This is a genomic window from Pseudodonghicola flavimaris (assembly GCF_030164425.1).
Classification (GTDB): domain Bacteria; phylum Pseudomonadota; class Alphaproteobacteria; order Rhodobacterales; family Rhodobacteraceae; genus Pseudodonghicola; species Pseudodonghicola flavimaris.
Map to the genome: position 1 here is coordinate 56,501 of NZ_JASNJD010000014.1, position 55,840 is coordinate 112,340.

General features: G+C 63.4%; 57 protein-coding genes (2 of these 57 cut by a window edge). 34 read left to right on the forward strand and 23 right to left on the reverse strand.

Annotated features, from left to right (window positions below; all coding sequences use genetic code 11):
• On the reverse strand, positions 1–90 hold the 5' end (the start) of the coding sequence (locus QO033_RS17015; protein ID WP_284482175.1) for a ferredoxin reductase family protein. Its footprint begins 1,233 nt before the window's first position; the window shows 90 of its 1,323 coding nt (coding positions 1–90); it begins with the start codon at positions 88–90; its stop codon lies beyond the left edge, outside the window.
• A complete protein-coding gene (locus QO033_RS17020) occupies positions 83–400 on the reverse strand; it encodes a PepSY domain-containing protein (protein WP_284482176.1) in 318 nt (105 codons plus the stop codon). The genes QO033_RS17015 and QO033_RS17020 overlap by 8 nt, the downstream gene beginning before the upstream one ends.
• Before the next feature lie 145 nt (positions 401–545).
• Between QO033_RS17020 and QO033_RS17025 the strand changes: the two genes are divergently transcribed.
• The gene (locus QO033_RS17025) at positions 546–1,205 is read left to right on the forward strand and encodes a response regulator transcription factor (protein ID WP_284482177.1); all 660 of its coding nucleotides are present in this window, start codon (positions 546–548) and stop codon (positions 1,203–1,205) included.
• Positions 1,202–2,569, forward strand: coding sequence for a sensor histidine kinase (locus tag QO033_RS17030; protein ID WP_284482178.1), 1,368 nt, complete (start codon positions 1,202–1,204; stop codon positions 2,567–2,569). The genes QO033_RS17025 and QO033_RS17030 overlap by 4 nt, the downstream gene beginning before the upstream one ends.
• 180 nt (positions 2,570–2,749) lie before the next feature.
• On the opposite strand, the gene QO033_RS17035 is transcribed toward QO033_RS17030, so the two are convergent.
• From QO033_RS17035 to QO033_RS17070, 8 genes are all read right to left on the reverse strand, one after another.
• Positions 2,750–2,914: a hypothetical protein gene (locus QO033_RS17035; protein WP_176214349.1), complete on the reverse strand. Its 165-nt coding sequence runs from the start codon at positions 2,912–2,914 to the stop codon at positions 2,750–2,752.
• 387 nt (positions 2,915–3,301) lie between these two features.
• On the reverse strand, positions 3,302–3,775 hold the full coding sequence (locus tag QO033_RS17040) for a hypothetical protein (protein ID WP_080457350.1): 474 nt from the start codon (positions 3,773–3,775) through the stop codon (positions 3,302–3,304).
• A gap of 99 nt (positions 3,776–3,874) precedes the next feature.
• Complete coding sequence (locus QO033_RS17045) at positions 3,875–6,058, reverse strand: ParB/RepB/Spo0J family partition protein (protein WP_284482179.1); 2,184 nt, start codon at positions 6,056–6,058, stop codon at positions 3,875–3,877.
• A 113-nt stretch (positions 6,059–6,171) separates the two neighbouring features.
• Positions 6,172–7,377, reverse strand: coding sequence for a helix-turn-helix domain-containing protein (locus tag QO033_RS17050; RefSeq protein ID WP_284482180.1), 1,206 nt, complete (start codon positions 7,375–7,377; stop codon positions 6,172–6,174).
• Positions 7,378–7,508: 131 nt separating this feature from the next.
• The gene (locus QO033_RS17055) at positions 7,509–8,432 is read right to left on the reverse strand and encodes a ParB/RepB/Spo0J family partition protein (RefSeq protein ID WP_284482181.1); all 924 of its coding nucleotides are present in this window, start codon (positions 8,430–8,432) and stop codon (positions 7,509–7,511) included.
• Positions 8,422–9,567 carry a plasmid partitioning protein RepA gene (gene repA, locus QO033_RS17060; protein WP_176214348.1) on the reverse strand — a complete coding sequence of 382 codons (1,146 nt, stop codon included), beginning with the start codon at positions 9,565–9,567 and terminating at the stop codon, positions 8,422–8,424. The genes QO033_RS17055 and repA overlap by 11 nt, the downstream gene beginning before the upstream one ends.
• A gap of 293 nt (positions 9,568–9,860) precedes the next feature.
• Positions 9,861–10,745, reverse strand: coding sequence for a recombinase family protein (locus tag QO033_RS17065; protein WP_080457345.1), 885 nt, complete (start codon positions 10,743–10,745; stop codon positions 9,861–9,863).
• A gap of 214 nt (positions 10,746–10,959) precedes the next feature.
• Positions 10,960–12,099: a tyrosine-type recombinase/integrase gene (locus tag QO033_RS17070; RefSeq protein WP_284482182.1), complete on the reverse strand. Its 1,140-nt coding sequence runs from the start codon at positions 12,097–12,099 to the stop codon at positions 10,960–10,962.
• Between the two features lie 126 nt (positions 12,100–12,225).
• On the opposite strand from QO033_RS17070, the gene QO033_RS17075 reads away from it, so the two are divergent.
• Positions 12,226–13,110 (forward strand): DUF1403 family protein, encoded by an 885-nt coding sequence (locus tag QO033_RS17075; RefSeq protein WP_284482183.1) that lies wholly within the window; start codon positions 12,226–12,228, stop codon positions 13,108–13,110.
• Between the two features lie 3 nt (positions 13,111–13,113).
• Positions 13,114–13,713, forward strand: a complete 600-nt coding sequence (gene scpB / locus QO033_RS17080) for an SMC-Scp complex subunit ScpB (protein WP_284482184.1) — start codon at positions 13,114–13,116, stop codon at positions 13,711–13,713.
• Here the strand turns inward: scpB and QO033_RS17085 are convergent.
• The 3 genes from QO033_RS17085 to QO033_RS17095 are packed head-to-tail and all read right to left on the reverse strand — an operon-like array spanning position 13,697 to position 17,245.
• Complete coding sequence (locus QO033_RS17085) at positions 13,697–14,731, reverse strand: TniQ family protein (RefSeq protein ID WP_228866803.1); 1,035 nt, start codon at positions 14,729–14,731, stop codon at positions 13,697–13,699. The genes scpB and QO033_RS17085 overlap by 17 nt on opposite strands.
• Positions 14,728–15,609, reverse strand: coding sequence for a TniB family NTP-binding protein (locus QO033_RS17090; RefSeq protein WP_228866802.1), 882 nt, complete (start codon positions 15,607–15,609; stop codon positions 14,728–14,730). The genes QO033_RS17085 and QO033_RS17090 overlap by 4 nt, the downstream gene beginning before the upstream one ends.
• Before the next feature lies 1 nt (position 15,610).
• Positions 15,611–17,245, reverse strand: coding sequence for a Mu transposase C-terminal domain-containing protein (locus QO033_RS17095; RefSeq protein ID WP_228866801.1), 1,635 nt, complete (start codon positions 17,243–17,245; stop codon positions 15,611–15,613).
• A 161-nt stretch (positions 17,246–17,406) separates the two neighbouring features.
• On the opposite strand from QO033_RS17095, the gene QO033_RS17100 reads away from it, so the two are divergent.
• Positions 17,407–18,561 (forward strand): helix-turn-helix domain-containing protein, encoded by a 1,155-nt coding sequence (locus QO033_RS17100; protein WP_284482185.1) that lies wholly within the window; start codon positions 17,407–17,409, stop codon positions 18,559–18,561.
• An 18-nt stretch (positions 18,562–18,579) separates the two neighbouring features.
• Here QO033_RS17100 and QO033_RS17105 read toward each other — a convergent pair whose 3' ends face one another.
• The 6 genes from QO033_RS17105 to QO033_RS17130 all read right to left on the reverse strand — a co-directional run bounded on the left by QO033_RS17105 (position 18,580) and on the right by QO033_RS17130 (position 26,092).
• Complete coding sequence (locus QO033_RS17105; RefSeq protein ID WP_123644149.1) at positions 18,580–19,044, reverse strand: bifunctional (p)ppGpp synthetase/guanosine-3',5'-bis(diphosphate) 3'-pyrophosphohydrolase; 465 nt, start codon at positions 19,042–19,044, stop codon at positions 18,580–18,582.
• A 152-nt stretch (positions 19,045–19,196) separates the two neighbouring features.
• Complete coding sequence (locus tag QO033_RS17110; RefSeq protein ID WP_284482186.1) at positions 19,197–20,039, reverse strand: hypothetical protein; 843 nt, start codon at positions 20,037–20,039, stop codon at positions 19,197–19,199.
• Positions 20,040–20,277: 238 nt separating this feature from the next.
• Positions 20,278–20,934, reverse strand: a complete 657-nt coding sequence (locus QO033_RS17115) for a hypothetical protein (protein ID WP_284482187.1) — start codon at positions 20,932–20,934, stop codon at positions 20,278–20,280.
• Positions 20,935–21,184: 250 nt separating this feature from the next.
• A complete protein-coding gene (locus QO033_RS17120) occupies positions 21,185–24,286 on the reverse strand; it encodes an efflux RND transporter permease subunit (protein WP_284482188.1) in 3,102 nt (1,033 codons plus the stop codon).
• Positions 24,283–25,590 (reverse strand): efflux RND transporter periplasmic adaptor subunit, encoded by a 1,308-nt coding sequence (locus QO033_RS17125; RefSeq protein ID WP_284482189.1) that lies wholly within the window; start codon positions 25,588–25,590, stop codon positions 24,283–24,285. Before QO033_RS17125 ends, QO033_RS17120 begins: the two co-directional genes overlap by 4 nt.
• Before the next feature lie 4 nt (positions 25,591–25,594).
• Positions 25,595–26,092, reverse strand: a complete 498-nt coding sequence (locus QO033_RS17130) for a cytochrome b (RefSeq protein ID WP_284482190.1) — start codon at positions 26,090–26,092, stop codon at positions 25,595–25,597.
• Positions 26,093–26,230: 138 nt separating this feature from the next.
• Here QO033_RS17130 and QO033_RS17135 point away from each other — a divergent pair, with 138 nt between their 5' ends.
• Together QO033_RS17135 and QO033_RS17140 are read left to right on the forward strand one after the other, a co-directional pair.
• Positions 26,231–26,803 (forward strand): TetR/AcrR family transcriptional regulator, encoded by a 573-nt coding sequence (locus tag QO033_RS17135; protein ID WP_284482191.1) that lies wholly within the window; start codon positions 26,231–26,233, stop codon positions 26,801–26,803.
• 97 nt (positions 26,804–26,900) lie between these two features.
• Positions 26,901–27,173 carry a hypothetical protein gene (locus tag QO033_RS17140; RefSeq protein WP_284482192.1) on the forward strand — a complete coding sequence of 91 codons (273 nt, stop codon included), beginning with the start codon at positions 26,901–26,903 and terminating at the stop codon, positions 27,171–27,173.
• Here QO033_RS17140 and QO033_RS17145 read toward each other — a convergent pair.
• Entirely contained in the window at positions 27,152–27,565 is a 414-nt protein-coding gene (locus QO033_RS17145) for an RrF2 family transcriptional regulator (protein ID WP_284482193.1), read from the reverse strand. The two genes, QO033_RS17140 and QO033_RS17145, sit on opposite strands and share 22 nt — an antisense overlap.
• Positions 27,566–27,684: 119 nt before the next feature.
• Here QO033_RS17145 and QO033_RS17150 point away from each other — a divergent pair, with 119 nt between their 5' ends.
• From QO033_RS17150 to QO033_RS17185, 8 genes are read left to right on the forward strand one after another with little or no spacing between them, the layout of a single operon-like run.
• Entirely contained in the window at positions 27,685–28,167 is a 483-nt protein-coding gene (locus QO033_RS17150; RefSeq protein WP_284482194.1) for a hemerythrin domain-containing protein, read from the forward strand.
• A 7-nt stretch (positions 28,168–28,174) separates the two neighbouring features.
• The gene (locus tag QO033_RS17155; RefSeq protein WP_284482195.1) at positions 28,175–28,708 is read left to right on the forward strand and encodes a DUF2478 domain-containing protein; all 534 of its coding nucleotides are present in this window, start codon (positions 28,175–28,177) and stop codon (positions 28,706–28,708) included.
• Positions 28,705–29,391, forward strand: a complete 687-nt coding sequence (locus QO033_RS17160; RefSeq protein WP_284482196.1) for a 5-formyltetrahydrofolate cyclo-ligase — start codon at positions 28,705–28,707, stop codon at positions 29,389–29,391. Before QO033_RS17155 ends, QO033_RS17160 begins: the two co-directional genes overlap by 4 nt.
• Complete coding sequence (ubiT, locus tag QO033_RS17165) at positions 29,388–29,915, forward strand: ubiquinone anaerobic biosynthesis accessory factor UbiT (RefSeq protein ID WP_095590942.1); 528 nt, start codon at positions 29,388–29,390, stop codon at positions 29,913–29,915. The genes QO033_RS17160 and ubiT overlap by 4 nt, the downstream gene beginning before the upstream one ends.
• Positions 29,912–30,910 (forward strand): ubiquinone anaerobic biosynthesis protein UbiU, encoded by a 999-nt coding sequence (gene ubiU, locus QO033_RS17170; RefSeq protein ID WP_284482197.1) that lies wholly within the window; start codon positions 29,912–29,914, stop codon positions 30,908–30,910. Before ubiT ends, ubiU begins: the two co-directional genes overlap by 4 nt.
• 5 nt (positions 30,911–30,915) lie before the next feature.
• A complete protein-coding gene (ubiV, locus tag QO033_RS17175; protein WP_284482198.1) occupies positions 30,916–31,827 on the forward strand; it encodes a ubiquinone anaerobic biosynthesis protein UbiV in 912 nt (303 codons plus the stop codon).
• A 20-nt stretch (positions 31,828–31,847) separates the two neighbouring features.
• Entirely contained in the window at positions 31,848–33,053 is a 1,206-nt protein-coding gene (locus QO033_RS17180; protein WP_284482199.1) for an NnrS family protein, read from the forward strand.
• A gap of 11 nt (positions 33,054–33,064) precedes the next feature.
• Positions 33,065–33,730, forward strand: a complete 666-nt coding sequence (locus QO033_RS17185) for an NnrU family protein (RefSeq protein ID WP_284482200.1) — start codon at positions 33,065–33,067, stop codon at positions 33,728–33,730.
• A 3-nt stretch (positions 33,731–33,733) separates the two neighbouring features.
• Here the strand turns inward: QO033_RS17185 and QO033_RS17190 are convergent, their stop codons facing one another.
• Together QO033_RS17190 and QO033_RS17195 are read right to left on the reverse strand one after the other, a co-directional pair.
• Complete coding sequence (locus QO033_RS17190) at positions 33,734–34,045, reverse strand: carboxymuconolactone decarboxylase family protein (protein WP_123644112.1); 312 nt, start codon at positions 34,043–34,045, stop codon at positions 33,734–33,736.
• 11 nt (positions 34,046–34,056) lie between these two features.
• Entirely contained in the window at positions 34,057–34,755 is a 699-nt protein-coding gene (locus tag QO033_RS17195; RefSeq protein ID WP_284482201.1) for a cyclic nucleotide-binding domain-containing protein, read from the reverse strand.
• Between the two features lie 256 nt (positions 34,756–35,011).
• On the opposite strand from QO033_RS17195, the gene QO033_RS17200 reads away from it, so the two are divergent.
• The 10 genes from QO033_RS17200 to QO033_RS17245 all read left to right on the forward strand — a co-directional run bounded on the left by QO033_RS17200 (position 35,012) and on the right by QO033_RS17245 (position 48,394).
• A complete protein-coding gene (locus tag QO033_RS17200) occupies positions 35,012–37,735 on the forward strand; it encodes a nitrate/nitrite transporter (RefSeq protein WP_284482202.1) in 2,724 nt (907 codons plus the stop codon).
• A 64-nt stretch (positions 37,736–37,799) separates the two neighbouring features.
• Positions 37,800–41,558 carry a nitrate reductase subunit alpha gene (locus QO033_RS17205; protein WP_284482203.1) on the forward strand — a complete coding sequence of 1,253 codons (3,759 nt, stop codon included), beginning with the start codon at positions 37,800–37,802 and terminating at the stop codon, positions 41,556–41,558.
• Positions 41,555–43,081, forward strand: coding sequence for a nitrate reductase subunit beta (gene narH, locus QO033_RS17210; protein WP_050930785.1), 1,527 nt, complete (start codon positions 41,555–41,557; stop codon positions 43,079–43,081). Before QO033_RS17205 ends, narH begins: the two co-directional genes overlap by 4 nt.
• On the forward strand, positions 43,081–43,794 hold the full coding sequence (narJ, locus tag QO033_RS17215) for a nitrate reductase molybdenum cofactor assembly chaperone (RefSeq protein ID WP_284482204.1): 714 nt from the start codon (positions 43,081–43,083) through the stop codon (positions 43,792–43,794). The genes narH and narJ overlap by 1 nt, the downstream gene beginning before the upstream one ends.
• 11 nt (positions 43,795–43,805) lie before the next feature.
• The gene (gene narI, locus QO033_RS17220) at positions 43,806–44,573 is read left to right on the forward strand and encodes a respiratory nitrate reductase subunit gamma (RefSeq protein WP_284482205.1); all 768 of its coding nucleotides are present in this window, start codon (positions 43,806–43,808) and stop codon (positions 44,571–44,573) included.
• A 5-nt stretch (positions 44,574–44,578) separates the two neighbouring features.
• Complete coding sequence (locus QO033_RS17225; protein ID WP_284482206.1) at positions 44,579–45,373, forward strand: peptidylprolyl isomerase; 795 nt, start codon at positions 44,579–44,581, stop codon at positions 45,371–45,373.
• 20 nt (positions 45,374–45,393) lie between these two features.
• Positions 45,394–45,963, forward strand: coding sequence for a hemerythrin domain-containing protein (locus QO033_RS17230; protein WP_168624903.1), 570 nt, complete (start codon positions 45,394–45,396; stop codon positions 45,961–45,963).
• On the forward strand, positions 45,953–46,585 hold the full coding sequence (locus tag QO033_RS17235) for a carbonic anhydrase (RefSeq protein ID WP_284482207.1): 633 nt from the start codon (positions 45,953–45,955) through the stop codon (positions 46,583–46,585). Before QO033_RS17230 ends, QO033_RS17235 begins: the two co-directional genes overlap by 11 nt.
• A complete protein-coding gene (locus tag QO033_RS17240) occupies positions 46,582–47,859 on the forward strand; it encodes a molybdopterin molybdotransferase MoeA (RefSeq protein WP_284482208.1) in 1,278 nt (425 codons plus the stop codon). Before QO033_RS17235 ends, QO033_RS17240 begins: the two co-directional genes overlap by 4 nt.
• Before the next feature lie 13 nt (positions 47,860–47,872).
• The gene (locus QO033_RS17245) at positions 47,873–48,394 is read left to right on the forward strand and encodes a DUF2478 domain-containing protein (RefSeq protein ID WP_168624901.1); all 522 of its coding nucleotides are present in this window, start codon (positions 47,873–47,875) and stop codon (positions 48,392–48,394) included.
• Between the two features lie 150 nt (positions 48,395–48,544).
• On the opposite strand, the gene QO033_RS17250 is transcribed toward QO033_RS17245, so the two are convergent.
• Positions 48,545–48,820 (reverse strand): hypothetical protein, encoded by a 276-nt coding sequence (locus QO033_RS17250; protein ID WP_284482209.1) that lies wholly within the window; start codon positions 48,818–48,820, stop codon positions 48,545–48,547.
• Between the two features lie 194 nt (positions 48,821–49,014).
• Here QO033_RS17250 and QO033_RS17255 point away from each other — a divergent pair, with 194 nt between their 5' ends.
• The 9 genes in view from QO033_RS17255 to QO033_RS17295 are tightly spaced (at most 26 nt apart) and all read left to right on the forward strand, a layout consistent with a single transcriptional unit that may run on beyond the window.
• Complete coding sequence (locus tag QO033_RS17255) at positions 49,015–49,374, forward strand: hypothetical protein (RefSeq protein ID WP_210730706.1); 360 nt, start codon at positions 49,015–49,017, stop codon at positions 49,372–49,374.
• A gap of 25 nt (positions 49,375–49,399) precedes the next feature.
• A complete protein-coding gene (locus tag QO033_RS17260; protein ID WP_210730713.1) occupies positions 49,400–50,083 on the forward strand; it encodes a lytic transglycosylase domain-containing protein in 684 nt (227 codons plus the stop codon).
• Positions 50,080–50,370 carry a TrbC/VirB2 family protein gene (locus QO033_RS17265; RefSeq protein WP_028095512.1) on the forward strand — a complete coding sequence of 97 codons (291 nt, stop codon included), beginning with the start codon at positions 50,080–50,082 and terminating at the stop codon, positions 50,368–50,370. Before QO033_RS17260 ends, QO033_RS17265 begins: the two co-directional genes overlap by 4 nt.
• 9 nt (positions 50,371–50,379) lie before the next feature.
• Positions 50,380–50,658 (forward strand): type IV secretion system protein VirB3, encoded by a 279-nt coding sequence (locus QO033_RS17270; RefSeq protein ID WP_284482210.1) that lies wholly within the window; start codon positions 50,380–50,382, stop codon positions 50,656–50,658.
• On the forward strand, positions 50,648–53,032 hold the full coding sequence (locus tag QO033_RS17275; RefSeq protein WP_284482211.1) for a VirB4 family type IV secretion/conjugal transfer ATPase: 2,385 nt from the start codon (positions 50,648–50,650) through the stop codon (positions 53,030–53,032). The genes QO033_RS17270 and QO033_RS17275 overlap by 11 nt, the downstream gene beginning before the upstream one ends.
• Positions 53,029–53,244, forward strand: a complete 216-nt coding sequence (locus QO033_RS17280) for a hypothetical protein (protein ID WP_284482212.1) — start codon at positions 53,029–53,031, stop codon at positions 53,242–53,244. The genes QO033_RS17275 and QO033_RS17280 overlap by 4 nt, the downstream gene beginning before the upstream one ends.
• Before the next feature lie 4 nt (positions 53,245–53,248).
• A complete protein-coding gene (locus tag QO033_RS17285; RefSeq protein WP_284482213.1) occupies positions 53,249–54,415 on the forward strand; it encodes a lytic transglycosylase domain-containing protein in 1,167 nt (388 codons plus the stop codon).
• Complete coding sequence (locus tag QO033_RS17290) at positions 54,412–55,209, forward strand: type IV secretion system protein (RefSeq protein WP_168624973.1); 798 nt, start codon at positions 54,412–54,414, stop codon at positions 55,207–55,209. The genes QO033_RS17285 and QO033_RS17290 overlap by 4 nt, the downstream gene beginning before the upstream one ends.
• Positions 55,210–55,235: 26 nt before the next feature.
• A protein-coding gene (locus QO033_RS17295; RefSeq protein ID WP_284482219.1) for a virB8 family protein crosses the window boundary here: on the forward strand, positions 55,236–55,840 show its 5' portion. Its footprint extends 43 nt past the window's final position; only the first 605 of its 648 coding nucleotides appear in the window; its start codon is at positions 55,236–55,238; its stop codon lies off the right edge, out of view.

A 55,840-nucleotide genomic window follows, 5' to 3' on the forward strand; every position in this document is an offset into this window, starting at 1 on the left:
CGGAAGCGCCACCAGCAACGGGCCCATCATGGGCAGTGTCGGAAAGCCAGGCGCCGGGACATCACCGGCGCGATGCACTGCATCAGTCATCGTGGCCTCCCTCTCGGTCCCGGTCGCGCCGATCGCCCTCGTCGTCCTCGTATTCGATCTCGATCACCTCAAGCGTGGCCGGGTGGACTGTCACCTCGATCGCGCGCCCTGCGGCATCCCTGCCGTCGATCTCGTAGCAGCCGTCATCGATCTTGATCCGGCGGACCGTCCAACCATTTTCCTCGGCAAGACGGGCAACAGAATCGCGCGGCTGCCACTCGGCCATCGGCACGAAACAATCGTCGTCAGCCAGCACCGCGCCGGCCGGAAAGACCGCGAGAAAGCCGATAATTGTCAATGTCTTCTTCATGGGGCACACTCCTAGTGGCTCGCCTCTTGATGCCATTCATGCGCCGCGAAGCTGACGGCAGCCTGAAGGGGCTTGACCCACACGCTTCAGCTTCGTGTCAGCCAGACGGATCATGGAGGGACATCAGGAAAGGACGGGTACGACCATGCGCGTATTGCTGATCGAAGACGACACGACTCTCGGCGCTGCCGTGCGCGACCAGATCGCAGCTGATGGCCAGTCAGTAGACTGGGTCACGCGGCTCGACGCGGCGGCAGACGCGATGAGCGCAACCTCCTACGACCTGCTCCTGCTCGACCTCATGCTGCCAGACGGACGTGGTATCGGGTTCCTCAAGGGCCTCCGGACGCGTGGGGACGTGACGCCAGTGATCATCCTGACAGCGCTCGACCAGATATCAGACCGGATAGAGGGGCTGAACGCAGGCGCTGACGACTATCTTGTGAAGCCTTTCGACCTGTCGGAACTGTCGGCACGGATTGGCTCGGTCGCGCGGCGCTACAGCGGAAACCCCAACCCGATCGTGACCCACGGACCGCTCGACATCGACCTTGCCGCGCGAAGCGTCCATCGGGATGGCAGACATGTGCCGCTGACGGCGCGGGAATGGGCGCTCTTCGAGGCCTTCCTGGCGCGTCCTGGGCAGCTCCTGTCCAAGGCGCAGTTGGAGGAGAAGCTCTACGCTTTCGACGCCGAGGTCGAGAGCAACACCATCGAGGTGCACGTAAGCCGCCTGCGCAAGAAACTGGGGAGCGCCATCATTGAGACCGAGCGCGGCATGGGCTACCGACTGGGCAAGCCATGATGTGGCCATCCAGCCTTCAGGTGCGGCTCGGCTTGTCACTCGGCCTTGTGCTGACGATCCTCTGGCTCGCCGCCGCCACGGTTACCGCGGTGATCGTTCGGGGCGAGATGGACGAGGTCTTTGACAGCGCCCTGCGTGAAACCGCCGAGCGCATCCTGCCGCTGGCCGTGACCGACATCGTCGGGCGGGAAGATCAGGGTGTGACGCAGCGCCTCGCGCCGATCCGTGAGCATGACGAGTTCTTCACCTACATCGTACGCGATGCCGAGGGACGCATCCTGCTGCAATCCCATGCGGCGGACCCTGCCGTGTTCCCTCCATACGATGGGCCGGGATTTAGGCAGAACGCCACACATCGCCTCTACAGCGACGCCGCACTCCAGGGGACGATCAGCATCACCGTGGCCGAACCGTTGGCGCATCGCGCATCGGTTGCTCGGGAAATCCAGATGGGCCTCGGCCTGCCGCTGCTGGTCGTGCTGCCGTTGGCGCTCGCGTCGATTATTCTCGCTGTGCGCTTTAGCCTCGCCCCTCTCCATCGGTTCCGTACGCGGCTTGAAGCGCGCGGCGTGCGCGACCTGTCAGAAGTACCCGCGGCCGACCTGCCGACGGAAATCGGACCGCTGGCCGCAACCTTGAACAACCTTTTGGCTCGGTTGCGCGACGCGTTCGAGGCTGAGCGAAGTTTTGCAGCCAATGCAGCTCATGAACTAAGGACACCGTTGGCGGGCGCTATCGCCCAGGCGCAGCGACTGCGATCAGAGACCAAAGATCCGACCATCGAAGCGCGCGCCGCCGAGATCGAGGCGACGCTCAAGCGTCTCACTCGGCTGTCCGAGCGTCTCCTGCAGCTTGCGCGGGCGGAAGGCGGTAGACTTCGGATGGACCAGAGCGCTGATGTCAGAACCATCACTCGGGTCGTGGTGGAAGATATTGCGCGCAGCACAGAGAACGGGCGCCTTATGTTGAACTTGCCGGACACGCCTGTCTTGTCTGATATCGACCCCGACGCATTGGGAATTCTGTGCCGGAATCTGGTGGAAAACGCCCTACGCCACGGGGCGCAGAATGCCCCAGTCGCGGTTACACTCACGAGCGAGGGGCAGTTGATCGTGGCAAACGAGGGCCCCGCGGTAGCAACCGAAACACTCAAACGCCTGACAGGGCGCTTCGAGAGGGCAGATGCAAACACTGATGGTAGCGGGCTTGGCCTCGCTATCGTTGCAGCCATCGCAGAACGGATCGAAACCTCTCTCTTGCTCCAGTCACCACGTCCCGGTGAAACTTCTGGATTTCAGGCATCCGTCAGATTGCCAACAGATGCTCCTAATGCCCGTGTGAAAGATCGGGAGCATTGGCCTTGAAGTCTGACGCATCACCGGCGACGTCATAGTTTGAAGAAAATCGCAGAAACGTAGGAAAGCTTTCTGATAGGAGAGCTATTTTCTTATATTTTTTATGTACTTAGGGCTGCTCTGTAGAGCAGGCCATCTATCGGCGATAGCCGTTTTTGCGCCAAGCCCTCGGGAAGTGAGGCCGAAGCCTCACCCGAAGGGATCGTATTCCGAGACGATCACGACCTCGTCGCCGTCGATTTCATCGGCGGGGACGGCGCCGAAGGTTCCATCCCCAGCCTGGAAGACGACGATCGAGACCATGAGCGTGGTAGCGAGGGAGGCGGCGAAGGCGTGTGCATCTTTGCGGGACATCTGTTTGGCTCCTGTCTGGGAGGCGGGGGACCATCCCCCGCGCGACAGGACCTCGAAGGCCCGAATACTGGCTGACATCACCGGGTGCGTTCGCCTTGTCCGAATCCGCCCGGCGGCACGGGCTTGCCCGTAGTCCGACCCCTCGCGGGTTGATCTCGAAGACAGGATTCGGGCCAAGGAAGGGAATGGCGAGCGGGGGATGGTGCCCTGCCGACTGGAGCCGGTTATCCCGCTGATGCTTCTAACGCCGCCAGCCTCCCGGGCAGGCTCTTGGTTGAAGACGTCCTTCCTTGGGGATGGTTCCTTTGGCGCCCCGCGAACTCAAAGGACAAGGTTGTGATGGTTGAGAGGCCCGCGCTTGGACGGGCCCCTCGGTTTCAGTTGGGCTCAGGCGGCCAGGTCCGCGCCCCCTGCCCTTTCGCTATTTTCATCGCCGACGATTTCGAGCCGCGCATTGCTGTATCCTTCCTTGGCGATCCAAAGCTCTGCCGCGGTGATGGATTCCGCCAGATGCAGCAGCTCCGTGTTGCCGCCGAAGTCGAGAAGCACGCGCACTTGGCCGGGCTTCGGTTCTTCGGCCACCTCGAAGACGAGGGCGCTGTCAGCAGAATGGCTGCGCATGATGGTGACGAGGATCACCCCGTCCGAGGAGAAGTTGCCCTCATGTAGCGTGAAGGAGGCTGGTGCCGTCCAGGTCGTATAGACCCGGGGAGGCTCCTTCTTCACGAGACGGCCGACGCCGTTCGATCGCTCCCAGGCGGCAAGCTTCTTGGTGAAGCGTGCCGGTGGCTTCGGACTGCCGTCGGTGTAGCGAATGAGCGCCCCAAGGGGCGCGGTGTCGATGATGGTTGTTGCAGACATGATTCCTCATTCCGAATGCGAGTAATCGCATTCATCTTATTGATATTGTTACGTTATAGGGTGATTGGGGGCGGAATCTCCGCCCCCCGCTGGATCACGTTATTCCGCGGCCAGCATCGACGCGCCTTGAGCAGGCAGGTCATCCGTCAGGAATGCAGGAAGGTCAGCCTCACTGACGCTGTCAGCCAGTTCGGCATCGACATCCGGCCCCTGCCCTTCGGCACGGTCCTCATCGTCCAGCGCCACGAGATCGTTCCGGCGCAGGACCTCGGGCAACCAGCCGCTGCCCTTCAGCAAGCGCTCGGCTTCACTGGCCATCTCGCCTTTCTTCAGGTGATCGAGGAGCTGGGCAGTCCCCTCCCCTTTCGCTTCGCGCACGGCCTCGAGGATGCGGGCCTTGGGCACGCGGTTGAGATAGGTGTCGACCGTCGGCTCCCAGCCCGCCTCGACCATGTCGAGATCTGTGGCACGCGCCACGAAATCGGAATGCGCCATCCGCCGGGTCAGACCGCCTGCGGAGATGCCTGCCCCGTATGGGTTCACCTTCTCATGCAGCGCGTTGACGCCGAAGCTGAGGCAATGCGCCAGCAAGGCCAGCCGACTGCTTTGGTCGAGGACCGTCAGATAGGCCCAAAGTGCCGCATCATCGCCAAGCGGCAGATCGGCTTCCCATTCCGCATGACGCTCGTCGACCAGCTTCGCCACCACGCTATCCTTGAGATCGGGCGCCTGCGCCGACATGTAGACCGGACGCACGGATGCCTCGAGACAGCTGCCCGAAGCAGAGGAGGTGCGGAAGGTGTCCGTCACCAGCTTCAGAAGCAGCAGCGTCAGCGCGACATCCGGCGAGCGCCCGATCGCTTCACGTAGCGCCAGCGTCCGATGGGCCGTCAACTCCATGACCAACCGCTCGGGCAGCGGCTTCAACGCCCCGTCGTCCTCATCCTCCGGCAAGTCAGCTCCGATCGGCTGGCCACCCGACGTGATGACGGTGCCGCCATGAGCAGCACTGCCAAGGCCATCGGTGAGATCACGACCATCCCCCTGCCCCGCCGCCGCAGGATCAGTACCATCCTGGACCGCGGTCTCCTCAACGGGCTCATCCTCTGGGCGCACATAGCCGCGATAGACTGCCAGCGCGCCGTAGCGGTCGAGCGTGACGAACGACCCTGCCCGTCCGATTTCCAAGGGATCGAAGATCAATGGCCGGGTCTCGATCTTTTCCATCTCCGTTTCCAACACGCCAAGCCGCGTGTCGACCTCGTCGGGGATTTCATCCTGACCCGCGTATTCCTCTTCCAGCGCCCTATACTCGGCGAGCAGCTTGGCATGGGCCGCACCTTCGTCATCCGTCATCGGCGCCGGATCGCCAGACAAGGACCGCAGACCGTGGCTGTAGCCGTAGGGCAGGTCAAGCGCGACATCGATCCACTTCCAGCCCTCAACCGCAACCGTCTCAGCCTCGGCCTGGAGTTTTTCCGTCACCAGCCGATCGAGCAGGGCAGGGTCCTCGAGCCAGCCACCGTCATCGCCTTGGAAGAGGTCATGCAGCATCGTGCCGCCCGCCGCTTCATAGGCCTCAACACCCACAAAGGCCGCGCGTCGGTCGGACGCTCGGACCGAGGTCTCGGTCAACATGCGCCGGATCTGGAATGGCTCCTTGTTCCAGGATGAATGAATCACATCCCAAACCTGAACCTGACGCGCGTGATCGGGGTTCACGGTGAAGGCCATGAGTTGCTCCAGCGTCATGCCATCCTCGGCATAGACCTCAAGCAGGGCAGGGGCGACGGAGGCGAGTTTCAGGCGCTGCTTCACGATCTGCGGCGTTACGAAGAAGGCCGCAGCGATCTCTGCATCGCTCTGACCCTTGTCGCGCAGGGACACAAACGCGCGGAACTGGTCGAGCGGGTGCAGGGCGACGCGCTGCATGTTTTCCGCAAGGGAATCGTCCTCGGCGAGGATGTCGGACGCAGCATCGCGGACGATGCAGGGAATGGGCGTGGTCTTCGCCAAGCGTTTCTGCTTCACCAGTAAAGACAAGGCTTGGAACCGCCGTCCACCGGCCGGGATTTCGAACTTGCCGGTCTCGGTACCATCGTCAGCCACGACGGGCCGCACGCTCAGGCTTTGCAAGAGACCGCGGCGGGCGATATCTTCGGCCAGTTCCTCGACCGACACGCCAGCCTTGATGCGCCGCACGTTGGACTGGCTGAGCACCAGCTTGTCGAAAGGGATATCCCGTGAAGGGGACAGGGTGATTTTCTGGACAGCTTTGGTCATCAGATCTTCTCCACGACGGGCGTCGGAAGCCACTCTCCCGATCTCACTTCCCGTCACCCTCAAACCAACACTCCTTTCCCTCTCACGATCGTTCTTGACCGCGGTCAAGAAGTTCATGTGGGAGCAAGTTGTGTGCGTAGGATCGTTTCGAAATAGGCGTCAGGGTGTTTGATCGTGTCTGCTCTTGCTATCAGGTAGTCGAAGACGAGAAGCAGTTTTCCCGCGCCAGCTTTCTGGATGCCATACCGAAGTTCGTCTTGGCTTATTCTAAGCAATCGACCGAGGTCGTATAGAATGCGGGTAAGGGCTTCTCCTGTCCGTGGCGGTTCTGGGAAAAATCCTGCAACATGGGTGAAATCTTCCCATGCCATGCGTGCTGGGTCTCGGTTCATCGTCGGTTTGGTTTTTGTGGTTTGTTCACTGCGATTGACCGTAGAGTGAGCAATCTTTTTAATATCTTTTTTTATAGACTCTATGTGCCGGACATTTTGTCCGTTTGTGGCGGGCAGATCGTTGGATTCTGGTGCATAAGGTCGGTGTTCGATAGCTTGTAAATTATCTTCGGAACCAGCTTTTTCTGCAGCATGGTGTTCACCGTAGCTTGCGTCAGTATCGGCTCCGAGGGCTCTAAGTTCCGAGATAACGCTCAGGACTGCATCAACGGTTAATGTTGCTCGACGCAGGACATTTCTGATCATGTTGAGGGTAGAGAGCTTTGCTTCGTCGAAGCGTGTCTGTTGGAGTAGCGAAGCTCGTAGGGCCAACGCCTCAGCCTTCAGTGAGCGCAAGCGCTCGCGTTCTTCGGTGAGTTGCAAGGCTTGCGTCGCGAGCGAGCCGTACCTCTGGATCAAGGGCTTCAGGTCGATGCCAAAGGCATCTCTGATAACGCCTCCATACCGCAGCGGAAAGCGTTTGCCATTTGCTGAGTTCTTGCGTTCGATTAGTTCAGCAGCTGAGAGGCGTCCCAAGCTGCGTCGAAGTGTTCTCTCATCGAGTCCATTTGCGCGCTCTGACAGAGAAGCGTTCGACGGGAACACGACAGTGAGCGTAAGTCGCTGGCTGTCCTGAATCTCACGTTCTTTGCGGGGTAGGAAGCTAATGAGCGCGGTCAGAACGGCGAGGTCATTGGTTGTGAGACCGAGCTCCTTCCTCAGTACGCGAACTGGGCCCAGAAGCTCGTAGGGGTTAGGGCAGGGCAGAGATATCCGTTCCGCCAGGGCGGTCGTTGTTTCAGTTGCATGTCTCATGGTGTTTCGGAAGAAAAAGCTTCCCCGTTCACCGCGAGCGGTGTTGAAATCGATTCGTTTTTGGGGTATCAATCAGGTGTCGAGACTGATTGAGGCCCTTCGGAAGCATCGCTTTCGGGGGGTCTTTCTTTTTCTAGCCGGTCCTCCTTTCGTTTTCTGCTCGTTGCTTTTGATGTCTTGACCGCGGTCAAGACACGGGGTCGTCACTCTGGCTCGTCTTGACCGCGGTCAAGAAGCTCCATGACCAGCTTCCGGACTGCCTCCTCAACACGAGGGACAAGATCAGCGTCCACATCGATGGTGATGCGGTTGCCCTTTCGGCCGATCTTCACGCGCTCACTCGGATGTGTCCTCTGCGTCGATGGTTTGGTGGCTGTCAGCAAGGCAACCGCCGCTTCGAGACGGTCGGGGCCCGGGATGTTGCGAGGGATTTCGCCGGCAACTTCTCGGGCTCTCGCGACGTCTTTCTCGCACAGCCTGAAAAGCTTTTCCCAAACCCGTCGGCCAACGCCGTGTGCAGGTCCGATAGCCTGGATCAGTTCCATCGGGATGCCCGTAGCGATACGGTTCATCCGCGAGACGAGCGATTCATCGATCTGAAGTGCCCGATACGCGATCGTTTGAGCGTTCTTGCGCGTTTCGTCGGTTTTCCCAAGTTCTCGAATGATCCCGGCGACAAACAGAGCCCTTTCGATGAACGATGGGTCTTGGCGCGCATTATTCTCTACGCCTTGGGCAATGAGAGCTTCCTCGTCGGTCATCTCCATGACCGTGGCGCGCACTTTCTGACCAAGTTGGCGACAAGCTAAAAGCCGACGGCGTCCGTAGACGATCTCAAGCGCACCGTCCTGGGTTCGGCGAACCAGCACTGGAACCTTTTGACCGTGCTCGCGGATCGACGAGACAAGCTCATCCAGACCATCGCTTGGATCGATGCGGTCCATGACCGCGGACATCCGTATGGCGGTCGGGTCGATCAGCCGCGTGGCGTGTTTATCCTCTTCGAGCACGGATGCTTGTGCGCGAGCTACAGTCGGGCTCGTTCGCTTCACATCCAGATTCTCGTCCGAAGGCGGCGTTTTGCCCATCGCGTTCTTGAGTGAGTCCCCGAAGACCTTACGCGCCATGGCTACGCCCCCATGCTTTCAGGATTTCGCGTTCGACTTCGTCGGTCACGCGCGAGACGGACTCGATCGCGCGCTCGTAAGTTCTGCGATTCACGTCGCGAGGTTCGACCTCGAAGATGCTCTGCTGGGTGTTCGCAGCATCACCTACGGCTGTTGATTTCAGAAACTCGGCAGACAGCACGGCATCCCCGAGGACTGTCCGAAGCAGAGATGAAATCTGCACCTGCGGACCATCCGTATTTTCGTAGCGGGTGATCAGAACTCGCACGAAGTTCAGTCCATGTTCCGGGGCGTGTGCCTCGACGACGCCCATCAGGTTGCTCGCCATGCCCAGAAAGCTCGCCAGCGACATGACATCGAGCATCGACGCGTTGAGCGGGATCAGGACCCCGGTCGATGCAAAGAGGGCAGAGATCACCGAGAAGTTCAGCTGCGGTGGGGTGTCAAATATCACCACATCATATCGGTTGAGGACGGGCTCAAGCGCTTCCCGGATGCGGCTATGGAACGTGGTGGCGCCGTGTCTGAAGCTCAGGGCGACCTCGAACTCGTACTCCATGATGTCCATGGATGCCGGGATCAGATCCACAGTCGGGAAGTTCGTTTTGCGAATGATATCTGCTGCGGGCAATGGATCGTCGGATCGGATAAGATCGTATGAAGTCGGCATCTCCGGATCGAGCTCGGGAGTAACCCCGAACAGGTTTGTCAGACTTGCCTGGCTGTCGAGGTCGATCAGCAAGACCCGGTAGCCGCGCAGACCCAGTAGTTGTCCTACATGGGCAACAGATGACGTCTTTGCCGAACCACCCTTCAGGTTGAAGATCGTCAAGACCTGACAAGCCTCTCCCGGTCTTCTGTGCGGGTGTTCTTCTGGCTTGATCCTTCCAGTCTCGAGAAGTACGCGTTGTGCCTCGACCATCTCCTCTGCAGAGAAGCTACGGCGGTTGCCGCCCTCCAGGACACCTTCGGGAAAGCCTTCGAGGTTTGACACATGATGGCGAAAGGTATTCTGATTAATGCGAAGCAGTTCAGCCGCTTCCCGCATGGCGAAGCGTCGGAGGCCCTTCTGAGCGTCCGGTGGGAAGGTTTCCTGCGCATGTTCACGCAACCGACTACCAAGCCGCTTGGACATGACTTCAAATCTCTGGGAGGCCCGTATCCCGTTCATCACTGCCCTCAAGTCTTTATTGTTTTGCAAAGCTTAACAGATATTGTGGATAAATCCAGACCAAACCGTTGAGCGGCCTGGGGGTGTTGAAGGCACCGATTTCTGTCGACGGTAAACTGTTAAAAATCAGCGTCTTGGGCGACTGCGCTCTCGCTCTACTTCAACACCTCGTTGCCAACTACGTAGTGACCACAAGATGTATTGTGAGTGCGTACAGAAATCAGTCGGCAGAATCGGATGGGCGATTCTCGGGAATCTCAATCGAGCAGCCCCAGCCTCTCGGCTCGCTCCAACAGCATCTTGACCGATGAGGGCTGCCATCTCGTTCGGCCACGGGGCGTGCGTTCGCGCATCGCTTCCAGCCGGGTGCAGATCGCCTGAAGCGTGATCTCGGGATCCGCGCCCTTGATGGCGGCAATAATGGCGGGCAGGCGATCGTCCCTTTCGCGGCGGCCGGCGCGGGCCAGAACCTCGTTGGGTAGGAACCCATCGCGGACATAGGCCTTCACGGCGCGCAAAAGACGGCTTTGGGTCCAGCGACGCGCCTCGGGCAAGGGGCCGTTGACGATGCGCAACACATCCTCCCAGGCCAAGTCGGGGCGCAACCGGCGCACATGGGGCACCCAATCTTGTGCCGTCTCGTTCAGACGCTCAATGTAGCCGTCCTGTCGCGCCAGCCGCACCTTGCGAAGAGCAGCAGGGTCTTTGGCCCGCAGCCCAGGGTTCCCGCCCACGCGGCCTTTTGTGCGCGCGCTGGCGAGGCCGGCCTTGGTGCGTTCCCGGATCAGGGCGCGCTCGAACTCGGCCGCAGCGCCCAGGACCTGCAGCGTGAACTTGCCTTGCGGGGATCCGGTGTCGATCGGGTCCTGAATGGAACGAAAGAACGCACCCTTGGCCTCCAGCCGCTCGATCACCTCCAGCAGATGCGACAGCGACCGCGCCAGTCGGTCGATCCGAACGACGACCAGCGTGTCGCCCTTGCCGATGCGTTCCAACACCCGCGCAAGCACTGGCCGCGCACGATTGCCGCCCGAGGCCTGTTCCTCATGGATCTCGGCGCAACCCGCGGATTTCAGGGCCTGCGACTGGGGCAGGGGGGTCTGATCCTCGGTTGAGACGCGCGCATAGCCGATCAGGGGCATCAAAACAGGCCGTTTGCAGTTTCATGTACCACTAATAAACGACCGTTTGTAAACGAATGCAAGTAGGTACTCTCTCGTCGCGCTCGTCCAAAAACCCTTGGTTTCCTTGCGCTGTGTCGCGTTTAGTTCCCGATTTCAATTGAAGCAGTAAGCTGAAACTGAAGCGCTGGAATTTCACCTTAGCGCTTCACCAATGGGTCAAGAATCCTGAGCTTCACAGCCCTGCGGCTTTGGTCAGGTTCACCCGGAACCTGTCGCGCCTGCGCTGATAGCGCCGGGTCATCTCGGCCGACGCATGTCCGAGTTGCTTTTGAACATAGCGCTCATCAACCTCTGCCGACGAGGCGAGCCCGGCACGCAAGGAATGCCCCGAGAACATTGCCAACCGTTTGGCTTCCGGCAAATCGGATCTGATGCCACTCTTCATAACGGTTGCCTTGATCAGTCGCGCTATGTGCTTGTCGGAAAGGCGGGACTCGAGGGCACGCTTGCCGTCCCGCGAGGTGCGCACGAAGACCGGCCCAAAGTCGATCTTCGCAAAGTGTAGCCATTGCTCAAGCGCGTGGACGGGACAGGTCTGGCCGCTTGAGCCACGCCCGACCTCAACCTCGCGCCATCCGGTCTTGGCATTGAGGGTGAGCAGGGCGCCGCCGTCGAAGACTTCGACCCAGCCGCCGGAGTCCGGTGTATCGTCCTTATGCACATCGAGGCAGACCACCTCCGACCGGCGCAGGCCACCTGCATAGCCCAAAAGCAAGATCGCCCGGTCTCGGAGCCCGCGGAGATCGTAGGAAAGGGTGGCCACCATGGCCTGGATGTCCTCAGGCAGGATCGCTTCCTTCTGGACCGGCGGGCGCGCATGCTTGCGTTTGATCCCGGCCAGAACGGTGGCGATATGCCGGTCCTTGCGATCAAGAGTGAACCCGCGCTGTCTGTAGTTCCAGGCAAGCCCCGAGAGACGGCGCTCGATCGTGGAGACCGAAAGGGTAGGGGCCTTCCCGGTTGGTGCAGCCAGATCAGCCACATAAAGTCCAATCATCTCGGGCGCGGGGGGCAGAGGTTCCATGCCTTTCAACCGGCACCAGCGGCTGAAGTGTTTCCAGTCGGCCGCATAGGCCTTGTTCGTGTTCCCGGCTGTCGAGGCCTCGGCGTAGCCACGGGCGGTATCGATCAGCCGGTCGAGTGCGCCGGAGCCGGCCACATTGGCGGGCAGGGCGATTGAGGCTCGGTCCCGAGAGGTTCTCTTGTCGTGTTCGTCACCGTTCAACGAGTCATAGGACGCTGAGCTCGAAATCTCTGCGCCAGACGCGTCGGAATCCTCGATTTTGGTGCTGTTATTCGTAGGACTGCTCATGTTTTCGAGCATATCATTTTTACGCCCGATAATGCAAGATTATTGGACATATAACGGTTCAGCAAAGAGGGGCGGTTTCTACACTATATGGTAGCCAAAAGCGCCGCCGCAAGATAGTGTTGTGGCATGACATATGCCCGCCCAACCTTCGACAGCGACCCTGATAGCTTACCCCGGATGCCGTCCTGGGTCACCTCGGCACGCGCCGAAACCCTTGAAGATGTGGCGTTTTTGTCGGGCGCAGCACTGAGCCACCTGCATCTTGTGTTAGGATACCAGCCTGTCCACCAGCCTTTGCTGCGGGACAGGCTCGCGCTGTGCGCGGCGGAGGCTTGTGTTGCGTTTTCGGGTCGTCTGGAGCGGGCAGGGGAACTGCGTGACGTGGTTCATATGCTGCGCCCCGGCGACCTTCCCGGCCCGGCAGGCGAAACATATCTGGCGTGGCGTCTTGCCACGGAAAGGCCGGTGACCGTGAAAGCTCTGGTCCGGGCGCTGCCAGAACTTCAGGGTGATCAGATCGCGAGTTGGCTCGACGCCGGGCAGGGAGCACCGGTCAGTCGCGCGGCAATGGTGCTGGAGGCGGTACTAAACGATGCCCCCCGTGCCGAGGTACCCGCGCTCGTCCTTGCTGACGCGACCCTCGCTCAGGCGCTTGGTTGGGATCATGTCGTGCCGCTTCTGGCCGCGGGCCTGAAACGCTCCGACATGCGCAAGCGAGGCGAAGACCTACGCTCGGCTTGTCATCGTGCGCTCGTCTCATCGGCGGTCGATGCCGTGCGTCTCTCAACTGACCTCGCGCGGCGGGCAGCGCATCTCAAAGCGGTCGCGCCTAAGCTGCGTGCCAAAGGCGCGGAGGCCGCCGTCGAGATGTTCCTGGCCCAAGATGCCGTCGCGCCTGCGGCCCTCCCACTACCGGACCGGTCCGCACGGCGGCTCTGTGACCGGTTGGTCGATCTCGGCGCGGTGCGCGAGCTGACCGGCCGCGACACGTTCCGGCTCTACGGGATCTGAGCGATGGCCAAGGATCACGCCGAAACTGACTTCGATCGGGAACTGAACGATCTGCCAGCCGAATTGCGCTGGCGCGAATGGATGCGGCGGATTGAAGCCGTTCTCTTCGCCAGCGCATCGCCGGTGCCGCGCGAGGACCTGGCTCGGGTGGTAGGGCAAGGAGCTTCGGTTGAGCTTCTGATAGAGGACCTGGCCGCTGACCTTGACGGCCGATCATTCGAAGTGACGAAGGTCGCCGGCGGTTGGATGCTGAGGACGAGGCCCGCCTACGCCCCGGCGATCCGGACCGCCGCTGATATAGGTGAACAGGACCTCGATCTGCGCGAGTACGATGTCGCTGTCCTGGCCGCCATCGCCTACCACCAGCCGATCACACGGGACGGCCTGAAAGACATCTTCGGCAAAGAGATCAGCCGAGATCTGATCGGAAGATTGCATGCGCGTGGATTGATCGTCACCGGGCCACGGTCGCCGCGGCGCGGGGCACCCTATACCTATGTGACGACGGAGCAGTTCCTGGTCGCGTTCGATCTGGAGTCGCTGCAGGACCTGCCCGATCGGGAGCAGATGGAGGATGCAGGGGTCATCAATTCGCAGTCATAGCCGTTGCCAATGATGTGCGGCGGTTTGAATGAAGGCGAACGATGACCTGTTGTAAGTCCGCCGAATCAGGATGTCTGGAGCGCGTCTTTGTTCCCGGTGTGATCTGTGACGTGATCTCTGCACTCAATGACGCCACCAAGTCGGAATGCTTGGGCGCAGCCCGTGCAATGCGGGTCCAGAGATCAATTGCAGGATGCACGGAATGTTTTTGGAGGTGCGTCATTCCATCGGCCAACTGGCGGAACAATACGTAGCGGACCCGGTGCGGCAAGCGCGAAATTGACGTCGGCTGGCCATTGAACGTGAAACAAGCCGCCCCAAGCATGGCGGGCAGGGATGTCTTTCCATGCCGTCCATGTCCCGCAACATGCATTCGAAGCAAATCGTCGATGAGCCGTTCGAGACGCTGCACATCATACTCGGCGGGCAGGGTGGGTTTTCGGAGATCAGCATCACACCAGACGCAGAAATGTTGCGGCAGAAGCCGGTTCTGTCGAGCAGGCGCAATGCCGCCGCCGCAGGCAGGGCAGTGATCGCGCAAGCGGCATCCATGCCGAAAGCAGGAAACGCGCGTCGCCAGGCTCCAGCCGCGCCGGAAGAACGGTGCGCGATCCTCTTTCAGGCATGCCGGGCAATATTGCAGGCGATTGACCCGAGCGGTCGATGTGCGGGCATCTCCTGATCCTGTGATCAGCCGCACTCGCAACCGGGCCAGCGGGTCGCGGTGCAAAGCCAGGCCATCAATCTCCTCGGCGGGCAACCGGGTTCGCTCGACCAGCAAATTGAGGACCCGTCCGGGAAGATTTCGGTCAAGCTTCGCAGACCAATCTGCACCTGCGACATCCAGAACCCGCCCAAAATATTGAGGAGGAATTCCATTGGCCATGGCCAGCCGATGCAGCCAGCTCGACAGAAGCTCTCCGGGTGCCGGTGCAACAACGACGGGCCAGCCTTGCCCCACCTCATTGCCGTAGTCGCGCGCAGGTGTGACTGTGATCTCGGACGCAGACTGGGTCACATCATTTCGCGGCGCAAAGGAGCATTTCGGCGTTTTGACAGGGACGTGTAACCAAGCGAGGCGATGGTCGCTTCAGAGATGTGTTCCTCGCCGTTCCTTATCGCCGTGATAGCCGCGTTGCTCACGATATCGACGACCTCTCCGATCAAGCCCTCTGACAATTCATGGATGATCTCAGCCAGTGATGGTCGCGACAGGTCCGAGGCTCGGGCGAGAGGCATGCTGGTCTCAAGACTATCGAGGAGCGTCGCGAAATCCTCGTCATACGCCCATCTGGGAATAGGGATCGTATCGAACCGCGATCCCATTTCCTCGGTGTCGTGTACCGCGTCATAGACCGCAACCTCGCCAACCAGTACGGGCGAAATGTCGTGGACACGAGCGATACGGCGCAGGAACGAAAAGATAGCTTTCACGTCCTGTCGGCGCCCTCGAAGGGCGCTGTGAAACTCATCGAAGATGAGCAGGCGGGGTTTCAAGCTGTCCAGCAAATGATCCACCTGCTCGCCCGCGCGCGACAGGCTCCGCCAACCAGATGCCTGAGGCGCGCGCAGCCCGGCAAGAATGCTGGCATAGAAGTGAGACAGTCCGGCACCTTCTCGGGTCTGGATCATCCAGATCCTTTGACGTTCTGACTGCCGCAAATGTTCAATCGCAAAGCGTTCGACGATCATCGTCTTGCCATTGTGATAGGGGCCTGTCAGCAAGAGCCCTCTGGGACGCAAGGTTACTGGCCGATCGAGTAGCAGACGCATGGCGTTATGGGCGCGACATGCAACCGGATGGCTGATCCAACGGGCCGACCGGATATGGGCGATGCGGCACGCGTCACCGGCATCGAGAAGTGATGCGGCGGAGTCCAGGAGGCGATCCGTCATTTTACCAATCCTCCACCGGATAGACGCGGCGCGGACGTTCGGGGTCGGGCGTTTCCCGGATTGGTGTCGGGGCAGGAGTCAGGCTCTGGTAGGGTTTCGGCGCATGAGCCGCATGCCTGGCCCGAGCGACTTCCTTCAGCCTTTGCTTCTTCGATGCCGAGGCATCTACGGTCGCCGCGATTTCGCGGCGGATCGCGGTCTTCTCCTCGATCGGGCGCCGACCGGTTTCGCGCGCTCGGTTTCTCTCGGCCCTGTGCTGCCAGAGGGTGACCCCTTCAAGCAGTCCATCCCGACGCGCCACAGGGCGCCAGACTCCTGTATCGGGATCCTTGATGTAGATGTGGCTAATGTCCCGAGGATCATAACGAACATCGAGAGCATCCAATCGATCACGGCGGGCGACCAACGGGCCCAACCATGGATCGAAATAGTCGTTGGCAAACAGGCTGACACCTTGAGGTGAAATCCTGCGTGTCTTGTTCGGGAGAAAGCTGAGCAATACGTCGAAAGGGCTGTCTTCCGGGCCATCCGGCTGACGGCATTTTCGTTTCCATTCAATGGTCGGGACCGTCAGCTTGCGTTCATTCTGGCTAAGATTGTGATCGATGATCGCCAACGCGATACAGCGTTCGAGGTCTGCAAAGCTGAGCCTCGCACGGTCTTCGGACAGATATTCACCCCGATCCGCGATGGAACGCCCGGTCTTGCCAGGCAGGGAGCGTAACATCGTATTCACCTTGCCGAGAAGCCGTTCGACAACCCCGCCACGATGGACGGTCCCCTTGTTCCGGCTTTCAATTGCAATGCCGTAATCAGCACATCCCCGGATGAAACTGGTGCTTCTGAATTCCATGGCGGAATCCACGACGACCTTCTTCGGGCGGCCAAACATCGGCCAGGAATGATTGATGTCGCGCGCTGCCAGCCAGTCCTCCTTGCGGCACATCGCCTGTGCAAGACAGAGGGCGACCGACAGGCGTGAGGGCTTCTCTAGGGTCAGGCAGAAGCCAATAATCGCGCTTGTTGCAACATCGGCTGCGATAGTGAGATAGGGGCGTCCGACATAGATGCCCTGACCATCGATGACTTCCACAAACTGGATGTCAGCGGGGGTGTGGTCTATCTGGACTACATCGAGTGCGTGTTTGGCCCGAATATAGCCTGGGCGGGGTTTCAGACGCCGCAGGCTTTTCCCTCCTGAATGTCGCCGTCGTGCAATCTCCTCGGGCGTGAACAGTCGTGGGATACGCTTGGAAACGGTGACATAGGCGGGCGGATCAAGACCATCGCTGACACAACGGCTGCGGATTTCATCGACAATCGGCGCAAGGTCCGGTTGCTCGGGCTGAAGCCAGATCTCCCGAAGTGTTGCCGAAATGATTTCCTCAACAGCCGGGCTGATCCTTGCGCGCCTAGCTCCACCTGTCTTTGGCAACAGCGAAGACACCCGACGTTCGGTACGATATCGGCGCAGGTGGTTGTAGACTTGGCGCGTCGAGAGACGCAATTCGGATGCGGCCCGAGCAACTGCGGTGCGCATAGGCTCTTGCCCGTCCAGAATGCGATCCAGTTCTCGCCCGATACGCGTTGCCTTCGCCCAAGCCTCGTCAGACGCTTCGTTTTCGCGCAGCGTCATGAACCCGCCCCTCCACGGTTTCTAAACCCCATCTTCTGCCCCATGTTCTCGCTTATTGAAACGCGAGCTAAAAATTGAAATCGAAACGTAAAATACCACGTCGGATTACGCTTCATCCTGCTGGAATCCTGTAAGAACTTTTTAATGAAACGGCAAAGCAATTGCGACACTGGTTCCTGCCCGGGCCGATAGAGGACGAACCGGATTACCTGCCGCCCGGACCTCCGCCTGAGGCGAAGGAATCCGATGTTGTCGATGCCTGGCGCGCGGCCGAGGCCGGGCAGGCGGCGCAGCTCGCCCGTGTTTCTGCGCGCCTGGGAATCCTTGATGAACGCCTGCGCCGAGGCCCGGCTGGCTGGCGGCAGCGGCTTGCCCTGATCGAAGCCGCGGATCTCAGCTGGCTCACGCAGGACCGCATTGGGCTCGACCGGTTGTCGCTCTACATGGCGCTGCGGGTTTCGACCGTCACGGATGATGCGCAAGCGCTGTACCGGATCGGCTGGACCGTGCGGCGGCTGACCGGCGGACCCGCGCCGTTGGCGCATCGGTCAGGTGTGGGCGACCTCGAAACCTTTCTCGACCGGCGCGACCGCCCGGGGCAGGGGGAGCGTTTCGACGATGCCAAGGCGCCCTCGCGCGTGGCCGAGATGGCAGAGCGCGAAGCCTTTGAGGACCGGGCCGCCGGATGGCTCGCGATGATGGATCAGGCTGAGGATCTCCACCCCGTGACACGGGCCTGCATGGGCTTTCATCTTTGGCACGTCGCGGAGCTTTCACCGGTCGATGACCCGCTCGAGGCTGCGGTGACGGCTGCGCGTGTCGCGATCGCCGATCTCGCGCCGTCGGGGAGCGCTCCGGGCGCAATCTTCGCACCCATCGCCATGGGCGGGGGAGGGGGTTTCCGCGCGATCGGGGACCAGCCCGCCCGATTGGCGCGCTGGCTGAGCGCGATGGAGAGCGCGACATTGGCAGCCTTGCGCAGGCTCGACGAGATCGAGGCTTGGGCAGCGGCTGCCGAGCGAACGATGGCACCGCTCTCGGGCAAGACACCGCCGTTGCTGCGGGACCTTTTCACAAGCTGGCCGCTCGTCTCGGTACAGATGGCTGAGAAACTGACAGGTGCGCACCGGGCAACGGTTCAGCGCAACGTCGACTGGATGGAGGAGCGGGGCCTGATCCGGGAGGTCACGGGGCAGGGGCGCTATCGCATGTGGCGGATCGTCGAGACGCGCGCGACAGAGACAAGATCGAGCTCTGATCGAAATGATGGGCTGTCGCCTGAGGATCTCTACGATGTGCTGGCCGCACGCCAGTGATACCCGAATACAGCGCTGTCAGGTGTCTGCATCCCGCAGCTCCCGTAGAGCAGCGAGGTAGCGGTTCATGCGGCGCATGTCTTTTTCGGTCAGTGCGGACAAACGCGAAGCGTTCAGGTTGTCGAGGATGTCGGCCGTCTTGACCCGACGCGCAATCTTGTTGCCCTTGGCGCGCTGAACGAAGGCCACGTACACTGCCTCGCTGTCGCCTTCATCCTCGGGCCGCTTCGTTACAAGGCGCAAGGCGTCGAGCACAGTCGGCGAGAACCCTTCTTTTTCCAGGCGCTCGAATGTCCAGCCGGGGCCGTCTTCGACCACGTCATGCAGGACGCCCACGATCCGTTCGTCGTCGGTCTCCAATGACATCATCACCCGGAGCGGATGTAGCAGATACGGCGCACCGGCCTTGTCGGTTTGTTCCCGATGGGCTTCCGCAGCGATTTCGATGGCACGTTGAAGGTTCAATGGCTTCTCCTGGTTCATGAATGTGATCGTGACCATTCGGTCGATATACAGCGCGATGGTATTCGCACGATGTCGATCTGCTCAACGTCCATGCGTTCGATGCCTGAAGGAAATCGTCTCTCGTCTTTGACGTGAGCCGACACAGGCGGTGTCGCAGGAGCACCGCAAAGTCATCGTGTAATCTCGCCTGCGATCACGGCCTTCCCATGAACCGCGAGTGTCGCGGTGAACCTTGGGCAGCCAAACTGCCGGATGACGTCGACGACCCGCGCATCGTAGGCAGCCTGCCCGATGAGCCGACACAGATCTGACGCGTGAAACTGCCGGTTGCCGCTGGGTGCGGCTTTGATCTGAGCGAGCAACACCCGCTCGCGTGGGTCAGCTGCCTGTTGCGGAGTTGGCGCTTCCGTTGGTCGGCTTTCCGAACCGGGTGAGGTTCGCCATCGGCGCATGAACCCGAGAAGATAGCCGGCGGGAACCCTGTCGTTCCCGCGAGCTCGGTTGAAGGCAAGGAATCGGTCCCAGATCACCTGCGTGTCGACGTTCCAGCAGGGCAGGGCCCTCTTCGCAGCTTTGATCAACTCCGCCCAACACGTCTGGAAGACGTTCGATACCTCAGAAATAGTGATCTGTCCCGAGAAAATAGTTTTGTTATTTCTTTCTCTAGATAGTGATGTGTCGCCTGTGCCTGACGCAACATCCTGATCGCCGTCCTCAGTATCGAAGGCCGTAAAGCGGAAGAGCCAGGGCGCGAATTCGCCGTTGGGCTTGTCGCGTCTCAGCTCCAGCTCAGACGCTTCGAGTTCAGACAGCAGCTCGGTCAGGTACTGGCGCGAGATGCCCATCTTGGATGCCAAGTCGGCCAGCGTGAAGGCGGCCGTCCCTCGCGGCAGCCCGTTGTAACCCTCCTTCCACGCAATGGCGTCGAGGATGACGGTCGCCAGCTTGTGGGCGGAAACGGACAGATCTGTCTGAGTGATCCGCCTCAGGATCAGGCCGGTCGTGGGTTCCATGGTCGGTGTCTCCTGTGAGAGACGACCCCATGCCGAGAGCAAACAACAATATTGCCAGCAAAACAACTTTGCTGGTTGCGGCGGTTCGGACAGTGCGCTAGAAGATCCTTGTTCACGGGTTCTTCTAGTGCGGCGTCAGGCTTTTCGGTCTGGCGTCGTTTCCCTTTTTGGTTCGGTGCACCGTCACAGGCGCAAGATGATCAGGTGCGGACCTGCCCCGGGCCAGGCCCGGCCAAGTTCAGTAGCGGACCTCTTCGAAACCGTAGTTCCCCTCATGATCCCGCCAGTCCACGAAGACCGAGCGGTAGCTGACCCAGTTGCAGTGCCCGGTGTCGGGCAGCTGTGATGCGGGCGGGACGTGGGCAACACTCGACCGTGTCCATCGATAGTCACCCTGCACACCGTAGGATCCGAGGCGCGTGGCGTCGTAACGGTTGCAATCGCCTTCACTGTTTTCGCGTTGGCTGAACTGGATGTGAAAGACACGGATGCTGCGGACGAAGTCGAAGGCGTCGCCCGAAATATCGATGTCGGCCTGCTCGTCTGACTGGACTTGGACCAGGGGCAGGGGAGCTTGCGGTACGCTGGCCTGAGGCGCCTCCCGGAAGCCGATGTCGTAAAGGCGTTCCATCGGCGAGAGCGGGGCAGGGGCGTTGAACGACGCCCCCATCGGGCAGCGCCAGATCTGCAAGGGTGGCTCGATCGGCCAGGGTGTGATCCTGCGGATGAAGACCGCACGCGCATGGGCACAGGGCGCCGATGCCGGCCAGCCGCCTGCCAGACAGAGCAGAATGGCACAGTCGACCTGGTAGGCTTGCGCCGGCTCGACCGAACCGACGAGGCTCGATACTGTGATGGCCGCAGCTGCTGCTGCGGTCCGGACCTTGTGATTCATGACACCGACTCCAGCTATAATGGTGCGGCGATACAAAACAACACTAACGATAGCAAGCGGATTTGATTGATCGCGCGCACCCTGGGCACATTACGCCCCGAACGTAAGGGACGCGGGATAGTACACAACCGTTACGGAGTGCAGATTGCCAAGAGGGCAAGCGGGGACCGGCTTCGACTCATAGCAGCCATTGGCCGGGCAAACGTCAGAATGCTTCAGCCCGCTTGTCGTTCCGAAAATAAGTGGCTGATCAGCCAGCTCCCGCCAGTTCGCCAGTTCCTCGTTTTCCGTGCCTGAGGTCCTCAAGTGCTGCGTAGAACGCAGGCAAAACCAGAAGGATCAGTACTGTCGCAGCCAAGAGTCCGAAGACAACCGAGATCACCAGCGGCTTGAGCGTCTGGGCCTGCGTCGAGGATTCCAGCAGCAAGGGTGCCATGCCCATGATCGTCGTCGAGACCGAGACGAAGATAGGACGGAACCGCGATCGCACGGCTTCGCCTGCGGCCAGCGCAGCTGACAGTCCTTCGGCGCGGCGGGTGTTGATGACGCCGACCAGCAGGATCGCGTTGTTCACCACGATTCCCGCAAGCGAGGCCGCCCCCACCAGCGAGGGCATGGAGATGTTGTAGCCCATCAGGACATGGCCCCAGATGACGCCCAGGAACGCCAGCGGGATGGTGATCATCACGATCAGCGGCTCCACATAGCTGCGGAACTGGAAGCTGAGGACGATGTAGATGCCCACCAGTCCGATCAGGAACCCGCGCAGGATCGAGACGACGGTTTCCGCCGAATTCGCGGCCTGCCCACCGATCTCGAAGATCAGGCCGGGGGTGGCAGCCGCGAGGTCCGGCAGAAAGCCCTCGGCCAGCCGGGCGGTGATCGCGTCGGCATTGCCGATGCGGCCGTCCACATCGGCCGCGACGGTCAGCGTACGCAACCCGTTGCGGCGCGTGATGGTTCCCCACCCACGTGCTTCGGTGACGGTGGCGATGCTCGACAACGGCACGGTGCCGCCACCGGGCAGCGCGATCTCGAAAAGGTTCAGGTCAGCGCGGTTGGCGCGGTCCTCATCGGCAAGCTGCAGCTCGATTTCCCAGGCCAGATCGCCGCGCCGGATTTCCGCAAGCTGTGTGCCGAGAAAGGCCGCGCGAAGTTGGCTTGCCACATCCGTTGCGGCCAGCCCCAGCGCCTCGGCCCCCGGCGACAGGCTCAGCCGCAATTCGGGCGCGCCCGGGCGCAAATCGAGGATCGCGTTGCGCACACCGGCATAGGTTTCAAGCTCCGCCAGCGTGGCGCGCCCCGCCGCCTCCAGCGTGGCGAGGTCGGGGTGGCTCAGGCGCAATTCCACCGCGATGCCCTGCGGGCCGATCCCCGGCTCGGTCAGGATCAACGAGGACACACCGGGCAGAGTGCCGATTTCCGCGCGCCAGAGCGTGACGATTTCGTCCAACGTGCTGCCGCGTGTCTCGGCGCCGAGCAGGTCCACCGCGACGGTGGCGACATGGGCACCGGCCTCGCCCGCCGAGAGGTTGCGGCCCAGCCGGGTGATGCGGCGGATCACCAGCGGTTGTGCCTGGGGCTGATCGGGGGACAGGCGGGCGTTCGCGCGGTCCAGCGCCGCCTCTACTTGTGCGACGGCCTCGGTCGTGCGCACAAGCGGCGTGCCCGCGGGCAGCATCAGCCGCGCCTCCAGCACGTCGCCGTCGATCTCGGGCATCGCCTCGCGCTTGACCACGCCGCCGCCCAAGGCGCCGACGGTCACGATCAGCGCCCCGATGGCCAGACCGACAACAAGCCAGCGCGCCTTGATCGCGGCGTCTGCCAAGCGGCCCACGCCACGTTCGCGCAGGGCATCGAAACCCGCCTCGAAGCGGATGCGAAAACGGGATGCGGCGGTGTCCTTCATCCCGCCTTTCAGGTGATGGGGCAGGATCAGGAAGGCCTCGATCAGCGAAGCGGCGAGTGCGGCCAGCAGAACCACCGGAAGAACCTCCAGCACCGCCCCCAGTTCGCCTGCCAGAAAGGCAAGGGGCAGGAACACGGCCAACGTCGTCAGGAAGGACGAGATCACGCCGGGCGCCACGGCTGCGACGCCCGCCCCGACGGTTTCGACCGTGGCCCCCTTGGCCGAATGAACCGCGATGGAATCCGCGATCACGATGGAATCGTCCATCACGATCCCGATCGCCATCAGAAGCGCCACCAGCGTCATCATGTTGAGGCTGAGCCCTGTCAGCGCCATCCAGACGAAGGCGCCCGCAAAGGCCATGGGCAGGCCCATCGCTGCCCAGATCGCGAAGCCAGGTCGGAAAAACAGACTCATGACGACGACCACCAGCACAAGGCCTATCACCCCGTTCTGAACCAGCATCACCAGCCGGTCGCGGATGATGGAGGTCACGTCCTGCACCACCTCCACCGTGATCGTGTCGGGCAGGCGGGCGGTTTCCTCGGCCACCAGCGCCGCGACGCCGTCGAGCACCCGCAGCGCGTCGGCATCGAGCGCCTTGGCGATATCGAGCACGATGGCGGGGATGCCATCGACAAAGGCGCGGTCTTGTGGCGGGTCGAAGCGTTCCTCGATCGCCGCCACGTCGCCCAGCGTCAGGGTCGCGCCATTGGGCAACACCAGAACCGGGATCGTGGCAAGCGTCCTGGCTGTATCGCGCTCGGCGGTGAAGCGCAGGGTCAGCTCCGCGCCCGGCCCCTCCAGTGTGCCTGCGGGCAGGTCGATGTTCTGCGCGGCGATGGCGGTGGCGAGCGTCGTGGGTGTCAGCCCGTGGCTGTCGAGCACGGCGCGCTCCGCAATGATGGTCAGTGTCCGGGTGCCGAGGCCGCCGCGCGTGACGCCCGCGACACCTGGTAGGGCGGTCAGCCGGTCCAACAGCGCGTCAGCGTAGCGGTCCAGTTCGCCCAGAGGCAGATCGCCCGAGATGGCGACCGATGTGACAGGATCCGAGCGGTGCAATTCGCGCACCACGGCAGGATCGGCGCGGTCGGGGAAGGTGTCGATGGCCGACACCTCGGTGCGCAGCGAATTGACGAAGCGCAGCGCATCGTTACCGGGCGCCATGGTTGCCACGGCCCGCGCGCGACCAGTCTGGGCCGTGCAGGTGAAGGTTTCCAGCCCCTCGACACCCTGCACTCCGTCCCAGAGCGGCGCGCAGATCGCGGCTTCCACATCCTCGGCTGCAGCGCCCCGGTAGGGCACGGTGACCTCGGCCTCGACGGCGCGGAAATCGGGGAAGGTTTCGCGCAACAGGCCCGGCGCGGCAAAGATGCCCGCTGCAAGGAACAATAGAAGCAGCAGGTTGCCCGCCGTCGGGTGGCCGGTGAACCAGCGTATCATGGCTGGACCTCGACCGGGGTCAGGGCCATGCCGGGAATGGCCGGCGCGATGTCGTCGATCACCACGCGTTCGCCCGGCGACAGGCCAGCGGCGATAACGACGCGGCCATCCTGGCCATCCTGCGCGAAGGCGGCGGTGACGGGGCGCAATTCCAGCAAGTCTTCGGGGCCAAGGATACGCACCATGTCGCCATGCAACGCCGCCTCGGGGATCGCGATGACGCCTGTCATGGAAGCGCCCGAAAAGGAAAGCTGCACCTGCATGTTGGGCACCAGCGGCAGGCGGCGGGGCGGGTCCGCGCCCTCATAGGGGTCGTCAACCCTGACCACGACCGGCACGGTGCGCGCACGGGCATCCAGCGCGCCCTCGATCCCGACAACACGGGCGCTCCAGATCTGCCTCGGGTCCGACAGGGGGCTAAGCGTCACTGCAATCCGCGTGGCGGGCATGTCGCGCATCATGTCGGCAAGGGTGATGCCCTCCGGTGCATCTCCCAGCAGCTGTCGAAAGCTGTCGATGGGCAGATGCGCCACGACCTCGGCCGCCGCGATCCCGTCGGCACGGATCACCACCTGACCGGGGGCGACGGTCTGAAACAGCTCAGCAATCACCTCGGTTACGCGCAGGTCGAACGGCGTCGTCAGGGTCGTGCGGTCGAGCGAGCGGCGCGCCCGGTCGATGGCGGCCTCGCTGCGCGCGACCTGTGCCGCGATCCGCGCCTCGCGGGAGGGGATCAGGGCGAGCGTGTTCTCCAGTTCCGCCACCGTGCGACGGGCCAGAAGGGTCGCGCGCTCGGCCTCGTCTGCGCGCGATTGCGGAACGGCGCCTTGCGCGACGAGTGTGCGCGTGCGTTCCAGATCGGTCTCGGCCAGGGCCAGCCGGTTCTGTTCCAGCGAAAGGATGCGCCGCGTGTTGTCCGCCTCTGCCGTAAGCTGCATGCGCTCGGCCTCCAGCACCGCGAGGTCGGCCTGCGATTGCGCCAGCGCCAGCTCGTAGTCGGCGGGGTCGATTCTCAGCACTTCCGTCCCCGCCGGGATCAGGCGACCGGGCTCAAGGTCCGGATGGCGCCAGATCACCTCGCCCTGCACCTCGGCCACGGCGACCCAGGTCTCGGCCGCGCGTAGGTTGCCCCAAGCGGTCGCGGCGGGCCGAATATCCTGCGCCGCGACCGTCATCACCCGAACGGGCAGCGCGGGCGCGCCGCCCCCGACCTGCGCGGGGCCGGGGGCAGACGCGATCATCCAGACCGCCGCGGCAATGCCGAGCGCGATGGGTGGCAGCGCCAGGAGCGGGGCGAGGCGCATGGGTTCAGCCCTGCGCCCGGCGCATCCGCGCCAGCGTGTCGTCGCGCAGGATGAACTGGTGGTAGAGCGCGCCAATCACATGCAGCGCAACCAGCGCCAGCAGGATGATCTTCATCACGTTATGCCCCTGCGCCGCGGCCTCGACCCCGCCGAACCACGCGACAGACCCGCTGAGTGGCATAAGGATCATCAGCGCGTAAAGCCCGACATGGGTGAGCTTCGCGAGAATGCCTTGTACCTTGCTGGCCTCGATCGCCGGGGGCACGCCGCGCCGGGCGCGCAGGGTCAACCGCCACAGCGCGAAGATCATCACCAGCGCGCCGCCCGCCACATGGGCCAGCACGAGCGGGTCGAACCCAGCCTCCAGCCCATCGGTGATGCGGTCCCATGCGGCCGACATCGCGTCCTTGAAAAGATATTGCTGCGCGATCAGTGCGAAGATGAGCCAATGCAGCGCGATCTGAAGGCGGGAATAGCCGGTGGGGGCGGTCTTGGCGGGCATGGCTAGGATCCTTTCGGTCAGGGTGCGCGACTCGGGATAGAGGTTGCGGTTGTCAACAGTATATGTTAGTGACTTATAACTAACAAGAGGTGACTCATGTCGGGCCGTCAAAGTGCTGAAGAGAGAAAGGCGCAAATCGTGGCCGAGGTTCTGCGACTGGCCGACGAGATCGGACCCGACCGGCTGAGCACCACGGATGTCGCGCGTGCCATCGGCCTCAGTCAGCCTGCGATCTTCCGGCATTTCCCCACCAAGGGCGCGCTCTGGCTGGCGGTGGCCGAGGATATCGCTGACCGGTTGCAGAGTTACTGGGCTGCGGCCGAGGCAGGGGCCACCGGGCCGCACGAACGCCTGAAATCGCTGATCGGTGCGCAGCTGTCAGCCATATCCGAGACGCCAGCCCTGCCCTCGATCCTGTTCTCGCGCGAGTTGCAGGTGGACAATCAAGCCCTGCGCGACGTGTTCCGGGGGCTTCTGGGCGCTTTTCAGGGCCGCCTTGTTGCCGTGATCCGTGATCTTCAGGCTGCGGGCGATCTGAAGCACGACGTCAGCCCGGAAGATGTCGCCATCCTGTTGACGTCGCTGGTGCAGGGTGTCGCCATCCGCTGGACGCTCGGCGCCCGGGGCTTTGCGCTCGTGCCTGAGGGGTTGCGGCTGTTTGACGTGCAGATGGAACTTCTACGCGCGAAGGAGGGCGCTTGCGATGCCTAGAACCAGTCTGACGCTCCGCATAGCGGGCGGTTTTGCGATTGCCTTTGGCGTGCTGACCGTTTTCTCTGGTGGCCGAACATTGCTCGGATCAGCCGACATGGGGGCAGTCGTACCCTTCGTGCTGTGGTTCAACACGCTGGCCGGGCTCGCCTATGTCGTCGCGGGTCTCGGCCTGTGGCAGCGGCGGCGATGGGCCTGGCCACTATCGTTCGTGATCTTCGCCGCAACGCTGCTGGTTTTCGCGGCGTTCGGCCTGCATGTCGCCCAAGGTGGAGCCTTCGAGATGCGTACCGTTTACGCCATGGCCCTGCGCAGCGCGGTCTGGGGCTGGATCGCGTGGGTGGCGCGTCAGGCGTTTTCCGGACGGTAAACGCAATCGGCCAGGGTGCCGCGGTTGAGGTCGGCGACAAACGCCGCCTCAGCATGGGCCAGCCGCGCCTTCAACCGACATTGCGGGGTCAGGGTGCAGCTGTTGGTGCCGACGGCGAAGCATTCCACCAGAGCTTGATCGGCTTCGAGGGCCGCCACCACATCGCCCAGGCGGATGTCTTCGGGTGCACGGGCCAGCATGGCGCCTCCCCCACCGCCGCGCCGGGTTTCCAGAAGACCTGCCGCGGCAAGTGCCGAGATCACCTTGGCCAGATGGTTGCGGGAGACACGGAATTCATCGGCGAGTTCCGACGTGGTGAAGGCCCGGTCGGGTGCGCCCGCCATCCGCATCAACACGCGTAGGCCGTAGTCGGTGAAGGAAGTGAGGCGCAAGGTCGCGATCCTGATTTGGTAGTTGAAATGCGCATTCACAAGATGGTATGCGCATTGAAAATACCAATTCGCTACGGCCCGTGCAAGGACCGGGCGACGTGCGAGGGAAAGGACCCGCGATGAAAGACCTCCCCGAAACGGACGTGCCGCAGAACACCGACGCGCTGATCGACCATATCCTAACACGCTATCACGAGATGCACCGGGAGGATCTCGCCTCGCTCATGCCACTGGCTGACCGGGTCGAGCGGGTGCATGCGGACGATCCCGACGCGCCCACGGGACTCGCCGCTGCCATCCGGACGCTCGCCGGTGAGATGGAGGATCACATGATGAAGGAGGAGATGATTTTGTTTCCGGCCATGCGCGCGGGCGGTGGGCCGGGCATCGAGCACCCCATCGCGGTGATGCGCGCCGACCACGACGATCACGCCGAAAACATCGCGCTGATCCGGCGGCTCACCTGCGATCTGACACCGCCCGAGCACGCCTGCGGCTCCTGGCGCTCGCTCTATGGCGGCCTGGCGGCGCTGTTCGACGACCTTGCCGCCCATATCGCGCTGGAGAACGATGTGCTGTTCCCGCGCTTCGAGCCGGCTTGAGGCGAAGATGCAGCTTGCGGGGGTGACAGTCGAAGGACGCGGCGGGACGGATCGTCTTATGGACGCGATGGCTGACCGGCTAACGCGGGACGGCGTCCGGCTGGTGGGTGCGTTGCGCGCGGCCTCGCCCGATGCCGGATCGGGATCGTGCGACTGCGATCTCTGGCTTCTGCCCAACGGGCCGCGCTGGCGCATCACGCAAGATCTCGGACCCGGCGCCACCGCCTGCCGGATGGATGCGAGCGCCTTCGAGGAGGCCGTCGGGTTGGCGATGTCGCGGCTTCGGGCCGGCCGGGCAGACCTCGTGATCCTCAACAAGTTTGGCCTGAGCGAGGCAGAGGGGCGCGGCTTCCGCGCGCTGATCTCCGAGGCGCTTGCCCGCGGCGTTCCTGTCCTGACGGGTCTCTCCGAAACCCACAGGGCCGCGTTCGACCGCTATGCCGATGGCATGGCGACGATTCTCACACCGACCGAGGCTGCCGTCATGGACTGGTGCAACGCCGCTGTCGCACCTGTGGCCGAGGAAGGTGCGTGTCCATGAGCGGACAGGGAGCCTATGCCTCGCCCCCCTGCATGGCGGCGGAGGTGGACCCGACCTATTTCGATCCGCTTGGCACGGATGTGCAGCAGGCGCGTGACGTGGCGCGCTGGCGTCGAGCCGAGCGGGCAAGGCTGGCCAGCCTGAGGGAGGGGTTGGGCCAGACAGGACGGGCGCAGGTGAGCAATTCCATCTGCGGTCATCTCGAAACGGTCCTCGCCGCGCGCGGGACCCTCCGGGAGACCGTGCTTGCCGGCTACTGGCCGATCCGAGGAGAGCCGGATCTGCGCCCGTTCCTGTCCGATCTTCACGCGGCGGGCGTCCGTATCGCGCTGCCGGTGGTGGAGACCCCCGCAGCGCCGCTCGTGTTCCGACGATGGACGCCGGGCATGCGTATGCTGCGCGGCTATTGGAACATCCCCGTTCCGCCGCCCGAGGCGGAGGTCCTGGTGCCCGATATCGCGCTTGCGCCCTGCCTCGGCTGGGAAGAGGGTTGTTACCGGCTCGGCTGGGGCGGCGGCTATTATGACCGGACACTTGCCGCGCTTTCGCCGCGGCCCGTCACCATCGGCATCGCGCTGGCGGCAGCCCGACTGACCACAATCTACCCGCAGCCCCATGACATTCCCCTCGACAGGATCGTGACGGAGAAGGGCGTATCGGGGGAGCGAAAGGACCCATCATGATCCCGACGAGCGAACCAACGGCCCGGTTGCGGCCCGGCGAAGGCGCGATCGCGCGGCTTGCCTGCCTTGTGCTGCAACCGGTCCTGACGCGCGTTGTCCGTCGGGTCGCGGCGCGGCACCCGTCTCTCTTCGCGCGGCTCGGACCGCACCAGGCGACTGACTTCCTGATCGATCCCGTGGAACTGCCCTTTGCGCTGCATCTCCGCCCCGACCCGCAGGCGCTCGTCTTCCGCGCCGTGCCGCGCGATACGGCGCCGCAGGTCGGGGCCACGATCCGCGGGCGGTTCTTGCTGCTTCTGGAACTGATCGACGCCGAGCAGGACGGCGATGCGGCCTTCTTCTCGCGCGATCTGGAAATCAGCGGGGACACCGAGGCCGTCGTTCGTCTTAGGAATGCGCTCGACGACATGGACGGCTCGCTGGCCGAGGAGGCGTCGGCGATGTTCGGGACACCCGGACGGGCGGTTCTCGCACGGTTGCGGCGGGCCTATCCGGATGCCACCAAACCGAGGGAATACGCATGAGCCTTGCCGAACTGATCTGCCCCGCGGGCACCCCCGCCGCGCTGCGCACCGCCGTCGACGCGGGCGCCGATGCGGTCTATTGCGGCTTCCAGGATGCGACCAATGCGCGGAACTTCCCGGGGCTGAACTTCACCCCCGATGAACTGGCCGAGGCGGTGACCTATGCCCATGCGCGCGGCACCAAGGTGTTGCTGGCGCTGAATACCTATCCGCCTGCGGGCAAGGTCGATCTCTGGCGACATGCGGCGGACACCGGCGCGCGCTTGGGCGTTGATGCCTTCATCGTGGCCGACATGGGCGTGGCCGACTACATCGCCCGGATGTATCCGGGCGTCCGGCTGCACCTGTCGGTACAGGCCGCGGCCTCATCGCCCGAGGCGATCCGCTACTATTGCGAGAACTTCGGTGTAAAGCGTGTGGTCCTGCCGCGCATCCTGACAATCCCCGAGATCCGCCAGATCCGCCGCGAGATTCCCTGCGAGATCGAGACCTTTATCTTCGGCAATCACGGGCTGATGGTGGAAGGGCGATGCAGCCTGACCAATTACCTGACGGGTCAATCCACGAACATGGACGGGGTGTGCTCGCCCGCCTCGGACGTGGAATATGTGCGCGACGCTGACGGGTCGATGTCCTCGCAGCTGGCGGGTTTCACCATCGACCGGTTCGGGCCCGAGGAGAAGGCCGGCTATCCCACGATCTGCAAGGGCCGCTACGCCGCGCCCCATCGCCCCGAGGGCTACTACGCCTTCGAGGAACCGATCAGCCTGAATCTGTCGCGGCTGCTGCCGGACCTGATCGAGGCGGGCGTGCATGCTTTCAAGATCGAAGGGCGTCAGCGGTCGAAGAGCTATGTCCGCGGCGTTGTGCGTGCGTTCCGCGCAGCGGTGGATGACATCAAGGCCGGACGCGAGGCAAACATCGCCGACCTGATCGCCCTGACCGAGGGGCAGAAGCAGACCCAGGGCGCCTTCGAGACAAAGAAATGGCGGTGAATACCATGACGAAACTGACGCTCGGCCCGATCGCCTACCACTGGTCCGCGGATGCACGGCGTGACTTCTATGCCCGCATCGCGGATGAGGCGCCCGTCGACGAGGTTTATCTGGGCGAGGTGATTTGCTCCAAGCGCGCGCCCTTCCACGAGGCAGACCTGCCGGCCACGATCGAGCGGTTGGAGCGCGCAGGCAAGCGCGTGATCCTGTCAACGCTGGCCGAGGTGATGCTGAAACGCGAGCGCAAGGCAACCGAGGATATCGCCGAGATGGTCTCGCCCGAGATCGAGGTGAACAACGCCGCAGGGCTTTACGCGCGCGGTAAGCGTCCGCATCGGATCGGCCCCTTCATGAACGCCTACAACGACGCGACGATAGCCTGGATGGCCGGGCAGGGCGCGACCCATGTTTGCCTACCGGCCGAGATGCCGGCCCCGGCCATTGCAGCCGCGGCGCAGGCCGCAGTTGCGTTGGGCCTGGGTGTCGAGGTGCAGGTTTACGGCCGCGCGTCTCTGGCTGTGTCAGCGCGGTGCTATCACGCCCGCGCGCACGGCCGCACCAAGGACAACTGCCAGTTCGTCTGTGAAGAAGACCCCGACGGCATGCCGCTCCGCACCCGCGACGACCGCCCGATCCTGCGGGTGAACGGCATCCAGACCCTGTCGGAAAGCTATGTCGACCTGCTCCCCGAAGCGGCCCGTCTGATTGCCGATGGCGTCACGCACCTGCGGCTGATGCCACAGGCGGTGGACATGGTCGCGGTGGCGCAGGTGTTTCGCGATGTGCTCGATGGGCGCGTGCCGACAGGCGAGGCCGATGCCCGCCTTGCGACGCTGAGCGGGGATGCGGGCCTGAGCAACGGTTTCTATCATGGCACGGCGGGCTACCGCCGCATTGCCGCCGCGGCGCCGGCCTGAGCGCGCAAGGGACGCCACAAATGACCTCGACCGCCGAACAGATGCGCGCCTGGACCGGACCCGCGATCCTGACCTACGGGTTCCGCCCGTTCTTTTTCGGGGCGGCGGTCTGGGCCGTGCTGGCGATGGTGTTTTGGGTGCCGATGCTGTCAGGGCACCTGATGTTGCCCACAGCCTTCGACCCCGTGTCATGGCACGCGCACGAGTTCCTCTACGGTTATCTCGGCGCCGTCGTCGCGGGCTTTCTCCTGACTGCGGTGCCAAACTGGACGGGGCGCCTGCCAATCGTCGGCTGGCCGCTGGGCGGACTGGCGGCTCTGTGGCTCGTGGGGCGCGTGGCTGTGATCTTTTCGGCGGGGTTGCCGGGGCTGCTGGTGGCGGCGGTCGACCTTGCCTTCCCGGTCGTACTGGCCACGGTGATCGGGCGCGAAATCGTGGCGGGCCGGAACTGGCGCAATCTGATCGTGCTGGGGATGCTCGCGGTCTTTGCCCTCGGTAACGCGCTGTTTCACTGGGAGGCCGCGCGAGGCGAGTATGCCGCGCAAGGTTACGGCCTGCGACTAGGCCTGGGCGCGGGCGTGATGATGATCGCGGTCATCGGCGGCCGAATAGTGCCGTCCTTCACCCGTAACTGGCTGGTGAAGCGGCGCAGCGCCGTACTGCCCGCAGCGCCGATGCAGCCCTTCGATAAGGGGGCGCTCGGGACCCTTTTGGTGGCGGTTATGCTGTGGGTAGCACTGCCTCTCGGGACGCTGACTGGATTGGCGCTTGCGCTGGCAGCCGTGTTGCACGCCCTGCGATTGGCCCGTTGGGCCGGACACCACACCTTTGCCGAGCCGCTGGTGACTGTGTTGCACGCAGGCTATGCCTTCGTGCCGTTGGGGGCCCTGGCATTGGCCGCAGAAATCTTGGCTCCCGGGTCCTTCGGAATGGCGGGCGCGCAGCATTTCTGGATGGCGGGGGCAATCGGCCTGATGACACTGGCGGTGATGACACGCGCCACGCTTGGTCATACCGGGCAGGACCTGCGGGCGGGAGCAGGGACCTTCATGATCTATATGGCCCTGATCCTGTCCGTATTCGCGCGGGTCGCTGGGGGCGTATGGCCCGAGTTTTCCAGCCCGTTGCACACGGTGTCCGGGCTGTCGTGGATCGTCGCCTTCGGCAGCTTTGCGGTCATTTACGGCGGGCTTTTGCTACGTCTGCCCGCCGCCAAGCGGATCTGAGGCGCGCACCGATGGGATGGTTCGAGTTCGCCCTCGCCTGTGTCGTGTTCTTCCTGTCGCATTCCTTGCCCGTGCGCCCGCCGTTGCGGCCTCGGCTTCAGGCTCGACTAGGCGCTTCCGGCTTCACACTGGCCTATTCTGTCCTGTCGCTGGCGGTACTTTCCTGGTTGATCGGGGCGGCGGGTCGCGCACCGCATGTTACCCTTTGGGATTGGGCCCTATGGCAGGTCCATGTCCCACTGACGGTCATGGGGCCGGTCTGCCTGATCCTCGCGCTGTCCATCGGCCGGCCCAACCCGTTCTCGTTCGGCGGGGCGCGCAACGATCTGTTCGATCCTGCACGGCCCGGAATCGTCCGCTTGTCGCGTCACCCGCTGCTTCTGGCGTTGGCGCTTTGGGCGGCGGCCCATGTCGTGCCCAACGGAGATCTGGCCCATGTGATCCTGTTCGGTACCTTCGCCGCCTTCGCGCTGCTGGGAGGCCGACTGATCGACCGGCGCAAACGCCGCGAGATGGGGCCAGAATGGCAACGGATGCTTGATCGCGGAGCGGAGGCGCCGCTCCTCTTGGCGTCCCTGTCGGGGGGCACTCTCCTACGGCTTGCGGCAGGCGTTGCGCTTTACGGGGCGCTGCTCTGGGCGCATCCATTGCTTTTTGGGGTCAGCCCGCTTCCCTGAACGTCAATCCTTGATGTCTTCGATCCAGGTCTTTGCGGCGACGGCACGAGGCAGGCCAAGCGGGCCGATGGCCAGCATCGCTACCTGCATGATAGCCTCAGCCTCAATGCCCTCCGATCTGGCACGCCGGGTGTGGGAATGGACCGCGCCTTCGGATCCGGCGCCAATCGCGAGTGCGAGTTTGACAAGGCGCTTTTCGCGGTCCTTCAGCGGGCCGCATTCGGCTGTAGCCTTGCCCAAGGCAGCATAGGCCTTCCAGACATCGGGGTGTTCCTCGGCGAGATCTCCGGCGGCGCCGGGCATGGATTTGGTCATCTGTCAGTCCCTCAAGTTGAAAAGTCATCAATCAGTGGATTTGGTCTCGCAAAGCGCTCAAGATCCGCCTGACTGTCGATGGTGATGCGAGTGCCGGTCACGGTCACCCCGTAGGGCTGCAGGCCTTTGAAGGCGCGGCTGAGATTTTCAGGTGTCATGCCCAGCACAGAGGCCAGGCGCCGCTTCTCGAAGTCCAACTCGAACGCAGCCCCACCGCCGGCGTGCCTTTGTTGCCTGAGCAGGTAATTCGCGAGCCGCTCGAGCGACGTTCTGAGTTTCAGGTCTTTTTGCGCCTTGATGACCGAGCGATAGCACTGCGCCAGTTCAGTGACGATCGCACGGGCAAAGTTGCCGTCGGCGTCGAAGATCGCGCGAACGTCCTGGCTGGGGATCAGCGCGATCCGGCTTTTCTCCAACGTGCGGGCCGACATCAGGTAGGGCGCATCCTTAATGGTCGCCGCTAGAATGAAGGTCGAGATCGGGCGGACGGTCGCCATGCTGGTCTCTCGGCCATTCCAGGTCGAAAACAGATCGACCGAACCCGAAATGACGATGTGAAGAAAGTCGCTCGGTTCTCCTTCAGTGATCAATTCGATCTGTGCAGGGAAATTCTGCACATAGGCGCCACGCATCAAGGATGTGAAATTACCATCCGCCATCTGCGCAAAGAGATCGAGTTTTCGAATATCCCGGTATTCGGAATCGGGCATGTCGGTCCCCCTTCGACTTTGCGCGCTTAACAATTGTCACCAAATCAATTGATATATGTCAACCCGTCGGTTGACCTTCGCGACCGCAGCCTTGATCTGCGACCGCGCACCGGATGACAAATTTCTATAAGCCATTTATTTCGTTATGCTTTTCCAAGTTTTGTGATCTAGATCAAGTCACGGACGGCTCAGCAGCGTCAGGTCTGGCACTGATCCCCACTCAGGGGTGAAAGACTTTTCTTGCCGGAGACCCGCCATGCAGACCGTTGCAACAGCCTCACGCGCCGATCAGACACGCGCCCTGAGCCTGAGCACGATCGCCTTTACCGCCTGTTTCGCGGTCTGGACGATCTTTTCCATCATCGGTGTCGCCATCAAGGCCGAGCTTGGCCTGAATGACACCCAGTTCGGCCTGCTGGTCGCCACCCCGATCCTGACCGGATCGGTCACCCGCCTGTTTCTCGGCGTTTGGACCGAGAAATACGGCGGGCGGCTGGTGTTCTCGAGCCAGATGATCCTGACGGCGCTGGCCACATGGGCGCTGACGCTGGCGGACAGCTACATCATGTACCTGATTGCCGCGCTCGGCATCGGCCTCGCTGGCGGATCGTTCATCATCGGTGTGGCCTATGTCAGCCGCTGGTATGACGCCGGCCACCAAGGGACCGCGCTGGGTATCTTCGGTGCGGGCAACGTCGGCGCCGCGGTCACCAAGTTCGTCGCTCCCTTCGTCATGGTCGCCTATGGCTGGCACGGTGTGGCCTATGTCTGGGCCGCGGGGCTCGCCATCATCGGCGTACTGTTCTTCCTGCTGGCAAAGGACGACCCTGAGCTGGTCGAGCGGCGCAAGACAGGGGCGAAGGCACCGTCGCTGGCGCAGCAATTCGCACCGCTGAAGAACCTGCAGGTCTGGCGCTTCTCGCTCTACTACTTCTTCGTCTTTGGTGCCTTCGTCGCGCTGGCGCTGTGGATGCCGCACTACCTGATCGACGTCTACGGAATCGACGTGCGCTTCGCGGGCATGGCGGCGGCGTCGTTCAGTCTGTCGGCTTCGCTCTTTCGCGCATACGGCGGCCATCTCAGCGACAAGTTCGGCGCGCGCCGGGTCATGTACTGGACCTTCGGCTTTTCGCTGCTGTTCCTGTTCATGCTGAGCTACCCGCCCACGGATTACGTCATCCAGGGCAAGGACGGCGCCATCGCCTTCTCGACACAAATGGGTCTTTGGCCCTTCATCGTCACGCTCTTCGCTCTGGGCTTCTTCATGAGCCTCGGCAAGGCGGCGGTCTTCAAGCACATCCCGGTCTACTACCCCAAACATGTGGGTGCCGTCGGCGGGCTTGTCGGCATGATCGGGGGCCTTGGTGGGTTCGTCCTGCCGATCGCCTTCGGCGCACTCCTCGATCTCACCGGCATCTATACGTCATGCTTTGCGCTGCTGTTCGGACTGGTCGCCATCGCCCTGACCTGGATGCATCTGTCGATCCGCGCGATGGAGCGCGCCGCGCATGGCGAAGTGCTCGACCAACTGCCGCAGCTGCCCGAGATGCAGGACATTCACCACCCCGAACGCACCGCCATGCCGCGCGTGCTGGAGGATTGGCGGCCGGAGGACCAGCAATTCTGGGCCGAAAAGGGCCGTGCCGTTGCACGCCGCAACCTTTGGATCTCGATCCCGGCGCTTCTGCTGGCCTTCTCGGTCTGGATGGTGTGGTCGGTGGTCGTGGCTCGCTTGCCCGCCATCGGGTTCGACTTCACCCCGGGCCAGCTGTTCTGGCTGGCGGCCTTGCCGGGCCTGTCGGGCGCAACGCTCCGCATCTTCTACAGCTTCATGGTGCCGATCTTCGGTGGGCGGCTGTGGACGACGCTGTCGACCGCTTCGCTGCTGCTGCCCGCCATGGGCATCGGATATGCGGTGCAGAACCCCGACACGCCTTACCTGATTTTCCTCGTCCTGGCCCTTCTGTGCGGCTTTGGCGGCGGCAACTTCGCCTCGTCGATGGCCAATATCGGCTATTTCTTCCCGAAGGCCGAAAAGGGCAACGCACTGGCGCTGAACGCGGGGCTGGGGAACCTCGGCGTGTCGGTCATGCAGTTCCTCGTGCCCATCGTCATCACGGCGGGTGTCTTCGGGGCACTTGGCGGGCAACCGCAGACCATGTCCGACGGCGGTCAGCTGTGGATGCAGAACGCAGGCTTCATCTGGGTGCCCTTCATCCTCGCAGCGACCATAGCGGCCTGGTTGGGCATGAACGACATCGCAGATGCACGCGCCAGCTTTGCCGACCAGGCAGTGATCTTCGGACGCAAGCAGAACTGGTTGATGTGCATCCTCTACACCGGCACCTTCGGCAGCTTCATCGGTTACTCGGCGGGTTTCCCTCTGCTGACGCGCCTGGCCTTTCCCGAAGTGAACGCACTCAACTACGTGTTCCTTGGGCCGCTCGTGGGGGCGCTGAGCCGCGCTGCCACCGGCTGGATCTCGGACAAGTTCGGGGGCGGTCGCGTGACCTTCTGGACTTTCGCCCTGATGATCGTCGCCACCTTCGGTGTGATCAGCTTCCTTGGATTGGGCTCCTTCGTCGGCTTCTTCGCCTGCTTCATGGCGCTCTTCTTCCTGACCGGTGTCGGCAACGCGTCGACCTTCCAGATGATCCCGGTGATCATGGGTCGCGAAATTCCGCGCCTGATGCCGCACTTGGGTGCTGAAGAGCGCAAGCGTCAGATCGCGATGGAGTCCGGCGCGATCGTGGCCTTCACCTCGGCCATCGCGGCTTACGGCGCCTTCTTCATCCCCAAGGCCTACGGGACATCAATCGCGATGACCGGGTCTGCCGTTGGGGCGCTGTGGGGTTTCCTGATCTTCTACGTGATCTGCGTCGTCATCACCTGGGTGGTCTACACGCGCCCCGGCGGCCTTCTCCACGACATCGAACATGGCCGCACGCCGCAGGGCACCGCAGCCCAGCCCGCTGAATGATTCAGTTGATTTCCCGGGCGGCGGAGCTCGCCGCCCGGACCCAGACACCCGAAAGGACAGCCAAATGAGCCATCTGCTCGACAAACTGAACTTCTTCCAGAGCAAGGAACTGGAGCAATTCTCCGACGGTTGGGGTCAGACCACCCGCGAGGATCGCAGCTGGGAAGACACCTACCGGAACCGCTGGCGGCACGACAAGATCGTCCGCTCGACGCACGGGGTGAACTGCACCGGGTCGTGTTCGTGGAAGATCTACGTAAAATCCGGGATCGTCACCTGGGAAACCCAACAGACCGACTATCCGCGCACCCGTGCGGGCCTGCCCAACCACGAGCCGCGCGGCTGTGCGCGGGGAGCCTCCTACAGCTGGTATCTCTATTCCGCGAACCGGGTGAAGAACCCGTTGATCCGTGGTGCGCTGATGCGGGCGTGGCGGAAGATGCGCGAGACGATGACGCCGGTGGCCGCCTGGGCCGCGATTCAGGGCGATCCCGACCTGCGCAATTCGATCAACAAAACGCGGGGCAAGGGCGGCTTCGTGCGGGCCACCTGGGACGAAGCGACCGAGATCATCGCCGCCGCCAACGCCTACACGGCCAAGACCTACGGGCCCGACCGCGTGTTCGGCTTCTCGCCGATCCCGGCCATGTCGATGGTCAGCTACGCCGCCGGTTCACGCTACCTGAGCCTGCTGGGCGGTACCTGCATGTCGTTCTACGACTGGTACTGCGACCTGCCGCCAGCTTCCCCCCAGACCTGGGGCGAACAGACTGACGTTCCGGAATCGGCCGACTGGTACAATACAGGTTTCCTGATGCTTTGGGGCTCGAACGTGCCCCAGACCCGGACACCCGACGCCCATTTCTACACCGAGGTCCGCTATCGCGGCACCAAGTCGGCCGTGGTCAGCCCCGACTATTCGGAAGCCGCCAAGTTCGGCGACATCTGGCTGAACCCGCAGGCGGGCACCGACGCGGCGCTGGCGATGGCCATGGGCCATGTGATCCTGCGCGAATTCCACCTCGACCGGCAGGCCGAGTATTTCGAGGATTACGCCCGCAAGTATACCGACATGCCGATGCTGGTTCGGCTGGATGAAAAGGACGGCCACCTCGTGCCGGGCCGGATGCTGCGCGCCGACGATTTCGACGGCAAGCTGGGTGAGAAGAACAACCCCGACTGGAAGACCGTCGCCTATGACGAGACGTCTGGCCAGATCGTGGCACCCAACGGGTCCATCGGCTTCCGCTGGGGTGAAGAGGGCAAGTGGAACCTCGAAGAGCGGGCAAAAGGGGCAGAGGCCAAGCTGCGCCTGAGCCAGATCATGGATGGCGCCCACGACGAGGTCGTGGGCGTCGACTTCCCTTACTTCGGCGGTGCGGCCACGGGCGATTTCGTGAAATGCGATCACCCCGAGGTGTTGACCCGGAACATTCCGGCGCGGCGCGTGAAACTGGCCGACGGATCCGAAGCGCTAGTTGCCACCGTGTTCGACCTGTTCTGCGCCAACTACGGGCTGGATCGGGGTCTTGGCGGTGACTGGGTGTCCAAGGATTTCAACGACGACAGTCCCTACACCCCCGCCTGGGCCGAAAAGATCACCGGCGTTGAGAGGGAGAAAATCATCGCGGTCGCCCGCGAATTCGCGGGCAATGCCGAAAAGACACATGGCAAATCCATGGTCATCCTCGGGGCCGGTCTGAACCACTGGTACCACATGGACATGAACTACCGCGGCATCATCAATATGCTGGTGATGTGCGGCTGCATCGGGCAGGAGGGCGGCGGCTGGTCACACTACGTGGGGCAGGAGAAGCTCCGCCCGCAGACCGGCTGGCAGCCTCTAGCCTTCGCGCTCGACTGGAACCGCCCGCCGCGGCACATGAACTCCACCTCGTGCTGGTATGCGCATACCGACCAATGGCGCTATGAGACATTGCGCGCCGGCGAGATCCTGTCGCCGACCGCACCCGAGGGCGATTGGGACATCAGCCTGATCGACTATAACATCCGGGCCGAGCGCATGGGCTGGCTGCCGTCTGCCCCACAGCTCAAGACCAATCCTCTGGAAGTCTCGAAAGCCGCAAAGAAGGCCGGGAAGGAGATCAAGGACTACGTCGCCGAACAGCTGAAATCCGGCGATCTGGAAATGTCCTGCCAGGATCCGGACGCCCCGGAAAACTGGCCGCGCAACCTGTTTGTCTGGCGCTCGAACCTGCTGGGGTCGTCCGGCAAGGGGCATGAGTATTTCCTCAAGCACCTTCTGGGCACCGATCACGGCGTCATGGGCAAGGATCTGGGCGAGGAAGGCGGCGTGATGCCGAAGGAGGCCCGCTGGCACGACGAGGCGCCGAAGGGCAAGCTCGACCTGCTGGTCTGCATCGACTTCCGGATGTCCACGACGGCGGTGTATTCCGACATCGTCCTGCCGACGGCCAGCTGGTACGAAAAGGACGACCTCAACACCTCGGACATGCACCCCTTCATCCACCCGCTGCAGGCGGCGGTGGACCCGGCCTACGAAAGCAAGTCGGACTGGGAGATCTTCAAGTCCATCGCCCGGAAATTCTCCGAAGTCGCGCCCGAGGTGCTGGGGGTCGAGACCGACATCGTCCAGCTTCCGCTGCTGCACGACACCGCCGCCGAACTGGCGCAGGCGCAAGTGAAGGACTGGAAGAAGGGCGAATGCGACCTGATCCCGGGCAAGACCGCGCCGAACTACATCGAGGTCGAGCGGGATTATCCAAACCTCTACAAGAAGTTCACCTCGGTCGGGCCGCTGCTCGAGAAACTCGGCAACGGCGGCAAGGGGATCAACTGGGACACCAAGACCGAGGTCAAGCACCTGCGCGACCTGAACGGGGTCGTGCTGGACGAGGGCGTGTCCAAAGGCCAGCCGAAACTCGAAACCGCCATCGACGCGGCCGAGATGATCCTGATGCTCGCCCCGGAAACCAACGGCGAAGTGGCCGTGAAGGCCTGGGAAGAACTTGAGAAGCCCACGGGGCAGCACCATGCCCACCTGGCGGAGGGCGCGCATCACACCAAGATCCGCTTCCGCGATATCGCCGCGCAACCGCGCAAGATCATCTCGTCGCCCACATGGTCAGGCATCGAGAGCGAGGAGGTCTGCTACAACGCTGGCTACACCAACGTCCACGAACTTATCCCGTGGCGCACCCTGACGGGCCGCCAGCAACTCTATCAGGATCACGAATGGATGCGCGCCTTCGGCGAGGGTTTCGTCAGCTATCGCCCGCCGGTGGACCTCAAGACCATCACCGCGGCCGTCAACAACGACGCGGCCGAGGGCAGCCCGCACGTGGTGCTGAACTTCATCACGCCCCACCAGAAATGGGGCATTCACAGCACCTACACCGATAACCTCTTGATGCTGACGCTGAACAGGGGCGGCCCGGTGGTCTGGATGTCCGAGGTGGACGCGGCAAAGGCGGGCCTTGTCGATAACGACTGGGTGGAAGCCTACAACACCAACGGCGCGCTGACCGCGCGGGTGGTGGTGTCCCAGCGGATCAAGCAGGGGACGCTATTCATGTATCACGCGCAGGAAAAGATCGTGAACACGCCCGGTTCGGAAAAGACCGGCAATCGCGGCGGCATCCACAACTCGGTGACCCGCGCCACCCTGAAACCCACGCACATGATCGGCGGCTACGCGCAGCTGTCCTACGGCTTCAACTACTACGGCACCGTGGGCAGCAACCGCGACGAGTTCGTGATCGTGCGGAAAATGAAGAAGATCGACTGGCTCGACAAACCCGCAAGCCGGTCCGCAACCCAGAACGTGGAGGCAGCGGAATGAGAGTTCGTGCGCAAATCGGAAAGGTCCTGAACCTCGACAAATGCATCGGGTGTCACACCTGCTCGGTCACCTGCAAGAATGTGTGGACGACGCGCGAAGGTGTCGAATACGCGTGGTTCAACAACGTCGAGACCAAGCCCGGCACCGGCTATCCAACGGACTGGGAGAACCAGAAGCGCTGGAACGGCGGCTGGGTGCGCTCGGCCTCGGGCAAGCTGCATCCCAAGCAGGGGTCGAAATGGCGGATCCTGGCGAACATCTTCGCCAACCCGGCCATGCCCGAGATCGACGACTACTACGAGCCGTTCGATTTCGACTACGACCACCTGAAATCGGCGCCCGACATGACCGCGTTCCCGACCGCGCGCCCCCGCTCGAAGATCACCGGCGAGCGGATGGAGAAGATCGAGAAGGGTCCGAACTGGGAGGAAATCCTCGGCGGCGAATTCTCGAAGCGGTCTCAGGACTACAACTTCGATCAGGTGCAGAAGGACATTTATGGAGAGTATGAAAACACCTTCATGATGTATCTGCCGCGCCTGTGCGAGCACTGCCTTAACCCCACCTGTTCCGCCTCCTGTCCCTCGGGTGCGATCTACAAGCGCGAGGAGGACGGCATCGTTCTGATCGACCAGGAGAAGTGCCGCGGCTGGCGGATGTGCGTCTCGGGCTGCCCCTACAAGAAGGTCTATTACAACTGGGACACCGGCAAATCCGAGAAATGCACCTTCTGCTATCCGCGGATCGAAAGCGGCCAGCCGACGGTCTGCTCGGAAACCTGCGTCGGGCGCATTCGCTATCTGGGCGTGATCCTTTATGACGCAGACAAGATCGAAGCTGCGGCCAGCGCCGAGCGCGAGACCGATCTCTACGGCGCGCAGCTCGACGTCTTCCTCGACCCGAACGACCCCGAGGTGATCGCCGCGGCGCGCCGTGACGGCGTGCCCGAAGACTGGATCGAGGCGGCGAAGGTCAGCCCGGTCTGGAAGATGGCGATGGATTGGAAGGTCGCCTTCCCGCTGCACCCGGAATACCGGACGCTGCCGATGGTGTGGTACATCCCGCCGCTCAGCCCGATCCAGAACGCCGCTCAGGCGGGGCAGATCGCGATGAGCGACCAGATGCCCGACGTCCGCTCCCTGCGCATCCCCGTCAAATACCTCGCCAACATGCTGACGGCGGGCGACGAGGAGCCCATCGTTCACGCCCTCGAACGCATGTCGGCGATGCGGCTCTACATGCGGGCCCTCAGCGTTGACGGCGTGCGCGACGAGGCGATCGCCGCCCGAGTCGGCATGTCCGGTCGGGTGATCGAGGACATGTACAAGATCATGGCCATCGCCGATTACGAGGATCGTTTCGCGATCCCCACGGCGCACCGCGAACAGAACGAGCATGGCGCCGATATTCGCGGCGGCTGCGGCTTCACCGACGGCAACGGCTGTTCCACCGGCGAGGCGGGCAAGACGACGCTCTTCGGCGGCAAGAAGAAAAAGTTCGCCCTTCCGCAGGAGACCTTCTGATGCTGGACCGTTCCCTGAAAGCCCTGTCGCTGATCCTGAGCTATCCCTCGCGGGAACTTCAGGAGGCGATGCCCGACATCGGCGCCGTTCTTGGCGGCGATCCCCGCATCGCCGCCGAAACGCGGGCTGCGCTGCGCTCGTTGACCGATGGCTTCGCAGACGCCGACCTCTACGATCTGCAAGAGAGCTATGTGATGCTCTTCGACCGGTCGCGGACGCTGTCGCTAAATCTCTTCGAGCACGTTCATGGTGAAAGCCGTGACCGGGGCGGCGCCATGGTCAGCCTGATCGAGACCTACCGGGAGGGCGGGTTCGAACCCGCCACCTCGGAGCTGCCTGATCATTTGCCGGTGCTGTTGGAATTCCTGTCGACGCGTCCCTTCGCAGAAGTGCAGGAAACTTTGGCGGACGCGGCGCATATCCTCGACGCTCTCGCGGCCCGACTTGTCCGGCGCGACAGCGGGTATGCCGCCGCGTTCGCCGCTCTTTCCCAGCTCGCCGACACGCAGGCCGACGCCGAAGCGGTGGCCGACATGCTGGCCCAGCCAGATGATGATCCGACCGACCTCGCGGCGCTCGATGCTGTCTGGGAGGAAACGGAAGTCACTTTCGGCCCCGACCCGAACGCCGGTTGTCCGCAGGTTCGCGACATGCTCGCGGCGATGGACAGCCCGAGCCGCCGTGCGATGGATGCACGGCCCGTGACCGAATAATGGAGGCAGACATGCACAACTTTCTTTTCGGCATTTATCCTTATATCGCTCTGTCCGTTCTTCTTATCGGATCGATCGTGCGGTACGAACGTGATCCCTTCACGTGGAAAACTTCGTCGAGCCAGATGCTGCGCCGCAAGCAGTTGATCATAGGTTCGATCCTGTTCCATGTTGGTGTCCTGGTGATCTTTGTCGGACATCTCGTTGGCCTGCTGACCCCAATCGCGATCTTCGACGCCATCGGCATCAGCCACGGGGCAAAGCAGCTTCTGGCCGTGATCGCTGGCGGCATCGCCGGTGTCATGGCCCTCGTGGGCGGTGGGATGCTCATGCACCGCCGCTGGACTGATCCGCGCATTCGCAAGACGTCCAGCTTTGCCGACATCGCCATTCTAGCGCTGCTTCTGGCACAACTGGTGCTCGGTTTGGGGACGGTGTTCGTATCGCTTCAGCATCTCGATGGTCACGAGATGACCAAGTTCATGTCCTGGGCTCAAGGGATATTCACCTTCCGGTCCGGCGCTGCGGCGCAGATCGAGGATGTGGCCCTGATCTTCAAGCTGCACCTCTTCCTTGGACTGACGATCTTCTTGGTCTTCCCGTTTACAAGGCTGGTACATATTGCTTCGGGCATCTTCGCTCCGCTGCGTTACCTGTTCTTGCGGGCAGGCTACCAGATCGTGCGCTCGAGACGGCATCGCCCACTCGAGGAACGCCGCCGCGCCTATGACAAGGTGCAAGCCAAGCGCGGCCCCAGCGCCACGACGCCAGCGGAGTGAGCTAGATGAACGTGGCCCTGTTTCCCGATGTCGTCGTGAACGGCGAAACCATCCCCTCGGCGGCAATCGCCGCCGAGGCCCAGAACCACAGCGCCCCCAAGGACAAGCCGGGGATCGCCTGGCGCAAGGCGGCGCAGGCGCTGGCGATCCGTACGCTGCTCTTGCAGGAGGCGAAGCGGCGCGGGTTGACGCCCGACCCGCTCGAGCTGGCGCCGGGACGGTTCGAGACGGACGACGAAGCCCTGATCCGCGCCCTGCTGGACGAGGCGCTGGTGATCGAACCCGTCGGTGAAGAGGCCGTGCGCGCGGAATGGGAGAAGGACCCTGCCCGATATCGTTCGGCACCGCTCTGGGATGTCTCGCACATCCTATGTGCCTGCGATCCGCGCGACGAAGCCGAGTGCGCCGCGGCCGAGGCACGGGCCATTGCCCTGCTGGCGCGACTCGACGGCGATGCCAAGGGATTTGCCGCTGCCGCGCGCGAAAGCGATTGCGGTTCGAAGGCTTCTGGCGGCCATCTGGGTCAGCTTGGCCCCGGCGACACCGTGCCGGAGTTCGAGGCAGCCCTGCGCTCCCTGACCGAAGGGGCCGTGACCCCGGCGCCCGTGTTATCGCGCCACGGCTGGCATATCATCCGACTGAATGCCACGGCGCCGGGGCAGGTGCTGCCCTACGACACCGTTCGGCCGAAGATCGCGCAGGCGTTGGAAAAGGCAGCCTGGGCGCGCGCCTCGCGCGCCTTCGTGGAGAGCCTCGGTCAAGGGGCGCAGATCTCCGGCGCAAGCCTGACGCCGATCTGAACCACGCGAAAGGACGTGTGATGAAACCGTCAGAGACAGTGACGCGCGGAAGTGGCGACAAACCGACGAGTCCGAGCCTGCTCGCAAATCCTCTGGACTTCATCAGCGAAGACCACCTGCGCGAACGTCAGATTTGCGCAGTTATCGACGCGCTGGCAACGGCGGACGCTTTCAATCGCCAAGAAGCGACAGCGGTGCTGCGCTTTGTGAACGAGGAACTGAACGTCCACCTGCGCGACGAGGCTGAGGACCTGTTCCCGCTTCTTGCCCGGCGCTGCACAGAAGAGGATGCGATTGAGGGTGCGATCGACCGGATCAGGGCCGATCAGGATGAGGCGATGCGTCTGCTGCCCGAAGTGCGAGCGATGCTCACTCGTTGCCTCGATAGAGGGGCCGATCTGTCCTCCAAGGAGCGCGGGGTGTTGTCCAGGTTTGCGGGGCACGTGCGGCGCCACCTCGTTGCCGAAAACGCGATCCTCTTGCCGATTGCCCGCGCCCGGCTGACCCGGGCCGATCTGCGGATCCTGTCGAAACACATGCGCTCAAGACGCGGGCTGCCAGATTTCCCGGAGACGACCGATGTTGAATGACCTTCTGGCGCGCAATGTGGCGTGGTCGAGAAAACGTCACGACGAAGAGCCTGACTATTTCACCCGCCTTGCCGCCCTTCAGGCGCCCGAGTTCTTCTGGATCGGCTGTTCGGACAGCCGGGTGCCGGCCAACGTGGTCGCGGGGCTGGATCCAGGCGAAGTGTTCGTCCATCGCAACGTCGCTAACATCGTTCACTCCTCGGACATGAACCTCCTGTCGGCGCTGGAATTCGCGGTCGATGCCTTGCATGTACGCGAGATCATCGTTTGCGGCCACTATGGCTGCGGCGGGGTCAAGGCCGCGACCGAGGATCTGCCACACGGTCTGGCCGATCACTGGCTCGAGCCGATCCGGCGCCTCGCCCGTGCTTATGCGGTCGATCTGGGGCGCGAAGCCGACCTCGAGGCACAACGCGACCGGCTGGCCGAACTCAACGTGGTCGAAGGCGTGCGGCGCGTCTGCGAGACGCCGATCCTGCAGAAGGCATGGCGCCGCGGAGCCGATGTCCGCGTGCATGGCCTGATTTACGGGCTCAAGGACGGGCGCCTGCGCGATCTCGATTGCAGCATCGGGCCCGGGCATTTCCAGCCTACCCATTCCGCCGAGGAGGCAGCACAATGACCATCCATCAAGCCATCGCGTCACCGGGCTGCGGCTGTGACAGTCAGGACATGCTTCACGCGCTGATCAGCATCGACGAGGCACTGACCCGGATTGCAGGGAATGTAGCACCGGTCGGCCGCACCGAGGCCCTGTCGCTCGACCACGCCTTTGGCCGCATTCTTGCCCAGCCGGTCCGGTGCCGGTCCATGGCACCGGCTTTCGATAATGCGGCAATGGATGGCTATGCAATCGCGACATCGGCCCTGACTGGCGCTGGACCCTGGGTGCTGCCAGTCGTTGCGCGCGTGCCTGCCGGGCAGGCGGTGACGACGCCGGTTGCAGGAGCCGTGGCGGCCCGGATCTTTACGGGCGCGCCAATCCCCAATGGCGCGGACGCTGTCGTGATGCAGGAGGACGTCCTGCGTGACGGGGACGTCATTCATCTGTCGCGCCGACCCGAACCGCGCTTGAACATCCGCCGTGCGGGCAGCGACATGGCCAAGGGTGCGACCGTTCTGGACAAGGGGCACAGGCTCGGCCCGAGGGAGATCGCCGCCTGTGCCGCCGCCGGTGCAGGCATTCTGCGCGTTCGGCGCAAGCTCCGCGTAGCACTGCTTGTCACCGGCGACGAGGTACGCCGCGCCGGGGGCGCGCGTGAGGCCGCCCAGATCTGGGACGTCAACACTCCGATGCTGACGGCAAGCCTTGCAGCTGCGGATGTCGACATCGTCGCCTCGGATCATGGTGCCGACAACCTTGCCGGCCTTGTCCGTCAATTGGGCGACATGTCGGCGCAAGCCGATCTTGTCATCACCACGGGCGGTATCTCGGTGGGCGAAGAAGATCATGTGAAGCCGGCTGTCATGGCATTGGGCGGCGAAACCCTGTTCAGCGGCGTTGCGATCAAACCGGGCAAGCCGGTGTCGGTCGGGCGCATCGGCAAGGCGCACTGGCTTGGATTGCCCGGCAACCCGGTATCGGCCTTCGTCACATGGCAGGTCTTCGGACTGGCGCTAGTCCGTGCCCTGAGCGGCGAGGGACCCGCCCCGACCCGACGGCATGTCGTGATCGCAGGCCCAATCCGCCGCAAGCCCGGGCGCTGCGAACTCCGGCCCGCCAGGCTCGCCGGTTTCGATGCACATGGTCGCGAGGTCGTCGGTTTCGAGGGTGCCACGCATTCGGCCCGTGTCGGGCTGCTCTCTCCAGCGGACGGGCTGATGTTTCTGCCCGCCGACGTCGAATCCCTGCCAGCCGGTGCGCTGGTTGAATTCCAACCTTTTTGCCAATCCTGAAGGAGCCCCGGACATGAAACTCGCCTACACGATGGCGCCCGGACGCGGCGATACGGATCTGGTGCTTGAACGGCTGGCAGCGAACCTCGCAGCCCGGGGCCTAAGATGCTGCGGCACTGTCCAGATCAACAGCGAGCGCGCCGATGCCGGCCCCTGCGACATGGATGTGCGGGTGCTGCCCGATGGTCCCGTTCTGCGCATCAGCCAGGATCTTGGCCCGCAGGCGCGGGGGTGCCGCCTCGACCCTGCCGCGCTTGAAACGGCGGTGGGTCTGGTCAAGGTCAGCCTCTCATCCGGCGCGGACCTGCTGATCGTCAACAAGTTCGGAAAGCACGAGGCGGAGGGGCGGGGGTTCCGCGACGTGATCGCCGAGGCGGTTGCGATGGAGATCCCCGTTCTGGTCGGTCTAAATGCGCTCAACCGACCGGCCTTCGAGAGTTTCGCGGAAGGGCTGGCAGTTCAGCTACCGTCTGATCCCGCGGCGCTGATGGCTTGGGTTAAGGAAGTGACAACGAGGGTTGACGAGGTGGCCTGAGGTCAACCGACGCGCGCGACTTCCCGTCCCTCCTCCCGCCATTCCGGCAAACCGCCCTCCAGCCGCCGTGCGTTTAGCCCGTGGCGACGCAGGGTGGCGGGCCTGATGGGCCTATCGGATCAGGCCCGCCCAGTGCCAGCGGGAGGGGGGCTACTCGACAGCCTCGATGAACCGCCCGTATTCCTCGCTCACTTCCCTGGCATCCACAAAGGCTCGCGCGCGCTCCTCGTCGATGCAGCGGAAATACTCCTGCACGTCGGCGATGTAGGCCTCGAAATCCCCCCGGATCAGGTCCGCGTAGGCGCGCATGTCTTCTCGGGACGCGGGCAGGAACGGCCGTTCGGGCGGGATGCAGGCATGGGCCGGACCACTCACCACAAGGACGGTGATCAGCAGCGCCAGGGGGATGTTGCGCGCACAGGACATGTGCAGGGCAAAACTCCTTTGCCGCCTTTAAGATCACGACTTTGTCAGCTATCACCGTTATCGGAGCAAGGCAATCTTCGTCAAGTCGTTTTAATTGTCTTGCTATCGTTTATGTTGTCTTGTATCGCCCGCGGTGTTGCGACCCCGTGGGCCCGAGACTGCACCCAGGCAGAACAAGGACCCAAGGGAAGGCCATGATAGAAGAAGCACCGAATGTGGTTACAGAAGACGGGCTGCGCGGCCTCCTTGCCGAAGGCTATCTCATCGAGGTGGTCTGCAAGGAAGGCGCCGAGAAGCGCCACAACAGCTGGTACGGCGCCTGGGTCATCCGCGCGGTTGCCCCGGATGGGGGGGACGACAAGATGCTCGTCACCAGCCGCAGCGTCCTCAAGCTGCGCGATTTCAAGACCATCGTCGGCCTTGTCAGCTTCCTTGCCGACATGGGCTGCACGACCGCCAGCATCCCGCTCGTCGAAGGCGCCCGCGAGCGCCACGCAGCACCCGGGCGCACGTCCGAGCCAAGGACCGGCCCGGTTCTGGTCAAGGACAACTGATCGCGCGTTTGCGCTCGTCGTTGCACTGGGTACAGGTGTTTGTTCCGCACCCCCGGCCCTTGCCGACGGTTTCATCTTCCAGGTCAGTCCCGATGGCCGACTGATCGACACCGCCGAGACTGCGAGCACCTTGCGCTCGTTCACTGGCGAAGAAGATGCCCAGAATGGGCCCCTTCCTGATCGTCTCTTTCTCTTTGCCGCACCGCAGGCCCGTGGGTATGATGCTCCCCTGAGCGATGTGACAGCTGCCGCAGCGATCGCCCCGCGCGCCGTCCGCGCCTCCCCCGAAATCCTCCACGCCATCGAGACCACGGCGCTGCGCTACGGCAGCCATGGTGCCCTGCGTCAGGCAGGTCTGTCGGTCAGCGATTGGGCGCTGTTCTATCGCGCCAACATCGAGGTCGAGAGCGCCTACAATCCCGGCGCGCGCAGCCCCGTCGGCGCCATCGGACTCGGCCAGCTGATGCCCGACACCGCGCGCGATCTCGGCGTCGATCCCCATGACACCGCCCAGAACCTCGATGGCTCGGCGCGTTACCTTCTGATGATGCTCGAGCAGTTCGGCGATCCCGCGCTGGCGCTCGCTGCCTATAATGCCGGTCCCCATGCGGTCACCCGCCATGGCGGCATTCCCCCCTTTCGAGAAACCCAAGGCCATGTGGCCCGTGTGACAGCCGTGTTCCAGCGGCTGAGAGGAGACCTTTCGTGACGTCCAAATCTTCCTTTGTCGCGCTCGGCGCGATGGCCCTCATCGTGCTGGCCGGCCCAGCACTGGCCCAAAGTATCGACCTGTCGCCGGTGCAAACGCTGCTACAGGGCATCGTCGATGCGATCACCGGTCCCTTGGGCATCGTGATCGGCACGCTCGCACTTATCGGCGTCTTCCTCTCCTGGCTCTTCGGGATCCTCGACTTCCGCCAAGCGCTCTGGGTCGTGGTCGCGATCGCAGGCATCGCTGCGGCGCCCACCATCGTCGCCGCGATCTGGACGACCTGAGCAATACCGATGTCCGACCAGTCCCGCGTGTTCATCGGCCTTCTGAGGCCGCCCAAGCTGATGGGCCTGCCGATCATGTACGCCATGGTCTGGCTCTTCGGCTCGACGCTCCTGTTCCTCTGGGTGCAGAGCTGGGTGGTGGCCGTCTTCGCGGGGCTGGCCTGGCCTGCGCTTTGGAAGGCTGCGGACTGGGATCCGAACTTCCTCGATGTCCTGGTGATCACCCTGCAGGAAACCCCGCCCACGACAAACCGCAAGCTGCACGGAGGCGACAGCTATGGCCCGTGATGGACTTGCCGATGACGTGGCGGAGGCGCTCGATCCGCTGACCGCGCTGCCCGCATGGGTCAAGGGCGAGAAGCGGCTCTCAATGATGCTGCCCTATGTCAGCCTTGTCACCGACCGGACGATCCGGACGCGCGGGAACGAGCTGATGCAATGCATTCGCCTTGAAGGAGTGAACAGCACCACGAGCGAAGACGGGCATCTCGACCGGATCGGAGGGTTGCTGGCTGGCATCGTGGCGCAGGTCGGGACCGAGTTCTCCTTCTACCTGCACAAGGTGTCGAAAGCGGTCGATGTGACCCTGCCGCCCATTCCGGGCGAAGGGTTTGCGGCTGCCGTTGATCAACGCTGGCGCGCGCATCTGGGCCAATCTGGCCTGCGCGACAAGACGTTGACCCTGACTGTGCTGAAGCGCCCCGAGACCGGCAGCCGTTTTCCCTTTGGCTTGGGCGCGTCTCGTGCCCGGCATGCGGCGGACACAACCCGTCGTCTGCGTAAGCTCGACGAGGTCGTGGGGTTTCTGCTGTCGTCCTTCGATGAGCTGAAGCCTCGCCTCTTGGCAGCCAGCACTGGCGAGCTTCTGGGGTTTCTCGGCTCGCTCAACTCCGGCGAAGAGCACCCGCTCTTCCCGCGGTCGCGCCTCGGCGTGATCGCCGAGGACGTGGCCAATACCCGCGTCACCTTCCGCGGCACGACCATCGCTCTTTCCGACGGAGCCGTCGGCGACAAGCTCGGGGCGATCTTTGCGGTGAAGAACTACCCCGCCAAGACCGACAGCCTGATGCTCGACGAACTGAACCTGCCCGTCGACATGGTGGTCACCCACTCCTTCGTGCCGATCAACGCCAACATTATGGCGGGCCGGATCAAGCGGCAGCTACGCCTCATGCAGGCCGCCAACGACGGGGCTGTCAGCCTCGCGCAGGAGTTGGAACTCGCGCAGGACGATCTGGAGTCCAAACGCCTGATCTTCGGCGAGCACCACATGACCGTGGCCGTCTACGCGCGGTCTCAGGCCGCGCTCGACGACATCGCAGCCGAGATCCGCAACATCTCCGCCACCTCCGGCATCAACCTGATCTCCGAAGCCTTCGGCGCGCGGGCGCATTTCATGGCGCAGCATCCGGGGAACACAGGGGCGCGCAGCCGCAAGGCCGCGATCACGAACCACAACTTCGCCGATCTTGCTACTTTCCACCGCACGCCCCTCGGCAAGACCGGTATGGAAGTTCCTTGGGGCGTGCCGATCACGGTTTTCCCGACGCCTGAGCGCAGCGGGTTCCGCTTCAATTTCCACGAACAGGGCGCACCGGACCGCGAGCCCACGGGTGGGCACACGCTGATCTTGGGCCGCCCCGGCTCGGGCAAATCCGTGTTGGCGGCTTTCTTGATGACCATGGCACGGCGGGCAGGTGCGCGCCTCTTCGTCTTCGATTATCGCGCCGGCATGGAAATGGCCGTCCGCGCGCTTGGGGGCAGCTATTCGACGGTACGGGCAGGGCGGCCCACGGGGCTCAACCCCCTGCAAACCGAGATTGACGCCCGCGGTCAGGCCTGGTTGGCCGACTGGCTTGCAAGCCTCCTCGAGCGCCGCGATCGGCCCCTGACCCCGGTGCAGACCAACCGCCTGCAGGAGGTCGTGCGCCAGAACGCCAGTGCGGGGAACGCGGGGCTCAGGAACTGGACGGATTTCGCCTCGCTGCTGGTCTCGACCGATGACGAAGGCGATCTTTTCGAGCGGATGCAGGAATGGATGGCAGACGGCCGCTATGGCTGGATCTTCGGGGCCAATGCCGAGGACAGTTTCAGCATCGACGGGGACGTCGCAGGCTTCGATCTGACCGGTATCCTCGACTCTGAGAGCGAGCGGGAACGCATGGCGGTCCTGTCCTACCTCTTCCGCCGGGTCGAACGCGTGATCGAGGATCGCAAACCCACGATCATCGTCATCGACGAAGCCTGGAAGGCGCTCGACAACGCCTATTTCGCGGAGCGGCTCTCGAACTGGCTTGTGACTGCCCGCAAGCAGAACGCCGTCGTCGTGATGATGACCCAGTATGCCAGCCAGCTCGAACGTACCCGGACCGGCAAGACCATCGTGGAAGCCGTGCCGACGCAGGTGCTCTTGCCCAACATCCGCGCCTCGGCTGCCGATTACGCGATGCTCGGCCTTAGCGAGAAAGAACTCGACGTTCTTCTGGGCGTCGGCTCCGCCTCGCGGCTCGCACTCGTTCGTGATGACCGCGGCGCAGTGGTGATCGATGCCGATCTGAGCGCCCTCGGCCCCCTCGTGACCATCCTCGGCGGCATGGAGAAGGGCGAGGCCCTTGTCGGTCCCGATTACCGAGACCGCCCCGATTTCTGGAGAGTGACATGACCCGTACCATCATCCGCAGCGCTGTGCTGCTCGGCCTCGGCCTGACCCTGACGGCTTGCGCGCAGCATAACCCCGCGCAAGCCAACTGCTTCAACTTCCGCGATACGCCCGCACGAGGTGCAACCGCGACAGCCACGATCTCGACCATGGGTGCGGAGGTCACGCGCCGCGACACGGCTTGCGATTTCGTCCTCTTGGGGGCGGGCGGCTGAGCCAATGCGGACCTGGCTTCCTCTCTCGGTGGTCAGCCTTGCGCTGGCTGGTCCCGCTGCGGGCCCAGCCGTCGCCCAAGGCGTGCCAACCTTCGACCTGCGCCTGTTTGCCGAACGACAGGCAATCCTCGAACAGACCGATCGCGACCTGGCGATGCAACAAGACCGGCTGACCCGCGAAGGGGAACTGGCCGAGATCGAACGCCAGCAACTCGCCTCGCTCGAAGGGCTCATGGATGCCATGTCCCTTGGCTCGGGCGATGTGGCTGGCACCGTGGCCGGGCTCGAGGCGGGGCAGGGGGCGGTTGGTGACGTCGAAAGCGCAGCCGCCAGCCTCTACGCGCCCGAGGACAACAATCCGGCCGCAGCCCGGATGTTTGGCGATGCCCGGGAAGGGATCGAGGAACTGATCATCCGCGCGGCGCGCCATACCCACGGACTGCCGGGCGTGAGCCGTGCGGGCCTCTCGCTCGTGCAATGGCGCTGCCTTCTGCAGGCGCTGATCTGGCAGGAAAGCCGCTTCCAGATCGGGGCGCGCTCTCCCGTAGGGGCCTTCGGCCTCACCCAGATCATGCCCGGTACGGCCGGCGATCTCGGGATCTATCCGGCCTATTATGACGACCCCTGGCTGCAGGTGACGGGGGGCGCGCGGTACCTCGCGCAGATGCTGAACATGTTCGATGGCAACATCATCCACGCCCTCGCGGCCTATAACGCTGGCCCCGGCAACGTGCAGAACTACGGCGGCGTCCCGCCCTTCGCGGAGACGCAGCACTACGTCGTTATGATCCCCCAGCAGTACAACAGCTATCTCGCCGCCGTGGGCGGCATCGATGCGCTCGGCACAATCGATCCCGTCCTTCTGGCGAACGCGAGTTTCAGCCTCTCGGCCCATGGGGCGGGGGTCTATGGGGACTATTCGCTCGTCTCGGTCCGTGCCGCCGCCTTGCGGGTGCAAGACATCATCATCCGCATCGGCGAGACGGAAGACCTGCATGAGGCCATCGCGCTCAACACCTATGCCCGCGCCGAGCTGGCCCGGCTGGTCGCGATCCGGACCCGGATCAAGGCCGCCCATACCCAGCCGCTCAGCGAGGAACAACTCGCCATGGCCGCAGCCCAAGCCGCCGAGCGGCAGTTCATGGATTTCACCCAGGAGACATTGCGATGATCCGGCGCTTGTACCGTTCCCTCACCACCACCGCCGCGACCCTCGCGCTGACCTCCGCCCTCGCGGGGCCCGTCACCGCACAGGGCGTGCCCACGGTCGATACCCAGAACATCGCCCAGGAAATCCGCCAGCTTCAGCAGATGCTGCAGGATTTCGGGATCCAGACCGATCTTCTGGACAATGCGCTGGCGCAACTCGAGACGTTGCAAGGCCAGCTCGATCAGCTGAACGAGATGTATGCCTCGCTCACCGGTCCGCGCAGCATCCTCGGCCTCGCTATGGGCGGCGACCTCGACGACCTCCTGCAGGCCAATTTCGAAGACATCCCCGGCCTGATCCGAGGCATCCAGGCGGGCGACTGGTCGAGCCTGATCGGCCCAAACGCGGGGCCCCTGCGCACGCAGATGGAACAGGCGCTCGCCAGTGCCGGGTTCGACGAGGACTCGCTGCGCGAGATTGCCACCAGCGGCAATCCCGGCGCAGAAGGAGTCGCGACCCGCGCCACGACCGGTGCCGTGATGTCGGCGGCGGCCCAGAACAGCCATGCAGAGGCAGCGCAATCCCTCGAACGTGTCGAACAGCTCGTCGCGATGATCCCCGACATGGAGGACCTCAAGGAGTCGATGGACCACAACACCCGCGTCACGGCGGAACTGGCCATCGCCATGACGCGGATGTGGGAGCTTGAGGCCATCCAGACCCTCGGCGCAGGCAATGCGGGCGTGGTGGATGCCGCCACCGTCGCCGAAGAGCGCCGCTACATGGACTTCACTCTGCCGAGCTTGCGGCCATGAGCAAAGGTCCCGACATGACGGCGGGCATGAGCGCGCGCGAACTGGTTGAGGAGGAACTGATCCATGGCGCACTGCGTCGGGAGCAGCTCTGGCGGATGATCGGCCTTGGCGGGGCAGGCTTTGGCGTTTTCGGCTGCCTTGCGGCCGCAGCCGTCGTCCTGATGGTCGAGACGCCGCCGCCGGTCGTCGTGCCCTATGACCCCGCGACGGGTCTGGCCCTGCCCAATGCCACGGTCGAAACGGTGCGGCTTGCCGAGCGGCCTGCGATCATCGAGGCGCAGATCTACCGCTACATCCTTGACCGCGAGGCCTACAACCAGCTCGACAACGATCTGCGCGTCCGCCGGGTGCTGGCGCAATCCACCGGAGCGGCCGAGGCCAGCATGCGCGCCATGTGGACCTCGGGGCAGGAAAGCTATCCTCCAACCCGCTATGGCCCCGCGGCCGAGATGGCTGTCGAGATCGCCTCGATCACGCTCATCGGCGAGAACCGCGCGCAGGTCCGCCTCAGAAAGCGCCTGACCAGTCCGCAAGGGGCGCAGGACGGATCGTTCACCGCAACACTGATGTTCGCTTTTCAGCCCGAACGGACCCGCTCGATCGACGATGTCTGGCAAAACCCTTTCGGCTT

Excerpts from the sequence above, each read along its gene's own strand:
- QO033_RS17020 (WP_284482176.1), bottom strand. The coding sequence starts at position 400 with ATGAAGAAGACATTGACAATTATCGGCTTTCTCGCGGTCTTTCCGGCC.
- QO033_RS17025 (WP_284482177.1), top strand. The coding sequence starts at position 546 with ATGCGCGTATTGCTGATCGAAGACGACACGACTCTCGGCGCTGCCGTG.
- QO033_RS17030 (WP_284482178.1), top strand. The coding sequence starts at position 1,202 with ATGATGTGGCCATCCAGCCTTCAGGTGCGGCTCGGCTTGTCACTCGGC.
- QO033_RS17035 (WP_176214349.1), bottom strand. The coding sequence starts at position 2,914 with ATGTCCCGCAAAGATGCACACGCCTTCGCCGCCTCCCTCGCTACCACG.
- QO033_RS17040 (WP_080457350.1), bottom strand. The coding sequence starts at position 3,775 with ATGTCTGCAACAACCATCATCGACACCGCGCCCCTTGGGGCGCTCATT.
- QO033_RS17045 (WP_284482179.1), bottom strand. The coding sequence starts at position 6,058 with ATGACCAAAGCTGTCCAGAAAATCACCCTGTCCCCTTCACGGGATATC.
- QO033_RS17055 (WP_284482181.1), bottom strand. The coding sequence starts at position 8,432 with ATGGCGCGTAAGGTCTTCGGGGACTCACTCAAGAACGCGATGGGCAAA.
- repA (WP_176214348.1), bottom strand. The coding sequence starts at position 9,567 with ATGTCCAAGCGGCTTGGTAGTCGGTTGCGTGAACATGCGCAGGAAACC.
- QO033_RS17065 (WP_080457345.1), bottom strand. The coding sequence starts at position 10,745 with ATGCCCCTGATCGGCTATGCGCGCGTCTCAACCGAGGATCAGACCCCC.
- QO033_RS17070 (WP_284482182.1), bottom strand. The coding sequence starts at position 12,099 with ATGAGCAGTCCTACGAATAACAGCACCAAAATCGAGGATTCCGACGCG.
- QO033_RS17075 (WP_284482183.1), top strand. The coding sequence starts at position 12,226 with ATGACATATGCCCGCCCAACCTTCGACAGCGACCCTGATAGCTTACCC.
- scpB (WP_284482184.1), top strand. The coding sequence starts at position 13,114 with ATGGCCAAGGATCACGCCGAAACTGACTTCGATCGGGAACTGAACGAT.
- QO033_RS17090 (WP_228866802.1), bottom strand. The coding sequence starts at position 15,609 with ATGACGGATCGCCTCCTGGACTCCGCCGCATCACTTCTCGATGCCGGT.
- QO033_RS17095 (WP_228866801.1), bottom strand. The coding sequence starts at position 17,245 with ATGACGCTGCGCGAAAACGAAGCGTCTGACGAGGCTTGGGCGAAGGCA.
- QO033_RS17105 (WP_123644149.1), bottom strand. The coding sequence starts at position 19,044 with ATGAACCAGGAGAAGCCATTGAACCTTCAACGTGCCATCGAAATCGCT.
- QO033_RS17110 (WP_284482186.1), bottom strand. The coding sequence starts at position 20,039 with ATGGAACCCACGACCGGCCTGATCCTGAGGCGGATCACTCAGACAGAT.
- QO033_RS17115 (WP_284482187.1), bottom strand. The coding sequence starts at position 20,934 with ATGAATCACAAGGTCCGGACCGCAGCAGCAGCTGCGGCCATCACAGTA.
- QO033_RS17120 (WP_284482188.1), bottom strand. The coding sequence starts at position 24,286 with ATGATACGCTGGTTCACCGGCCACCCGACGGCGGGCAACCTGCTGCTT.
- QO033_RS17125 (WP_284482189.1), bottom strand. The coding sequence starts at position 25,590 with ATGCGCCTCGCCCCGCTCCTGGCGCTGCCACCCATCGCGCTCGGCATT.
- QO033_RS17130 (WP_284482190.1), bottom strand. The coding sequence starts at position 26,092 with ATGCCCGCCAAGACCGCCCCCACCGGCTATTCCCGCCTTCAGATCGCG.
- QO033_RS17140 (WP_284482192.1), top strand. The coding sequence starts at position 26,901 with ATGGGGGCAGTCGTACCCTTCGTGCTGTGGTTCAACACGCTGGCCGGG.
- QO033_RS17150 (WP_284482194.1), top strand. The coding sequence starts at position 27,685 with ATGAAAGACCTCCCCGAAACGGACGTGCCGCAGAACACCGACGCGCTG.
- QO033_RS17155 (WP_284482195.1), top strand. The coding sequence starts at position 28,175 with ATGCAGCTTGCGGGGGTGACAGTCGAAGGACGCGGCGGGACGGATCGT.
- QO033_RS17160 (WP_284482196.1), top strand. The coding sequence starts at position 28,705 with ATGAGCGGACAGGGAGCCTATGCCTCGCCCCCCTGCATGGCGGCGGAG.
- ubiT (WP_095590942.1), top strand. The coding sequence starts at position 29,388 with ATGATCCCGACGAGCGAACCAACGGCCCGGTTGCGGCCCGGCGAAGGC.
- ubiU (WP_284482197.1), top strand. The coding sequence starts at position 29,912 with ATGAGCCTTGCCGAACTGATCTGCCCCGCGGGCACCCCCGCCGCGCTG.
- ubiV (WP_284482198.1), top strand. The coding sequence starts at position 30,916 with ATGACGAAACTGACGCTCGGCCCGATCGCCTACCACTGGTCCGCGGAT.
- QO033_RS17180 (WP_284482199.1), top strand. The coding sequence starts at position 31,848 with ATGACCTCGACCGCCGAACAGATGCGCGCCTGGACCGGACCCGCGATC.
- QO033_RS17185 (WP_284482200.1), top strand. The coding sequence starts at position 33,065 with ATGGGATGGTTCGAGTTCGCCCTCGCCTGTGTCGTGTTCTTCCTGTCG.
- QO033_RS17190 (WP_123644112.1), bottom strand. The coding sequence starts at position 34,045 with ATGACCAAATCCATGCCCGGCGCCGCCGGAGATCTCGCCGAGGAACAC.
- QO033_RS17195 (WP_284482201.1), bottom strand. The coding sequence starts at position 34,755 with ATGCCCGATTCCGAATACCGGGATATTCGAAAACTCGATCTCTTTGCG.
- QO033_RS17200 (WP_284482202.1), top strand. The coding sequence starts at position 35,012 with ATGCAGACCGTTGCAACAGCCTCACGCGCCGATCAGACACGCGCCCTG.
- QO033_RS17205 (WP_284482203.1), top strand. The coding sequence starts at position 37,800 with ATGAGCCATCTGCTCGACAAACTGAACTTCTTCCAGAGCAAGGAACTG.
- narH (WP_050930785.1), top strand. The coding sequence starts at position 41,555 with ATGAGAGTTCGTGCGCAAATCGGAAAGGTCCTGAACCTCGACAAATGC.
- narJ (WP_284482204.1), top strand. The coding sequence starts at position 43,081 with ATGCTGGACCGTTCCCTGAAAGCCCTGTCGCTGATCCTGAGCTATCCC.
- narI (WP_284482205.1), top strand. The coding sequence starts at position 43,806 with ATGCACAACTTTCTTTTCGGCATTTATCCTTATATCGCTCTGTCCGTT.
- QO033_RS17225 (WP_284482206.1), top strand. The coding sequence starts at position 44,579 with ATGAACGTGGCCCTGTTTCCCGATGTCGTCGTGAACGGCGAAACCATC.
- QO033_RS17230 (WP_168624903.1), top strand. The coding sequence starts at position 45,394 with ATGAAACCGTCAGAGACAGTGACGCGCGGAAGTGGCGACAAACCGACG.
- QO033_RS17235 (WP_284482207.1), top strand. The coding sequence starts at position 45,953 with ATGTTGAATGACCTTCTGGCGCGCAATGTGGCGTGGTCGAGAAAACGT.
- QO033_RS17240 (WP_284482208.1), top strand. The coding sequence starts at position 46,582 with ATGACCATCCATCAAGCCATCGCGTCACCGGGCTGCGGCTGTGACAGT.
- QO033_RS17245 (WP_168624901.1), top strand. The coding sequence starts at position 47,873 with ATGAAACTCGCCTACACGATGGCGCCCGGACGCGGCGATACGGATCTG.
- QO033_RS17250 (WP_284482209.1), bottom strand. The coding sequence starts at position 48,820 with ATGTCCTGTGCGCGCAACATCCCCCTGGCGCTGCTGATCACCGTCCTT.
- QO033_RS17255 (WP_210730706.1), top strand. The coding sequence starts at position 49,015 with ATGATAGAAGAAGCACCGAATGTGGTTACAGAAGACGGGCTGCGCGGC.
- QO033_RS17270 (WP_284482210.1), top strand. The coding sequence starts at position 50,380 with ATGTCCGACCAGTCCCGCGTGTTCATCGGCCTTCTGAGGCCGCCCAAG.
- QO033_RS17275 (WP_284482211.1), top strand. The coding sequence starts at position 50,648 with ATGGCCCGTGATGGACTTGCCGATGACGTGGCGGAGGCGCTCGATCCG.
- QO033_RS17280 (WP_284482212.1), top strand. The coding sequence starts at position 53,029 with ATGACCCGTACCATCATCCGCAGCGCTGTGCTGCTCGGCCTCGGCCTG.
- QO033_RS17285 (WP_284482213.1), top strand. The coding sequence starts at position 53,249 with ATGCGGACCTGGCTTCCTCTCTCGGTGGTCAGCCTTGCGCTGGCTGGT.
- QO033_RS17290 (WP_168624973.1), top strand. The coding sequence starts at position 54,412 with ATGATCCGGCGCTTGTACCGTTCCCTCACCACCACCGCCGCGACCCTC.